Annotated in this window: 50 protein-coding genes, 7 tRNA genes and 2 pseudogenes (2 of these 59 only partly in view); 42 read left to right on the forward strand and 17 right to left on the reverse strand. The window is 73.5% G+C overall.

The window, feature by feature from the left end; genetic code table 11:
• The 3 genes from ACFRAV_RS06645 to ACFRAV_RS06655 all read left to right on the forward strand — a co-directional run.
• Positions 1-1,066, forward strand: partial view of a glycerophosphodiester phosphodiesterase gene (locus tag ACFRAV_RS06645; RefSeq protein ID WP_382552214.1) — the 3' portion only. 155 nt of this gene lie to the left of the window's left edge; only the last 1,066 of its 1,221 coding nucleotides appear in the window; its start codon lies beyond the left edge, outside the window; its stop codon occupies positions 1,064-1,066.
• A 153-nt stretch (positions 1,067-1,219) separates the two neighbouring features.
• A complete protein-coding gene (locus tag ACFRAV_RS06650; RefSeq protein ID WP_382552215.1) occupies positions 1,220-1,729 on the forward strand; it encodes a sigma-70 family RNA polymerase sigma factor in 510 nt (169 codons plus the stop codon).
• A 45-nt stretch (positions 1,730-1,774) separates the two neighbouring features.
• On the forward strand, positions 1,775-2,302 hold the full coding sequence (locus ACFRAV_RS06655) for a GNAT family N-acetyltransferase (RefSeq protein ID WP_382552216.1): 528 nt from the start codon (positions 1,775-1,777) through the stop codon (positions 2,300-2,302).
• Positions 2,303-2,335: 33 nt separating this feature from the next.
• On the opposite strand, the gene ACFRAV_RS06660 is transcribed toward ACFRAV_RS06655, so the two are convergent.
• Positions 2,336-2,773, reverse strand: a complete 438-nt coding sequence (locus tag ACFRAV_RS06660; protein WP_382552217.1) for a hypothetical protein — start codon at positions 2,771-2,773, stop codon at positions 2,336-2,338.
• Position 2,774: 1 nt separating this feature from the next.
• Positions 2,775-3,134 (reverse strand): hypothetical protein, encoded by a 360-nt coding sequence (locus ACFRAV_RS06665; protein ID WP_351112330.1) that lies wholly within the window; start codon positions 3,132-3,134, stop codon positions 2,775-2,777.
• Positions 3,135-3,236: 102 nt separating this feature from the next.
• On the opposite strand from ACFRAV_RS06665, the gene ACFRAV_RS06670 reads away from it, so the two are divergent.
• From ACFRAV_RS06670 to ACFRAV_RS06710, 9 genes are all read left to right on the forward strand, one after another.
• Positions 3,237-3,890, forward strand: a complete 654-nt coding sequence (locus ACFRAV_RS06670) for an HAD family hydrolase (RefSeq protein ID WP_382552218.1) — start codon at positions 3,237-3,239, stop codon at positions 3,888-3,890.
• 395 nt (positions 3,891-4,285) lie between these two features.
• Positions 4,286-5,347: a methionine ABC transporter ATP-binding protein gene (locus ACFRAV_RS06675; protein ID WP_382552220.1), complete on the forward strand. Its 1,062-nt coding sequence runs from the start codon at positions 4,286-4,288 to the stop codon at positions 5,345-5,347.
• Positions 5,344-6,108, forward strand: a complete 765-nt coding sequence (locus ACFRAV_RS06680) for a methionine ABC transporter permease (RefSeq protein ID WP_382552221.1) — start codon at positions 5,344-5,346, stop codon at positions 6,106-6,108. The genes ACFRAV_RS06675 and ACFRAV_RS06680 overlap by 4 nt, the downstream gene beginning before the upstream one ends.
• A 120-nt stretch (positions 6,109-6,228) precedes the next feature.
• Positions 6,229-7,071, forward strand: coding sequence for a MetQ/NlpA family ABC transporter substrate-binding protein (locus ACFRAV_RS06685; protein ID WP_382552222.1), 843 nt, complete (start codon positions 6,229-6,231; stop codon positions 7,069-7,071).
• A 151-nt stretch (positions 7,072-7,222) separates the two neighbouring features.
• Positions 7,223-7,831: a GNAT family N-acetyltransferase gene (locus ACFRAV_RS06690; RefSeq protein ID WP_382552224.1), complete on the forward strand. Its 609-nt coding sequence runs from the start codon at positions 7,223-7,225 to the stop codon at positions 7,829-7,831.
• A 106-nt stretch (positions 7,832-7,937) separates the two neighbouring features.
• Complete coding sequence (cbiE, locus tag ACFRAV_RS06695; RefSeq protein ID WP_351112317.1) at positions 7,938-9,146, forward strand: precorrin-6y C5,15-methyltransferase (decarboxylating) subunit CbiE; 1,209 nt, start codon at positions 7,938-7,940, stop codon at positions 9,144-9,146.
• A gap of 388 nt (positions 9,147-9,534) precedes the next feature.
• Complete coding sequence (cobT, locus tag ACFRAV_RS06700; protein ID WP_382552225.1) at positions 9,535-13,329, forward strand: nicotinate-nucleotide--dimethylbenzimidazole phosphoribosyltransferase; 3,795 nt, start codon at positions 9,535-9,537, stop codon at positions 13,327-13,329.
• Positions 13,330-13,516: 187 nt separating this feature from the next.
• A complete protein-coding gene (cobA, locus tag ACFRAV_RS06705; protein ID WP_382552227.1) occupies positions 13,517-14,749 on the forward strand; it encodes a uroporphyrinogen-III C-methyltransferase in 1,233 nt (410 codons plus the stop codon).
• Between the two features lie 13 nt (positions 14,750-14,762).
• A complete protein-coding gene (locus ACFRAV_RS06710; protein WP_382552228.1) occupies positions 14,763-15,578 on the forward strand; it encodes a TrmH family RNA methyltransferase in 816 nt (271 codons plus the stop codon).
• Positions 15,579-15,607: 29 nt separating this feature from the next.
• On the opposite strand, the gene ACFRAV_RS06715 is transcribed toward ACFRAV_RS06710, so the two are convergent.
• From ACFRAV_RS06715 to ACFRAV_RS06725, 3 genes and pseudogenes are all read right to left on the reverse strand, one after another.
• On the reverse strand, positions 15,608-16,570 hold the full coding sequence (locus ACFRAV_RS06715) for an SDR family NAD(P)-dependent oxidoreductase (protein ID WP_382552230.1): 963 nt from the start codon (positions 16,568-16,570) through the stop codon (positions 15,608-15,610).
• 162 nt (positions 16,571-16,732) lie between these two features.
• Positions 16,733-17,050 (reverse strand): annotated as a pseudogene (locus ACFRAV_RS06720) (transposase); the annotation flags it as partial.
• A gap of 526 nt (positions 17,051-17,576) precedes the next feature.
• Positions 17,577-18,944 carry a serine/threonine-protein kinase gene (locus tag ACFRAV_RS06725; RefSeq protein ID WP_382552330.1) on the reverse strand — a complete coding sequence of 456 codons (1,368 nt, stop codon included), beginning with the start codon at positions 18,942-18,944 and terminating at the stop codon, positions 17,577-17,579.
• A 534-nt stretch (positions 18,945-19,478) separates the two neighbouring features.
• Here ACFRAV_RS06725 and ACFRAV_RS06730 point away from each other — a divergent pair.
• Together ACFRAV_RS06730 and ACFRAV_RS06735 are read left to right on the forward strand one after the other, a co-directional pair.
• On the forward strand, positions 19,479-20,405 hold the full coding sequence (locus ACFRAV_RS06730; protein ID WP_382552232.1) for an aminoglycoside phosphotransferase family protein: 927 nt from the start codon (positions 19,479-19,481) through the stop codon (positions 20,403-20,405).
• Positions 20,406-20,514: 109 nt separating this feature from the next.
• Positions 20,515-20,775 carry a zf-TFIIB domain-containing protein gene (locus ACFRAV_RS06735; protein ID WP_351112305.1) on the forward strand — a complete coding sequence of 87 codons (261 nt, stop codon included), beginning with the start codon at positions 20,515-20,517 and terminating at the stop codon, positions 20,773-20,775.
• Positions 20,776-20,892: 117 nt separating this feature from the next.
• Here ACFRAV_RS06735 and ACFRAV_RS06740 read toward each other — a convergent pair.
• The 5 genes from ACFRAV_RS06740 to ACFRAV_RS06760 all read right to left on the reverse strand — a co-directional run bounded on the left by ACFRAV_RS06740 (position 20,893) and on the right by ACFRAV_RS06760 (position 21,370).
• Positions 20,893-20,964: transfer RNA gene (locus ACFRAV_RS06740), tRNA-Val, on the reverse strand.
• A gap of 39 nt (positions 20,965-21,003) precedes the next feature.
• Positions 21,004-21,075: transfer RNA gene (locus ACFRAV_RS06745), tRNA-Val, on the reverse strand.
• A 34-nt stretch (positions 21,076-21,109) separates the two neighbouring features.
• Positions 21,110-21,181: transfer RNA gene (locus tag ACFRAV_RS06750), tRNA-Val, on the reverse strand.
• Between the two features lies 1 nt (position 21,182).
• Positions 21,183-21,256 (reverse strand) — tRNA-Cys (locus ACFRAV_RS06755).
• 41 nt (positions 21,257-21,297) lie between these two features.
• Positions 21,298-21,370 (reverse strand) — tRNA-Gly (locus ACFRAV_RS06760).
• Positions 21,371-21,569: 199 nt separating this feature from the next.
• On the opposite strand from ACFRAV_RS06760, the gene ACFRAV_RS06765 reads away from it, so the two are divergent.
• Genes ACFRAV_RS06765 through ACFRAV_RS06775 form a run of 3 tightly spaced genes read left to right on the forward strand, consistent with a single transcriptional unit; the run spans position 21,570 to position 24,353 of the window.
• Complete coding sequence (locus tag ACFRAV_RS06765; RefSeq protein WP_382552234.1) at positions 21,570-22,622, forward strand: chorismate-binding protein; 1,053 nt, start codon at positions 21,570-21,572, stop codon at positions 22,620-22,622.
• Complete coding sequence (locus ACFRAV_RS06770; protein WP_382552236.1) at positions 22,619-23,443, forward strand: aminotransferase class IV; 825 nt, start codon at positions 22,619-22,621, stop codon at positions 23,441-23,443. The genes ACFRAV_RS06765 and ACFRAV_RS06770 overlap by 4 nt, the downstream gene beginning before the upstream one ends.
• A 40-nt stretch (positions 23,444-23,483) precedes the next feature.
• Entirely contained in the window at positions 23,484-24,353 is an 870-nt protein-coding gene (locus tag ACFRAV_RS06775; RefSeq protein ID WP_382552238.1) for a GNAT family N-acetyltransferase, read from the forward strand.
• Between the two features lie 51 nt (positions 24,354-24,404).
• Here ACFRAV_RS06775 and ACFRAV_RS06780 read toward each other — a convergent pair whose 3' ends face one another.
• Entirely contained in the window at positions 24,405-24,923 is a 519-nt protein-coding gene (locus ACFRAV_RS06780; RefSeq protein WP_382552239.1) for a DsbA family protein, read from the reverse strand.
• A 163-nt stretch (positions 24,924-25,086) separates the two neighbouring features.
• Here ACFRAV_RS06780 and ACFRAV_RS06785 point away from each other — a divergent pair, with 163 nt between their 5' ends.
• Together ACFRAV_RS06785 and ACFRAV_RS06790 are read left to right on the forward strand one after the other, a co-directional pair.
• On the forward strand, positions 25,087-25,521 hold the full coding sequence (locus ACFRAV_RS06785) for a hypothetical protein (RefSeq protein ID WP_382552241.1): 435 nt from the start codon (positions 25,087-25,089) through the stop codon (positions 25,519-25,521).
• Positions 25,522-25,734: 213 nt separating this feature from the next.
• Positions 25,735-25,899: a hypothetical protein gene (locus ACFRAV_RS06790; protein ID WP_170145144.1), complete on the forward strand. Its 165-nt coding sequence runs from the start codon at positions 25,735-25,737 to the stop codon at positions 25,897-25,899.
• A gap of 93 nt (positions 25,900-25,992) precedes the next feature.
• Here ACFRAV_RS06790 and ACFRAV_RS06795 read toward each other — a convergent pair whose 3' ends face one another.
• Together ACFRAV_RS06795 and ACFRAV_RS06800 are read right to left on the reverse strand one after the other, a co-directional pair.
• Entirely contained in the window at positions 25,993-26,550 is a 558-nt protein-coding gene (locus ACFRAV_RS06795; RefSeq protein ID WP_382552243.1) for a CGNR zinc finger domain-containing protein, read from the reverse strand.
• Positions 26,551-26,873: 323 nt separating this feature from the next.
• The gene (locus tag ACFRAV_RS06800; RefSeq protein ID WP_004002642.1) at positions 26,874-27,287 is read right to left on the reverse strand and encodes an SsgA family sporulation/cell division regulator; all 414 of its coding nucleotides are present in this window, start codon (positions 27,285-27,287) and stop codon (positions 26,874-26,876) included.
• 330 nt (positions 27,288-27,617) lie between these two features.
• On the opposite strand from ACFRAV_RS06800, the gene ACFRAV_RS06805 reads away from it, so the two are divergent.
• The 4 genes from ACFRAV_RS06805 (at position 27,618) to ACFRAV_RS06820 (ending at position 29,094) form a co-directional block, all read left to right on the forward strand.
• Positions 27,618-28,046, forward strand: coding sequence for a TIGR02611 family protein (locus ACFRAV_RS06805; RefSeq protein WP_382552332.1), 429 nt, complete (start codon positions 27,618-27,620; stop codon positions 28,044-28,046).
• Positions 28,047-28,098: 52 nt separating this feature from the next.
• Positions 28,099-28,170 (forward strand) — tRNA-Val (locus tag ACFRAV_RS06810).
• A 345-nt stretch (positions 28,171-28,515) separates the two neighbouring features.
• Entirely contained in the window at positions 28,516-28,983 is a 468-nt protein-coding gene (locus ACFRAV_RS06815) for an SRPBCC family protein (protein ID WP_382552245.1), read from the forward strand.
• A 39-nt stretch (positions 28,984-29,022) separates the two neighbouring features.
• Positions 29,023-29,094 (forward strand) — tRNA-Val (locus ACFRAV_RS06820).
• Positions 29,095-29,195: 101 nt separating this feature from the next.
• On the opposite strand, the gene ACFRAV_RS06825 is transcribed toward ACFRAV_RS06820, so the two are convergent.
• Positions 29,196-29,921, reverse strand: a complete 726-nt coding sequence (locus tag ACFRAV_RS06825) for a 3'-5' exonuclease (RefSeq protein ID WP_382552247.1) — start codon at positions 29,919-29,921, stop codon at positions 29,196-29,198.
• 179 nt (positions 29,922-30,100) lie between these two features.
• Between ACFRAV_RS06825 and ACFRAV_RS06830 the strand changes: the two genes are divergently transcribed.
• From ACFRAV_RS06830 to thrS, 3 genes are all read left to right on the forward strand, one after another.
• Positions 30,101-30,667, forward strand: a complete 567-nt coding sequence (locus tag ACFRAV_RS06830) for a DUF4365 domain-containing protein (protein ID WP_351112284.1) — start codon at positions 30,101-30,103, stop codon at positions 30,665-30,667.
• Positions 30,664-31,986 (forward strand): hypothetical protein, encoded by a 1,323-nt coding sequence (locus ACFRAV_RS06835; protein ID WP_382552249.1) that lies wholly within the window; start codon positions 30,664-30,666, stop codon positions 31,984-31,986. The genes ACFRAV_RS06830 and ACFRAV_RS06835 overlap by 4 nt, the downstream gene beginning before the upstream one ends.
• Before the next feature lie 102 nt (positions 31,987-32,088).
• Positions 32,089-34,065 (forward strand): threonine--tRNA ligase, encoded by a 1,977-nt coding sequence (gene thrS / locus ACFRAV_RS06840; RefSeq protein WP_382552250.1) that lies wholly within the window; start codon positions 32,089-32,091, stop codon positions 34,063-34,065.
• A 27-nt stretch (positions 34,066-34,092) separates the two neighbouring features.
• Here thrS and ACFRAV_RS06845 read toward each other — a convergent pair whose 3' ends face one another.
• A complete protein-coding gene (locus tag ACFRAV_RS06845; protein ID WP_382552252.1) occupies positions 34,093-34,743 on the reverse strand; it encodes a potassium channel family protein in 651 nt (216 codons plus the stop codon).
• A 67-nt stretch (positions 34,744-34,810) separates the two neighbouring features.
• Between ACFRAV_RS06845 and ACFRAV_RS06850 the strand changes: the two genes are divergently transcribed.
• Positions 34,811-35,371, forward strand: coding sequence for an HIT family protein (locus tag ACFRAV_RS06850; RefSeq protein ID WP_382552254.1), 561 nt, complete (start codon positions 34,811-34,813; stop codon positions 35,369-35,371).
• Positions 35,372-35,462: 91 nt separating this feature from the next.
• On the opposite strand, the gene ACFRAV_RS06855 is transcribed toward ACFRAV_RS06850, so the two are convergent.
• Positions 35,463-37,085: a hypothetical protein gene (locus ACFRAV_RS06855; RefSeq protein WP_382552333.1), complete on the reverse strand. Its 1,623-nt coding sequence runs from the start codon at positions 37,083-37,085 to the stop codon at positions 35,463-35,465.
• A gap of 268 nt (positions 37,086-37,353) precedes the next feature.
• Entirely contained in the window at positions 37,354-39,552 is a 2,199-nt protein-coding gene (locus ACFRAV_RS06860) for an elongation factor G-like protein EF-G2 (RefSeq protein ID WP_382552256.1), read from the reverse strand.
• 315 nt (positions 39,553-39,867) lie between these two features.
• Here ACFRAV_RS06860 and pgsA point away from each other — a divergent pair, with 315 nt between their 5' ends.
• The 15 genes and pseudogenes from pgsA to ACFRAV_RS06935 all read left to right on the forward strand — a co-directional run.
• On the forward strand, positions 39,868-40,539 hold the full coding sequence (pgsA, locus tag ACFRAV_RS06865) for a phosphatidylinositol phosphate synthase (protein WP_382552258.1): 672 nt from the start codon (positions 39,868-39,870) through the stop codon (positions 40,537-40,539).
• Positions 40,540-40,565: 26 nt separating this feature from the next.
• Positions 40,566-41,519 (forward strand): phosphatidylinositol mannoside acyltransferase, encoded by a 954-nt coding sequence (locus ACFRAV_RS06870; protein WP_382552260.1) that lies wholly within the window; start codon positions 40,566-40,568, stop codon positions 41,517-41,519.
• Positions 41,516-42,682 carry a glycosyltransferase family 4 protein gene (locus ACFRAV_RS06875; protein WP_382552262.1) on the forward strand — a complete coding sequence of 389 codons (1,167 nt, stop codon included), beginning with the start codon at positions 41,516-41,518 and terminating at the stop codon, positions 42,680-42,682. The genes ACFRAV_RS06870 and ACFRAV_RS06875 overlap by 4 nt, the downstream gene beginning before the upstream one ends.
• 487 nt (positions 42,683-43,169) lie before the next feature.
• A complete protein-coding gene (locus ACFRAV_RS06880) occupies positions 43,170-43,712 on the forward strand; it encodes a hypothetical protein (RefSeq protein ID WP_108956032.1) in 543 nt (180 codons plus the stop codon).
• Positions 43,713-43,836: 124 nt separating this feature from the next.
• Positions 43,837-44,748 (forward strand): pyridoxal 5'-phosphate synthase lyase subunit PdxS, encoded by a 912-nt coding sequence (pdxS, locus tag ACFRAV_RS06885; RefSeq protein ID WP_382552263.1) that lies wholly within the window; start codon positions 43,837-43,839, stop codon positions 44,746-44,748.
• Between the two features lie 8 nt (positions 44,749-44,756).
• Positions 44,757-45,374, forward strand: a complete 618-nt coding sequence (gene pdxT, locus ACFRAV_RS06890; protein ID WP_382552265.1) for a pyridoxal 5'-phosphate synthase glutaminase subunit PdxT — start codon at positions 44,757-44,759, stop codon at positions 45,372-45,374.
• 47 nt (positions 45,375-45,421) lie between these two features.
• A complete protein-coding gene (locus ACFRAV_RS06895) occupies positions 45,422-46,174 on the forward strand; it encodes a YebC/PmpR family DNA-binding transcriptional regulator (protein WP_382552266.1) in 753 nt (250 codons plus the stop codon).
• Positions 46,175-46,332: 158 nt separating this feature from the next.
• A pseudogene (ruvC, locus tag ACFRAV_RS06900) lies at positions 46,333-46,854 on the forward strand (crossover junction endodeoxyribonuclease RuvC); the annotation flags it as partial.
• A 263-nt stretch (positions 46,855-47,117) separates the two neighbouring features.
• On the forward strand, positions 47,118-47,732 hold the full coding sequence (gene ruvA / locus ACFRAV_RS06905) for a Holliday junction branch migration protein RuvA (protein WP_382552268.1): 615 nt from the start codon (positions 47,118-47,120) through the stop codon (positions 47,730-47,732).
• 9 nt (positions 47,733-47,741) lie between these two features.
• Positions 47,742-48,821: a Holliday junction branch migration DNA helicase RuvB gene (ruvB, locus tag ACFRAV_RS06910; protein ID WP_382552270.1), complete on the forward strand. Its 1,080-nt coding sequence runs from the start codon at positions 47,742-47,744 to the stop codon at positions 48,819-48,821.
• A 179-nt stretch (positions 48,822-49,000) separates the two neighbouring features.
• The gene (gene yajC / locus ACFRAV_RS06915) at positions 49,001-49,447 is read left to right on the forward strand and encodes a preprotein translocase subunit YajC (protein WP_382552272.1); all 447 of its coding nucleotides are present in this window, start codon (positions 49,001-49,003) and stop codon (positions 49,445-49,447) included.
• A gap of 143 nt (positions 49,448-49,590) precedes the next feature.
• The gene (gene secD, locus ACFRAV_RS06920; RefSeq protein ID WP_382552274.1) at positions 49,591-51,369 is read left to right on the forward strand and encodes a protein translocase subunit SecD; all 1,779 of its coding nucleotides are present in this window, start codon (positions 49,591-49,593) and stop codon (positions 51,367-51,369) included.
• Position 51,370: 1 nt separating this feature from the next.
• Positions 51,371-52,462, forward strand: a complete 1,092-nt coding sequence (secF, locus tag ACFRAV_RS06925; protein WP_351112253.1) for a protein translocase subunit SecF — start codon at positions 51,371-51,373, stop codon at positions 52,460-52,462.
• 4 nt (positions 52,463-52,466) lie between these two features.
• Positions 52,467-53,006 (forward strand): adenine phosphoribosyltransferase, encoded by a 540-nt coding sequence (locus ACFRAV_RS06930; RefSeq protein WP_382552276.1) that lies wholly within the window; start codon positions 52,467-52,469, stop codon positions 53,004-53,006.
• 207 nt (positions 53,007-53,213) lie between these two features.
• Positions 53,214-55,602: the 5' portion of a RelA/SpoT family protein gene (locus ACFRAV_RS06935; RefSeq protein WP_382552278.1), read on the forward strand. Its footprint extends 152 nt past the window's final position; only the first 2,389 of its 2,541 coding nucleotides appear in the window; the start codon lies at positions 53,214-53,216; the stop codon falls past the right edge of the window.

Consider the following 55,602-nt stretch of genomic DNA (forward strand, 5'->3'; position numbering starts at 1 on the left):
GGCCGTGGCCGCCGAGGGTGACGCGGCACGAGGCCGGGGTCTCGCCGGGCTTCCCAAGCCCGCGGTGATCGCCCACCGCGGCGCCAGCGGCCACCGCCCCGAGCACACCCTCGGCGCGTACCAGCTCGCCCTGGACATGGGCGCGGACATCATCGAGGCCGGAGACCTGGTGATCACCAAGGACGGCCACCTGGTCTGCCGTCATGAGCCCGAGATCGGCGGCACCACCGACGTCGCCGCCCACCCCGAGTTCGCCGGCCGACGCACCACCAAGTCGCTGGACGGCGTCCCCACCACCGGCTGGTTCGCCGAGGACTTCACGCTGGCCGAGCTGAAGACCCTGCGCGCCAAGGAGCGGGTGCCGGCCAACCGCCCGCACAACACCCTCTACGACGGCGTCTGGGAGATCCCCACCTTCGAGGAGGTACTGCGCTGGCAGGACGAGCAGGCCCGCAGGCGCGGCAGGCCGGTCTTCGTCTACCCGGAGCTCAAGCACCCCAGCTACTTCCGCGAGCGGGGCCTGCCGCTGGAGGAACGTCTCGCCAAGGTGCTGCGCCGGCACGGCAAGCACCGCCGCACCTCGCCCGTGCTCCTGCAGTCCTTCGAGCCGACCAGCATCCGCAGGATGCGCGAACTGGTCGACAACCCGCTCGCCGTGCTGCTCTCCTCGGCGGGCACGCGCCCCTGGGACCTCCAGCAGCAGGGCGACCCGCGCACGGTCTCCGACCTGATCACCCCGCAGGGCCTCGCCTGGATCGCCTCCTTCGCGGACGGCATCGGGCCCACCCTCGACCTGATCGTCCCGCGCGACGTGGCCGGGAACCTGACCTCGCCGACCAGCCTGGTCGCCGACGCGCACAAGGCGGGACTGATCCTCCACCCGTACACCATGCGCAACGAGAACCCGTTCCTGCCGGCGAACTTCCGCCGCGGCGCCGAGCCCGATGCCTACGGCGACGCGTTCGCGGCGTTCAGCGCCTACTTCGACACCGGCATCGACGGCGTCTTCACCGACCAGCCCGACACCGGTCTGCTGGCCCGGGAGCTCTGGCGCGCGGCACGCTGACCCGCCCGGCCGGCCCCCGTCGGGCTCCGGCCCACGGAGCTGGAGGCCCCTGTGTGCGACCGGCGTCAACCGGGCGCACGCGGGGGCCTTCGTCAGGGTGACATCGGCCCGCGAGCGGCAACCACCGGCCCCGGACCGCCGTCCTGTGAGCGTATGAAGCCGCACGACATGGTGGACAGGCTGCGCCCCCTGCTGGCCGCCGAGGCGGCGGCCGAGGCCGTCGCCGCCGGAGCCGAGGCAGGGGACCTGGAACAGGCCGTGTGGCTCCGGCTCCTGGAGCGCCTCCAGCGGGCCGACCCGCCGGGCGACCCGGCCCGCTGGCTGCGCCGGGCGGTGCGCGCCGAGGTCCGCGTCGCGCGCCGCGCCGCCCGCCGGGAACGCGCCCTGCGCCGCGACCCGGCCGACGAGACCTGGCCCGGTCCCGAACAGCTGGCCCTGGCCTCGGCCCGCCGCCGCGCCCTCCAGGAAGCCGTCCGGCGGCTGCCCGGCCGCTGCCCCCGGCTGCTCACCGCGCTCTTCTCGCCGCACGACCTCACCTACCGGGAGATCGCCCGGGAGTTGGGTATCTCACAGGGCAGTCTCGGCCCGGAACGCTCCCGATGTCTGGGATGTCTGCGGCGGCTGCTCGGTCCGGAGGTTGCGCCGCGTCCGGGGCGGGGATAGGTGTGAAGGACCACTGGTGAGCAAGTGAGCGGGAGGCATGCACACATGGGCATGAGCGTGACCATCTCCAGGGCGACCGAGCAGGACGCCGAGCAGATCTTCCGGCTCAGGTATCTGTGCTTCCAGAGCGAGGCCGTGATCTACGGCGACCACCGCCCGGGCCCGCTGACGGAGTCCCTCGCCGACGTCCGCGCGGAGATCGCCTCCGGCATCGTCTGCGTGGCCCGCCTGGGCGAGGAGGTGATCGGCGCCGTCTACGGCCGGGTGACCGCCGACGGCGCGGGCGAGATCGACGGGCTGTGCGTCCACCCCCGCCTGCAGGGGCACGGCATCGGCGCCCGGCTGCTGCGCGCCGCCGAGGCCGCGGTGACCGAGAGCTCCCAGGTGGCGGCCTTCCGGCTGAGCGCCGGCAACCGCACCGAGCCCGGGTTGCGGCTGTATCGCCGCCTCGGATACCGGGCCACCGGCCGCGCCGAGGGGCCCGACGGCGTCCCGCGGATCGTCCTCGAGCGGACGGCGGCGGCCGGCCAGGACCCGGACGCCGGGACGGCGGTCTACGCGGCGACGGCCTGACGGCGGGCCACGCGGGGCCGGTCCGGCGGCGGTCTACGCGGCGACGGCCCGACGGTTCGCGGCGGAGCCCCGGACCAGCCAGTACAGGGCGGTCACCGGCAGGAGCACCGGGATGAAGAGGTAGCCCATCCCGAAGTCCGACCAGACCGTCGCGTCCGGGAAGGCCCCGGGGTCGGCCAGCGTCCAGGCGCCGACCACCAGGACGCCGAGCAGCTCGGCGGCGCAGCACACCACCGCCGCCCGCCGGGCCCGCTCACCTCCGCGCACCAGCGTGTAGGTGATGAAGCCGTAGACCACACCGGCCAGCGCCGACAGCGAGTACGCCAGCGGCGCCCGGTCGAACTCGGTGGAGATCTGGTAGGCCGAGCGGGAGACCGCGCCGACCACCATCACGCCGTACAGCCACACCAGGAGGATGCCCGGCCCGGAGATCAGTCTCCGACGGGGCGAGGTCGTCTGCTCCGGCGTCATCTCAGGCTCCCCAGATGTCGTAGAGCCGCACCTGCAGCACGGCCAGGACGAAACCGCCCGCGGCGACCGTGAGCGAACCCCAGCGGGTGCGCTCGGCCAGCGACATGAACCCCGCCGCCGGCACGCAGGCGAAGGCGCCGAGCAGGTAGGACACGAAGATCACCGTGCCCTGCTCCGGCTTCTCGCCGCGGGCCAGCTGCACCACACCGACCACCAGCTGCACCGTGGCCAGCAGCGCGACCACGGCCATGCCGATGAAGTGCCAGTCCTTGGTCGGCTGGTCGCGCCAGGCGGCCCAGCCGCACCAGGCGGCGAGGAGGAGTGCGGCCACGGCGGTCGCCACGGTCAGGGCTACGAGCATGCGGAGACTGTATTACGGGGGGAATGTCCTCCCGCCGCCCGGGGCCCGCTGCCGGCGACCCGCCCCCGGAACCTCGGGGGACGCCTTGGCTAGGGTCGCGGTATGACGATCCTCCACGCCGACGCCCTCCTGTTCGACAACGACGGTACCCTGCTGTCCTCCCAGGAATCCGGCATCCGGTCCTGGACCGCCTGGGCCCACGAGCACGGCGTCACCCGCGAGCAGTTCGCCGCGATCGAGCTCCACGGCCGCCCCTCCGCCGAGATAGTCGCCGACCTGCTGCCCCCCGAGAGAGTGCCCGCCGCCGTCGCCCGCATCGAGGATCTCGAGGTCGAGGACGTCCCGCACGGGGGAGTGGGCACGCTGCCCGGCACCCGGGAGTTCCTGCAGGGCCTGCCCGCCGGCCGCTGGGCCGTCGTCACCTCCGCCTCGCGTCGGCTCGCCGAGGCCCGGCTCGCCTGGGTGGGCCTCGCGCCCACGACCCTGATCACCGCGGACGACATCACCCGCGGCAAGCCCGACCCGGAGCCCTACCTGCTGGCCGCCAAGGCGCTCGGCGTCGACCCGTCCCGCTGCGTCGTCTTCGAGGACGCCCCTGCCGGTCTGCGTTCCGGCCGCGCGGCCGGTATGCGCACGGTGGCGTTGACCACAACGTGCCCGGCGCACGAGCTGGAGGCGGACCTCGTCGTCCCCGACCTCTCCGCCCTGTCGGCGCAGGTCACGCCGGACGGCATCGCGGTCTCCCGCCTCGCCTGAACCGGGTCGAACCGGACGCCGAGCAAGCCGCTGACCGGACGGGGTGTCCGCATGCCGGACACTCCGCCCCTCTTGCCTGTGATCGTCTGATTTACTTACGCCCATGACCACGACGAGCCGCACCACCCCTGCGACCGAGGCGAACCCGACGCCCGGTGCTCGTCGCATGTGTCGAATGCGCGCCTGTTAGAGGGCCCCTGCAAGACGTTTGGCCTCGCGCCCCGAAGCGAGCCCCGCGGCCTCACCGTGCCGCCCGCGCACCACGGATCCCCGTACTCCCTCCGCCGCACCGCCGTGGCCGGAGCCGGAGCGACGCGCCGTGCCGCGGTCCGACCGAATGCACCCGTGACCGGGGCGCCACCCGCCCCCGGCACTCGACAGTGACGGAAACCCCTGTGATCACCACCTCGGGTCTGACCAAGATCTACCGCTCCGGCGGCCGTGAGGTCACCGCCATCGACGGCGTCGACCTCCACATCCGCGAGGGCGAGGTCTTCGGCGTCATCGGCCAGTCCGGCGCCGGCAAGTCCTCCCTCATCCGCTGCGTCAACCTCCTGGAGCGTCCCACCTCCGGCACGGTCACCGTCGCCGGGCAGGACCTCACCGCCCTCGCGGGGCGCGGCCCGCGCGCCTCCAAGGCGCTGCGCCAGGCCCGCAGCCGCATCGGCATGGTCTTCCAGCACTTCAACCTGCTCTCCTCGCGCACCGTGCAGGAGAACGTCGAGCTGCCCCTGGAGATCCTCGGCCGCTCCGGCCGCGACCGCTCCGCCAAGGCCCTCGAACTGCTCGACCTGGTCGGCCTCGCCGACAAGGCCAAGGCCTACCCGGCCCAGCTCTCCGGCGGCCAGAAGCAGCGCGTCGGCATCGCCCGCGCCCTGGCCGGCGACCCCAAGGTCCTCCTGTCCGACGAGGCGACCAGCGCCCTCGACCCGGAGACCACCCGCTCGATCCTCCAGCTGCTGCGCGACCTCAACCAGCAGCTCGGCCTGACCGTGCTGCTGATCACCCACGAGATGGACGTCGTCAAGACGGTCTGCGACTCCGCCGCCCTGATGGAGCGCGGCCGCGTCGTCGAGTCCGGCACCGTCGGCGAGCTGCTCGCCACCCCCGGCTCCCAGCTCGCGGCCGCGCTCTTCCCGGTCGGCGGCGGCGCCTCCGGCCCGGGCAGCACCGTCCTGGACATCACCTTCCACGGCGAGTCCACCGGCCGCCCGGTCATCTCCCAGCTCGCCCGTACCTACAACGTGGACGTCTCCATCCTGGGAGCGGCGGTCGACACCGTCGGCGGCGCGCAGATCGGCCGGATGCGCATCGAACTGCCCGGCCGCTACGACGACAACGTCGTCCCGGTCGGCTTCCTGCGCGAGCAGGGCCTCCAGGTGGAGCTCGTCGACCTCGACGCGAAGGCCGACGTCCACGCGCAGGCCGACGTCAACGCGAAGGAAGTGGCCAAGTGACCTGGTCCGAAATGCAGCCGCTGCTCAGCCAGGCCAGCTGGGACACCCTGTACATGGTCGGCTGGTCCACCCTCATCGCGATCGTCGGCGGTCTGCCGCTGGGCGTCCTGCTGGTCCTCACCGACCGCGGAGGCCTGCTCCAGAACGTCGTCGCCAACAAGGTGATCGGCCAGGTCGTCAACATCGCCCGCTCGCTGCCGTTCATCATCCTGATGGTCGCGCTGATGAGCTTCACCCGCCTGATCACCGGCACCACCATCGGCCGCGACGCCGCCATCGTGCCGCTGGCCATCGGCGCCATCCCGTTCTTCGCCCGTCTCGTCGAGACCGCCGTCCGCGAGGTCGACCACGGGCTGGTCGAGGCCGTGCAGGCGATGGGCGGCAACACCTGGACGGTCGTCCGCAAGGTCCTCGTCCCCGAGGCGCTGCCCTCGCTGATCTCCTCCGCCACCACCACCGTCGTCGCCCTCCTCGGCTACTCCGCGATGGCCGGCACGGTCGGCGCCGGCGGACTCGGCGACATCGCCATCCGCTACGGCTACCAGCGGTTCGAGACCGGGCTGATGTGGATCACCGTGGCGGTCCTCGCCGTGGTCATCGCCCTCATCCAGTTCGCCGGCGACGCCGGGGCCCGCGCCCTGCACCGCCGCGGCGGACGAGGCGGCCCCGCGCCCCGGCTGCGCCTGCTGAAGGCCAAGGAGCCCGAGACAGCCGACGGCGCCGCCGCCTCCGACGCCGCCGGGGTCCGCAAGGCCGCCTAGGCCTCCCGCCGCCCGTCCCGGGCCGCCCCAGGCGGCCCACCCCCAGACCTCCCCGCACCACCCGACGCGGGGGAGCACCACCAGGCACGCCCCGCGTGCCGCAACGGAAAGGCACTTTTCGTGCGTAACACCGCCAAGCTTCTCAACGGCAAGGTCGCCACCGCCCTCCTGACCGCCGGAGCCCTCTCCCTCGGCCTGACCGCCTGCGGCGGCTCCGACGACAAGGCCGCCGCCACCGACGGCCCCCTCGTCGTCGCCGCGACCCCCGTGCCGCACGCCGAGGTCCTCACCTACGTCAAGGACAACCTGGCGAAGAAGGCCGGCCTCGACCTGCAGGTCAAGGAGTTCACCGACTACGTGACTCCCAACACCGCCACCGAGGACGGCTCCGTCGGCGCCAACTACTTCCAGACCAAGCCGTACCTCGACGACTTCAACAAGAAGAACGGCACCCACCTCGTGCCCGTCGTCGCGGTCCACCTCGAGCCCCTCGGCCTCTACTCGAACAAGTTCGAGAAGGCCGACGAGCTGAAGAGCGGCGCCACCGTCGCGGTCCCGAACGACACGGCCAACGAGGCCCGCGCCCTCAAGCTCCTCGCCGACAAGGGCCTGATCGAGCTGAAGAAGGGTTCGGAGAGCGAGGCCACCCCGGCCGACATCACCAAGAACCCCAAGAAGCTCCAGTTCAAGGAGCTCGAGGCGGCCCAGACCCCGCGCGCCCTCGACGACGTCGACGCCGCCGTGGTCAACGGCAACTACGCCATCGAGGCCGGCCTCAAGCCCGCCCAGGACGCCCTGGTGCTCGAGTCCGCCGAGAACAGCCCCTTCGGCAACCTCCTCGTCGTCAAGGAGGGCTCCGAGAACGACCCGCGCGTCAAGAAGCTCGTCAAGCTGCTCACCTCCCCCGAGGTGAAGAAGTTCATCGAGGACAAGTACGCCGGCTCCGTCATCGCCTCCTTCTGAGGCGACGCCACGTCCTGACCGACGCACCGTCAGGGAAGCGGGGTCCACACCGGCCGCCGGAGTGGACCCCGCCGTCCTGATCGGTGATTTCATGCTGCATGCTGAAGAGTTCAGCAGGTCCGAAACGGTTCCCCGACACCCGGAGCGGCGCATGAACGGCACCTTCCCCGACATCTCCATCAGCACGGAGCGGTTGGTCCTGCGTCCGCTCGAGGAGGCGGACGTCCCCGCCTACACCGAGATGCTGAACGACGAGCAGGTCGTCGCCTGGACCTCCGTCCCGCATCCCTACACCGAGGACCACGCCCGCCGGTGGATCGCCGAGGGCGCCCCCGCCGAGCGCACCGAGGGCCGCGGCATCGTCCTGGCCGTCACCGAGTTCCTCACCCAGCGCCTGGTCGGCACGCTGCGCCTGCACCACACCGACTGGCGGATCCGCTCCGCCGAGGTCGCCTACGTGATCGCCCCCTGGGCCCGCGGCGAGGGCTACGCCACCGAGGCCACCGTGGCCGCCGCCCAGTGGCTCTTCCGCGACCAGAAGTTCGAGCGCATGGAACTGCGCACCGCCGCCGACAACGCCGCCTCCCAGCAGGTCGCGCAGAAGATCGGCTGCGTCAGCGAGGGCGTGCTGCGCGGCGCCTTCATAGCCCGGGCCAAGGACGACACCGGCGTGTGGAGCGACGTGCGCACCGACCTCATCGTCTGGAGCCTGCTCCCGGAGGACTTCGAGGGCGTCGGAGAGTACGCGGACTGGGACTGACCCTTGCTCCGCCGTCCGCGGGGTAACCTCACAGCGCGCCCCCGACCGGACCCGCCCGACCGCCCGCGGACAGCACCGCACCCCACCCCCCTGGAGACTGACGACGATGGCCGACCGCGTCACGGTGATCGGCTGGGACGGCTCGCCTCTGACCGCCGCGGGACTCTCCGCGCTCGGCGCCGCCACCCTGGTGGCCGGAGCCCCCCACCACCTGGCACTGCCCGAGGTGCCGCCCACCGCCGAACGCGTCACCCTCGGCAGTCTCCCGCTCGCCGCCCGCCGGATCGCCGGCCACCGCGGCACCGCCGTGGTCCTCGCCGACGGGGATCCCGGTTTCTTCGGCGTCGTGCGCACCCTGCGCGCACCGGAGTTCGGGCTCGAGGTCGAGGTGGTCCCGGCCGTCTCCTCGGTCGCCGCCGCCTTCGCCCGCGCCGGAATGCCCTGGGACGACGCCCTGGTCGTCGTCGCCCAGCCGCGCACCCTGCGCCGGGCCGTCAACGTCTGCCGCGCCCACACCAAGGTCGCCGTCCTCACCGCCCCGGGCGCCGGACCCGCCGAACTCGGACTGCTCCTCGAGGGCGCGCCCCGCACCTTCGTGGTCTGCGAGGAACTCGGCACCGACCGCGAGCAGGTGAGCATCGTCACCTCCGACCGCGCCGCCGACCACAGCTGGCGCGACCCGAACGTGGTGATCGCCATCGGCGCCCCGACCCTCGCCGAGTCCGCCCCCTGGATCGCCGGCCGCGCGCCCACCGGTCCCCGCGGCTGGGTCCTGCCCGCCGACTGCTACGACGGGCCCCTGGGCGAGGCGGAGGCGGAACCCCTGCGGGCCGCCCAACTGTCCCGGCTGGGCCCGCGCCTGGGCGACCTGGTCTGGGACATCGGCTGCGGCAGCGGCGCGTTCTCCGTCGAGGCCGCCCGCGCCGGGGCCGCCGTCATCGCCGTCGACCGCGACCCGGAGGCCTGCGCCCGCACCGAGCGCGCCGCCCGCCGGGCCGGCGTGCAGCTCCAGACCGTCCGGGGCGCCGCCCCGCACGTCCTGGAGGACCTGCCCGAGCCCGACGTGGTGCGGATCGCCGACGGGGGAGCGGAGGTGATCGCCGCCGTCGCCGACCGCCGGCCCGAGCGGATCGTCGCCCACGTCCCCACCCGGGACGTCGCCGAACTCGCGGGCCGCCGCCTGGCCGAGCGCGGTTTCGCGGTCGACTGCTCGCTCCTGCAGTCCGTCACCCTCGACGCCGAGCAGTGGACCGAGAACGGCCGCAGCGTCGGATTCCTCCTCTGCGGCGAGCGGCCTCGCGAGCGGACCCGCTGACCCCCGGCCGGCACGCCGCCGCCCGCCGTCAGTAGCGCCCCGTGATCGAACGGTGTCGGGGCGCGGGGTAGGCTGGCCGATCGTTGTACCACGCCTGGATTTCGGTTCTCGTCGGACCATGTCCGGACAAGACCGCCGGCCGGAAGGACGGGTGCGGTACGACGGCGCCGGAGGCGCACGAGAAGGCGGGTTCCACCACGGACCTTGCCGGATCGGCCTGCGTCGGAGGGCGGGGGACGGCGACAATGCGAGTTGTCGGCTCCTCGTCCGAGTGGGCGGGTCTCTCGTGCCGCTCGGCGGGCCCGCTCGTTCAACAGGACGGGCGGTCCGCGCGCCGCTCCGGACGAGCAGGTCGTCAGAAGCACCAACCGATGGGCGAGGGGTACGCATGACCGACACCGGCCAGGTCCCGGGCGACGGACTGCCGGAGAGCGCAGGCACGGTGGAACAGCCGGGCGTCCCCGCGCCGGGTTCCTACACCTACCTCTCCGAGCCGACCGCCGAGGAAGACCAGCTCCTGCTGCCGGGCGCCCAGGGCGCCTGGGGCAACGAGGTGCCGCCGGGGCAGGAAGGCGCGTACCCGGAGGGCGGCTACGCCGAAGGCGGCTACCCGGAGGGCGCCTACGCGGACCAGCACGGTCAGCGCGGCCACGGTCAGCAGGCCCATGGTCAGCAGGCCCATGGTCAGCAGGCGTACGCGGAGCAGGCGTACCCCGAGCAGCAGGCCTACCCCGAGCAGGCCTACGCGGAGCAGCAGGGTGCGGCCGGGTACCCGGCCTACGCCGAGCAGCCCGCGGGGGCGGACCAGGCCGGCGCCGCGGCGCAGGGCGGTCCTGAGCACGGCGGCCAGGAGCACCAGGGCGCCGGAGCGACGTCCCACGCCACCGGCGTCCACGACAGCGGAAGTTACGACCTCGGCGCCGCCGCCCAGGCGTCCGGACGCGGCGGCCCGCGCCGCCCGCTGCACCTCGGCCCGCCGACCCCGGACGCCTCGATGAGCCCCGTGCGGTCCCTCGCCGACCGCGGACCGGCCACCGTCGTCCGTCAGTTGGGGCAGCAGGGAGCGGCCCCGGAGTACCTCGAGTCCCAGGGCGCCGGCCCCGCCAGCCAGCACCCCGCCCCCTGGGGCGGCACGCCCACCGGGCAGGAGGCGGCCCAGGGTCACCCGGAGCGGACCGCCGCCCACAACGGGCAGGCACCCGCCGGTGACGCCTACGCCATGGCCGGGGAGGCCTACCCGGCCGCCGACGCCTCGCACGGCGCGGGCACGGCCTACGCCGCCCAGGCCGACGGCGGCACCGGCCAGTACTCCGTCGCCCCGCAGCAGCAGGCGTACGCCGGTCAGGAGACCGCCGCGCAGGACACGTTCGGCGGGCAGGAGGCGTTCGCCCCCGCCCCGCAGGACGCCCTCGACGGCGCGCAGGACACCTACCACGGGGCGCAGGACACGTACGCGGGGCAGGACGCCGCCGCCCTGCGGCAGAGCTTCCCCAACGACACCCTCTCCGGGCACGGCACGCTCGGCGGCCGCCAGGGCATCGCGGCCCACGACCTCGCCGCCGCGCAGCAGGCCACGGCCCACGGGCAGGACGCCTCCGGGCAGTTCGCCCTCGCCGAGCAGCCGCTGGGCGAGTTCGTGCCGGTCCCCGGCACCGTCCCCGCGCCACCGCACCTGGCCCCGGCCCCCGGCCGCCCCGCGGCCGCCGCGGGGGAGGCATGGGCCGCCCAGGCCCCGGGCGCGGAGACCGCCGACCTCGCAGCCCAGGCTGCGGAGCGGGCCGCCGCCGAGCAGATCGCTGCCGAGCAGATCGCTGCCGAGCACGCCGCCGCGGAGCAGGCCGCCGCAGAACAGGCCGCCGCAGAACAGGCCGCCGCAGAACAGGCCGCTGCCGAGCAGGCTGCCGCTGACCACGCCGCCGCAGAGCACGCCGCTGCCACGGCCGCGGCCGAGCAGATCGCCGCCGAGCAGGCTGCCGCGGCGCAGGCCGCCGCCGAGCAGGCGGGTGTGGACGGACAGGCCGTGGCGTCCGGGCAGTTCGAGGTGGCCCCGGTCGCCGACGCCGCCGCCGAGCACGAGGCGCAGCCCGCCCTCGAGCAGCCCGCGGAAGCGGCCGCCGAGTCCGCGGCCGGCGAGCAGCCGCAGACCCCCGAGGTTCCCGTCGCGCTCGTCCCCGCCCCCCGCGAGGGCGAGAGCATCACCGCCGAGCCGGCGGCCGTCGAGCCTCAGGACCTCGCGGCCCCGCAGCCGGACGCCGACGAGGCCGCACCCGTCGCGGCGGCGGACGCCGTGGAGGACGCGGAGGCGCCCCAGGCCGCGGAGCCGGTGGTACACCCCGAGGCCCCGGCCGTGGACACGGGCTCCGTCGAGCCCGCCCCCGTCGGCGAGGACACCCCGGCCGTGGTGGAGGAACTCGCCGAGCCGGCCGCCGTCGGCCAGGACGCCGAGCCCCAGCCCGCCGCCCCCGGCTACGCCGAGGCCGAACGCGAGGCCGTGCTCCGGGTGATGCGCGAGCGCCGCGACATCCGCCAGGGCTTCCGCCCCGACCCCATCCCGCACGAGGTGCTGCGCCGCGTCCTTGAGGCCGCGCACCACGCGCCGTCCGTCGGGCACTCCCAGCCCTGGGACTTCGTCGTCATCCGCTCCGAGGAGACCCGGCAGCAGATGCACGAACTGGCCATGGCCCAGCGCGAGGCGTACGCCAAGTCGCTGCCCAAGGGCCGGGCGAAGAAGTTCAAGGAGATGAAGATCGAGGCCATCCTCGACACTCCCGTGAACATCGTGGTCACCGCCGACCCGACCCGCGGCGGACAGCACACCCTCGGCCGGTACACCCAGCCGCAGATGGCCCCCTACTCCGCGGCCCTGGCCGTCGAGAACCTCTGGCTCGCCGCGCGCGCCGAGGGTCTCGGCGTCGGCTGGGTGAGCTTCTTCGACGAGCGGGAGATGGTCCGCGCCCTCGGCCTGCCCGAATACCTGGAGGTCGTCGCCTACCTCTGCGTGGGCTACGTCGACGAGTTCCCGGACGAGCCCGAGCTGGTGCAGGCCGGCTGGTCCAAGCGGCGCCCGCTGTCCTGGGCGGTGCACGAGGAGGCATACGGCCGCCGCGCGCTGCCCGGCGAGGAGCCGCACGACCTGCTCGCCGAGACCATCGCCGGGATCCGCCCGCTGGACGCCAAGGCGCTCGGCGAGGCGTGGGAGCGGCAGAAGCGGATGACCAAGCCGGCCGGCGCGCTCGGCATGCTGGAGATCATCTCCGCCCAGCTGTGCGGCCTGTCCCGGCAGTGCCCGCCGCCGATCCCCGAGCCCGCCGCCGTCGCGGTGTTCGCCGGCGACCACGGCGTCCACGCCCAGGGCGTGACCCCGTGGCCGCAGGAGGTCACCGCCCAGATGGTCGCCAACATGCTGGGCGGCGGCGCGGTCAGCAACGCCTTCGCCACCCAGGTCGGCGCCGAACTGTGCGTGGTGGACGTCGGCGTGGCCGCCGAACTGCCGCCCCAGCAGGGCCTGCTGCCCCGCAAGGTGCGGCCCGGCACCGCCGACATGACGCAGGGGCCCGCGATGACCCGCGAGGAGGTCAAGGCCGCCATCGAGGTGGGCATCGAGACCGCCCGCGACCTGGTCGCGGCCGGCAACAAGGCGCTGCTCACCGGTGAGATGGGCATCGCCAACACCACCGCCTCCGCCGCCCTCATCTCGGTCTACACCGACACCGACCCGGCCGAGGTCACCGGCCGCGGCACCGGTATCGACGACGAGACGCTGGCCCGCAAGACCGACGTCGTCCGCCGCGCCCTCGAGGTGCACCGGCCCGACCCGGCGGACCCGATCGGCGTCCTCGCCGCCGTCGGCGGCCTGGAGCACGCCGCCATGGTCGGCCTGCTGCTCGGCGGCGCCTGCCTGCGCACGCCGGTCATCCTGGACGGCGTCAGCGCCGGCGCCGCCGCCCTGGTGGCCCGCGCCATCGCCCCCGAGGTACTGGCCGCCTGCATCGCCGGCCACCGCAGCGCCGAGCCGGGACACGTCGCCGCGCTCAACAAGCTGGGCCTGCGCCCGCTGGTCGACCTGGACCTCCGCCTCGGAGAGGGCACCGGCGCGCTGCTCGCGCTGCCGCTGGTGCAGTCCACCGCCCGTGCCATGCACGAGGTGGCCACCTTCGACTCGGCCGGCGTCACCGAGAAGTAGCACCGCCAGGACGGGGCGGGGCGAGAGATCGTGCGAAGATCACACCGCCCTGCCCCGGTCCGGGCCCACCGCACGCCATAAACTCCCCCTGTCAGGGCAGCTCCGACGGCGCAGCTCCCACCCCTGCCGGGCATGCCCGAAGCGGCCCGGCAGCGTCCCCAGCAGCCCGTTCCCAGGGAGCCGCCCCATGGCCGAACACCCCGCCTACCCCGTGGGCCTGCGCCTCGCCGGCCGCCGAGTGGTCGTGCTCGGCGGCGGACAGGTCGCCCAGCGCCGCCTCCCCGCCCTGGTCGCGGCCGGCGCCGACGTCACCCTGGTCTCCCCGTCCGCCACCCCATCCGTCGAGGCGATGGCCGACGCCGGCGAGATCACCTGGGAACGCCGCCGCTACGCCGACGGCGACCTGGCGGGCGCCTGGTACGCCGTCGTCGCCACCAGCGACCCCGAGGCCAACACCGCGGCCTCCGCCGAGGCCGAGCGCGGTCGCGTGTGGTGCGTCCGCTCCGACGACGCCGACGCCGCCACCGCCTGGACCCCCGCCACCGGCCGCGCCGGAGGCGTCACCGTCGCCGTCCTCACCACCGAGGCCAAGGACCGCGACCCGCGCCACACCGCCGCCATCCGCGACGCCGTCGTCGAGGGCCTGCGCGACAACACCCTGGTCGCCCCGCAGCACCGCACCAAGACCCCCGGCGTCGCCCTGGTCGGCGGCGGCCCCGGCGACCCCGACCTGATCACCGTGCGCGGCCGCAGACTGCTCGCCGAGGCCGACGTCGTCATCGCCGACCGGCTCGGCCCGCGCGACCTGCTCGACGAACTCCCGCCGCACGTCGAGGTCATCGACGCCGCGAAGATCCCCTACGGGCGCTACATGGCCCAGGAGGCCATCAACAACGCCCTGATCGAGCACGCGAAGCAGGGCAAGGCCGTGGTCCGCCTCAAGGGCGGCGACCCGTTCGTCTTCGGCCGCGGCATGGAGGAGGCCCAGGCGCTCGCCGAGGCCGGCATCGCCTGCACCGTGGTCCCCGGCATCTCCTCGTCCATCTCCGTCCCGGCCGCCGCCGGCATCCCGGTCACCCACCGGGGCGTCGCCCACGAGTTCACCGTCCTCAGCGGCCACGTCGCCCCCGACGACGAGCGCTCCCTGGTCGACTGGGCGGCCATGGCCAAGCTCACCGGCACCCTCGTCATCCTGATGGGCGTCGACAAGATCGGCCGCATCGCCGAGACGCTGATCACCCACGGCAAGGCGCCCGACACCCCCGTCGCCCTCGTCCAGGAGGGCACCACCAGCGCCCAGCGGCGGGTGGACGCCACCCTCGCCACGGTCGCCGAGGTCGTCCGCGCCGAGGACGTCCGGCCGCCCGCCGTCATCGTCATCGGCCCGGTGGTCTCCGTCGGCGCCGCCACGCTCACGTAAGGCACCGCACCCCATGGCCGAACCCGTCCTCGTCGACGACCCCGCCGACCCCCGGCTCGCCGACTACACCGACCTCACCGACGTCGAACTGCGCCGCCGCCGGGAACCCGCCGAAGGCCTGTTCATCGCCGAGGGCGAGAAGGTGATCCGGCGCGCCGTCGACGGCGGCCACGCCATGCGGTCCATGATGCTCACGCCCAAGTGGGCGGGGGTGATGGCCGACGTCGTCGAGACGACCGACGCCCCCGTCCTCCTGGTGACGCCCGAGGTCGCCGAACAGGTCACCGGCTACCACGTGCACCGCGGCGCGCTCGCCTCCATGGCGCGCGAGCCGCTGCGCGACGTCGCCGAACTCCTGCCCAGGGCGCGGAGGGTGGCCGTCTTCGAGGACATCGTCGACCACGCCAACATCGGCGCCGCGTTCCGCAACGCCGCCGCGCTGGGCGTCGACGCGGTGCTGCTCACCCCGCGCTGCGCGGACCCGCTGTACCGGCGGGCGGTGAAGGTGTCGATGGGCACGGTGTTCCAGGTGCCGTGGACCCGGCTGGAGACCTGGCCCGCGGACGTCGGGCGGCTGCGGGAGGCCGGCTTCACGGTGGCCGCGTTCTGCCTGAGCGAGCAGGCCGTCACGCTGGACGAGCTGGCCGCGCGCGACGACGAGCGCCTGGCCCTCGTCTTCGGCACCGAGGGCGACGGCCTCAGCCCGAGCGTCCTGGCCGAGGCGGACGTCCACGTCACCATCCCCATGGCCGAGGGCGTCGACTCCCTCAACGTCGCCGCGGCCTCAGCGGTCGCCTTCTACGCCACCCGGCCCCGCCGCCCGGCCTGAACCGCGCGGCGGCCCCGTCCGCCGCTCAGTCACCGGCCCGCGCCGGCGAACGCGTCGACGCCGGTGAGGCGGGCCGACAGCTCCCACAGCCGCGCGGCCTGCCCGGGGTCGGTCGCGTGGGAGTGCACTCCGCCCTCCACTCCCTCGGCGGCCGGTCCGGCGATGTCGCAGTCCTCGCAGTACACGCCGCCCAGGCCCGCCAGGCCGGGGGAGGTCGCCGCCCACACCTGCGTCGCCGCGCCCTGCGCGGGCGTCTTGAAGGTGGGGTCGGCGAGTGCGCCGCTCTCGTCGATCCAGCCCGCGTCCACCATCTCCGTGGTACTGAGGTGCCGTTGCAGCGGGGTGAGGATGCTGCCCGGGTGCACCGCCAACGCCCTGACGCCGGCGCCCCGTCCCCGTGCGTCGAGGCCCACCGCGAACAGCACGTTCGCCGCCTTCGCCTGGCCGTACGCCTGCCACCGGTCGTAGCCGCGCTCGAACTGCACGTCGTCCCAGCGCATGCCCATGCCGTGCGCCCCGGAGGACACGGAGACCACACGTCCGCCACCGCTCGCGATCGCCGGCCAGAGACGGTTGACCAGCGCGAAGTGGCCGAGGTGGTTGACGGCGAACTGCGCCTCCCAGCCGGGACCCACCCGGGTCTCGGGACAGGCCATGATCCCCGCGCTGTTGATCACGATGCCGACCTCGCGCCCCGAGTCCAGGAACCGCTCGGCGAACCGGCGGACGCTGCCGAGGTCGGACAGGTCGAGGTCGGCGGTCTCCACGCCGTCGACGTCCCCGACGGCCTTCTCGGCGGCCTCCCGCCGCCGCGCGGGCACGACCACCCGGGCTCCGGCCCGTGCCAGGGCGCGGGTCGTCTCCAGCCCGAGCCCCGAGTAGCCGCCGGTGACGAGAGCGGTGGTGCCGGACAGGTCGATGCCGCTCAGGACGTCGTCCGCGGTACTGCGGGCGCCGAAGCGGGAACCGGTTGTGCGCTGCGGTGTCGTCATGCCGGCGACGCTAAGTGCTCGAGTGAGCTCTAGGTCAACGCGCGGCCCCCGGGGCGGGGTGTCCGGCTTCGCGTCCGGGCGGACGCCGGGCGCCGGCGGAGATCCGCACCACACGCGACCGCAACGAGGCGCTGCCCAGTGGGGGTGCCTCTATGTCCTTCGTCAAGCTGTGCGGGGGCTTCTCGGTTCGTAGAAGGTTCCGTCGCGGAGCACGGCGAACAGGACGCTGATGCGGTGGCGGGCGAGGCGGAGGAGGGCCTGGGTGTGGGTTTTGCCTCGGGCTCGGCAGCGGTCGTAGTAGGTCCGTGAGGCGGGATCGTGCCGGGCTGAGAACGCGGAGAGGAACATCGCCCGTTTCAGCTGCCGGTTGCCTCCTCTGGGGGCGTGTTCGCCGTGGATCGAGGTTCCCGACTGCCGGGTTGCCGGGGCGAGTCCGGCGTAGGAGGCGAGGTGGGCGGCGGTGGGGAACGAGCTGCCGTCTTGGCACGGGGGGCGGGGCGGCACCGGGGGTGGGTGGGGTGCTGATGGAGGGGCCTTGGCCGGTCCGTGGGCCCGGATCGGTCCCTGGGCCGGTCGGGACCGCCGGCTCGTCGAAGCGGGCCGGACGGCATGCGGCGGACGGTCGGCGAGACCGTGTCGGGTTCGTTCGGTCGCGTGGCGCGCGTCGTCGGACAGGTCCTTGAGGTGGGGTCGCCGGAGGGCCCTGCCCGGTCCGTGGGCCCGCCCAGGGAGCGGCCGCCGGGCGCGGGCGCTCCACTGATGCGGGCCATGCCGGGCCCCTGGGCCCCGGGCAGTCTGTGGGGCCGGGGCGGTCCGTGGGGCCGGGGCGCTCCAGGGAGCGTGTCCGGTCCGCGACGCGCGGGGTGGGTTGGCAGGGCCGCCGTCGGTTCCCCCCGTGGAGTGGGGACGGTCGGGCCTGGGCCAGGGCCATGTGGCGGCAGGGCGGGGCAGGGAGCTGGGAAGCGCGTGGGTCCGTGGGGCGCCGGCCGGGCCTGCGGACCGACGGTCAGCCCGTGAGGGCGGGGTCGGTCCGCTGAGCCGGCGGGTCCGTGGAGGGAGTCGCCGGGGCGGCCGTGGCCGAAGGCGGAGCCGCGGCGCCCGAGTCGTCCGACGGCCCCTGGCACCCCTGAACCGTCGCGATGCCCAGCGCCGCCAGCAGCGTCACCACCACGAACACGGTCAGCCGCTGCCGCAGCAGGCGTGGATTGGCCGGCCGCAGCTTCGTGCCGCTGCGCGAGCCGCCCGTGCCCGTGCCCGTCCCGGACGCCGTGCGGCCGCCCCGCGAGGAGGGGACGGCGCCCTTGCGGCCCGGCCGGCTCCCCCCGGTGGAGGGAGGACGCCGCCGCGCCGGCGTGGGGGAGGCGGACCGCCGCGCCGCCGCCGGGGAGGGCGAAGCCGTGCCCCCGGAGGACCGCACCGGCGTCCGTCCCACAGGGGCGGACGGCGCCGACCCCCGCGGCACCGGCGTCCGCACCGTCGCGGCCGCGGCCGAGCCGCCCGCGCCGTCGTCCCGCCCGGCGGACCGCGCCTCGCCCAGTCCCAGCCCCTGAGCCTCCCGCGCCGCGATCTCCTTCAGCCGCAGCGACAGCTGCAGCGTCGTCGGCCGCTGCTCGGGGTCCTTGGCCAGACAGGCCCGCACCAGCGGGGCCAGCGCCCCCGGCACACCCCGCAGCTGCGGCTCCTCGTGGACCACGCGGTACAGCATCACCTCGGAGCTGCCGTGGCCGAACGGAGAGTCACCCGTCGACGCGTACGCCAGCGTCGCGCCCAGCGCGAACACGTCGGTGGCCGGCGTCACCGCCGCCCCCCGCACCTGCTCGGGGGCGAGGAACCCGGGGGAGCCCACCGCCGTGCCGACGTGGGTGAGCGTGGACGCCCCCGTCGCCCAGGCGATGCCGAAGTCGATGATCCGAGGGCCCTTGGGGGACAGCAGGATGTTGGACGGCTTGAGGTCCCGGTGGACCACACCGGCCTCGTGCACCGCGACCAGCCCCTCGGAGAGCGCCGCGCCGACCGCCGCGACCTCCGCCGCCGGCAGCGGACCCTCCTCGGCGACCCGGTCGTGCAGCGAAGGCCCCGGCACGTACTGCGTGGCGAACCAGGGCCGCTCGGCCTCCAGGTCCGCCGCCACCAGCCGCGCCGTGCAGCCGCCCCGGATCCGCCGCGCCGCCGACACCTCACGGGCGAAACGCGACCGGAACTCCTGGTCCTCGGCCAGGTCCGGCCGGATCACCTTGAGCGCGACCCGCTGGCCCCGCCGGTCGGAGCCCAGGTAGACCACGCCCATCCCGCCCGCGCCGAGCCGCCGGTGCAGCCTGAACGAGCCGACGACGCGCGGGTCCTCGCGCCTGAGGCGCATCATCGCCATGTTCATCCCCGCTGCCCGGTCCGTCTGACGAGCCAACAGCTTACGTTTCCCGGCCGCGCCGCGCGTTCAGGCCGCGCCCGCTCACCCCTGCGCGAACGCGTTTGCGGGCCCGCGGCTGCCAAGATGCCGCCTGCGTACGGGGTTTGGCGACGGTACCGCCGCGTGAGCCACGTCACTCGCCGCCACGCGCGGGGCGAAGCTCCGGCCTCCGCTTCTCCACCCTGGGAAGTAGCCGCAGCGGCCCGGTTCATCCGGGGGCATGACGCCGCGGCCCCGAATCCGCGCGAGGATTCCTCATGTGGCCACGCAGACGTCGTCCGAGGGCGTGGTGCCGGGACGCCGAGTGCGTCCCGGGCCCGGAAGAGCGGTCCGGGTGGGGACATCGGCCCGAACGAACCCCGTGGGGACGGGGGTACGACGGACGGCACCACCACGCCGGCGCGGCGCGTTCGCCGCGCCGGCGTGGGGTTTTCACAGGCCTCGTCGGGCCGCATCGTCCTCGTCCACACCGTGATCCACTGCCCGCGTACGCTCACCGCCATGCCGGCAGACCTCCACGCACACGCCCGCGCCGCGGCCCACCCCGCCGCCGAGCCCTGCCCGGGGTGCGTCACCGGCACCCTGGCCGACCGCCCGGACGCCACCGTCGTCCGCCACCACCGCACCGTCGCCAAGGCCCACGCCCCCGGCACCGACCCGGCCGCGCTGGGTGCCCGCGTCGCGGTGGCCGCCGCCCTGCCGGAGATCCTGCTGCCGCCCCTGGACCCGTCCCCCGTCCCCCTGGACGGGCGTCTGGTGACCCGGTGGCCGCTCGGCCTGCCCGTCGACCCCGACGACCCGGACGCGGCCCCCTGGGAGGAAGCCGCCGCCCTGACCGCCCGCCTGCACCGCATCCCGCCGCCGCCCGGCCTGCCCGCCATGCGCGGCCCCGCCAAGGCGGCCCTGGCGGTCGCCGGCCTCGCCGCCGGCGCCCCGGGCCATCCGGCCGTCCCGGTGCTGCTGCGCGCCTGGCGGGCCCTGCCGCCCTGGGCCCGCGACGAGGAACCCGCCCCGCCCGCAGCCGCGGGCGCGCTCTGCCACGGAGACCTGCACCTGGGGCAGTTGGTCCGCCACCCCGCCCCCCACGGGCCGTGGCGGCTGATAGACGTCGACGACCTCGGCGTCGGCGTCCCCGCCTGGGACCTCGCCCGGCCCGCCTCCTGGTACGCCTGCGGCCTGCTGCCCGCCGAGGCGTGGCAGCGCTTCCTGCACGCCTACCGTGCCGCCCGCGGCCCCGCCGTGCCCGCCGAGGGCGACCCCTGGCCGGCGCTGGACGTGCCCGCCCGCGCCCTGACCGTGCAGACCGCCGCCCGGTCCGTCACCAAGGCCGCCCTCGCCGGACGGGCGCTGGACGAGGCGGAGGAGGCGCTGGTCGACGCCTGCGGACGCATGGCGGCCTCCGGGGACGGTCCGGTCGACCCGGTGTGACGGATCCGTCCGACCGAGGTGCAACCGACCGCGTCCGGGGGAGAGTCTGTGAGGGCGAGAGCCGCAGCACCAGAGAACACGCACCGCGATACGAGGAGTTGATCCGTCGATGCACTGTCCGAAGTGTCACGCGCCGATGCACACCTACAACCGCAACGGGGTCCAGATCGAGCAGTGCTCGGGCTGCCGGGGGATCTTCCTCGACTACGGCGAGCTGGAGACGCTGACCCGGCTGGAGGCCCAGTGGGCCCAGCCCGCCCCGCCCGCGGCCCCGGGTGCCCCGGCCTGGGGCGCTCCGCACGCCGGCCACCACGGCCACGGCGGGCACCACCGCCCGAACAGCTTCGGCCGGATGCTCTTCTCGTCCTGACGTCCCTCGTCCCGACGCCGCCCGACGGCCCCTTCCGCGGGGCCGCCGGGGCGCGCGGGGACGACGGAAACGCGGAAGCCCCCGTCCACCGAGGTGGACGGGGGCTTCGCGCCGGTGTGGACGATACTGGGATTGAACCAGTGACCTCTTCCGTGTCAGGGAAGCGCTCTCCCGCTGAGCTAATCGTCCTCGAGGCAGGTGCGCGGCCCGGGGGCCGTGCCTACCGCGTGCGCGATACTGGGATTGAACCAGTGACCTCTTCCGTGTCAGGGAAGCGCTCTCCCGCTGAGCTAATCGCGCGGGGATCCTTGCGGATCAGGTCCTTGCGGACCGGTGGACGATACTGGGATTGAACCAGTGACCTCTTCCGTGTCAGGGAAGCGCTCTCCCGCTGAGCTAATCGTCCTTGGAGGTGGAGACGGGATTTGAACCCGTGTAGACGGCTTTGCAGGCCGTTGCCTCGCCTCTCGGCCACTCCACCAGGAGCGCAGGGGTTCGGGAAGATCCCCTGCTCTTCATGCGAGCGGACGACGAGGCTCGAACTCGCGACCTCAACCTTGGCAAGGTTGCGCTCTACCAACTGAGCTACGTCCGCCTGTCGTTTCGGTCCGCTTCCGCGTCCCGGCGACGTGTTGAACTTTAGCCCATTCCCGGGCCAGTACAAAAACGCGTTTGCCCAGCATGCCGCGGCGGACCTCGACGGAGCGTGTTCCGGCAGGTCCCGCACCCGCGCCCGCGGCGCCCGGTCCCACCGGCCCGGAAAGCCTCGCCCGTCCCGGCCTACACTCGGCGGAGTGCAGCACCTCCCATCCCTCGCCCGGTTCGGCGGCCTCGTCGCCACCGGCCTGCTCGACGTCACCGACGACCCGGCAGCGCTCGACTCCAGCGGTTTCTGGGCCGTCGCCGCCGACTACGAGGGTCGTCTGACCTGCGCGCGCTTCGCCGACGTCCGCGCCGAGCCGGTTCCCGCGCCGGTCCCCGGACGGTGGCCGGCGCCCGCCCCCGGCGACTGGACGTCCTCGCTCGACCGCGCCGCGTACACCGAAGGCGTGCGCCGCATCCACCGGCACATAGCGGCCGGCGAGGTCTACCAGGCCAACCTCTGCCGCGTTCTCGCCGCGCCCGTCGCCCCGCACGCTGACGTCGACGACCTGACGGCGCTGCTGGCGCGCGGCAACCCGGCGCCGTACGCAGGAACGATCCGTCTGCCGGAGCACGGGGTGGAGATCGCCACCGCCTCCCCGGAGCTCTTCCTCAGCCGCGACGGGCGGACCGTGGAGTCCGGCCCGATCAAGGGGACCGGACGGACGGAGGCGGACCTGCTGCCCAAGGACACGGCCGAGAACGTCATGATCGTCGACCTGGTCCGCAACGACCTCGGCCGGGTCTGCCGCACCGGCAGCGTCACCGTGCCCGACCTGTGCACGGTGGAGAAGCACCCCGGCCTGGTCCACCTGGTCTCCACGGTGCGCGGCGAGCTGCTGCCCGGGGCCGGCTGGCCCGAGCTGCTGGCCGCCGCCTTCCCGCCCGGCTCGGTGACCGGCGCACCCAAGGAGAGCGCCCTGACGATCCTCGCCGCGCTCGAGCGGGGGCCGCGCGGCCCCTACTGCGGTGGCATCGGCTGGGTCGACGCCGACCGCGGGTGCGCCGAGCTGGCCGTCGGCATCCGCACCTTCTGGATCGACCGGGACGGCCCGGACTCCGCCGTGCTGCGTTTCGGGACCGGCGCCGGGATCACCTGGGACTCCGACCCGGAGCGGGAGTGGGCGGAGACCGAGCTCAAGGCGTCCCGGCTGCTCGCGGTAGCGTCGGGAACGTACGACACCAGTGGAGGGACCCTTTCGTGAAGATATGGCTCGACGGCGGGCTCAAGGACATCGAGTCCGCCCGCGTCTCCGTCCTCGACCACGGGCTGACCGTGGGGGACGGCATCTTCGAGACGGTGAAGACGGTCGACGGGAAGCCCTTCGCCCTCACCCGCCACCTGGACCGGCTCGCCCGGTCCGCCCGGGGGCTCGGCCTGCCCGCCCCCGACGCCGACGAGGTCCGCCGCGCCTGCGCGGCCGTGATCGACGCCCACCCGGGCCTGCCGCTGGGCCGTCTGCGGATCACCTACACCGGTGGCCACGGCCCGCTCGGCTCCGACCGCGGCGACCGGGGCACCACGCTGGTGGTGGCGCTCGGCGAGGCCAAGGCCCGCCCGGACTCCACCGCGGTGATCACCGTGCCGTGGACCCGCAACGAGCGCGGCGCGCTCACCGGCCTGAAGACCACCTCCTACGCGGAGAACGTCGTCGCGCTCGCCCGCGCCCACGAACAGGGCGCCTCCGAGGCCCTGTTCGGCAACACCGTCGGGCAGCTCTGCGAGGGCACCGGCTCCAACGTCTTCGTCGTCCTGGACGGCGAGATCCTCACCCCGCCGCTCGCCTCCGGCTGCCTGGCGGGCATCACCCGCGAGCTGGTGGCCGAGTGGACCGGCGCGCGGGAGACCGACCTGCCGCTGGACGTCCTGGAGCGCGCCGACGAGGTGTTCCTGACCTCCTCGCTCCGCGACGTGCAGGCGGTGCACCGCGTGGACGACCGTGAACTGCCCGGCGTCGAGGGTCCGTTGACGGCGAAGGCGATGCGGCTCTTCGCGGAGCGGTCGGGCGACGACCTCGACCCGTGACCGTGGTGGCCGCAGGACGCCGGTGGGGTAGAACCACGGCATGACCACCACCCTGCGGCCCATCGAGCCGTTGCAGCAGGAGAACGACGGCAGCCGGTCGCGCCGGTACCAGGTGTGTGTGAACAGCCGCCCCGTCGGCTCCGTGCGGCTGGGCACCTCGGCCGTGTTCGGCGACATGGTGGCCCGGGTGCTGGACCTGCGGATCGACGAGCCCGACCGGCGGCGCGGCCGCGCCACGGTGGCCGCGCTCGCCGCCGAGGAGGTCGCCCGCTCCTGGGGCTGCCGCCGGCTCGACGTGGCCGTGCCCGCGGAGGCGGAGGCCGCGCTGCGGCTGGCGGGGGCGCTCGGCTACGTGACGCGCAACCGGAACATGGAGAAGCGGCTCGACGCGGCCCCGCCCGCGCTTCCCCCGGGGAGCCGTGTCCGGGCCATGCGGCCCGACGAGTTCGCGGTCTGGCGCGAGGCCGACGTCCAGGAGTACGCCCGGCAGTGGTCGGACCGCGGCGTCCCCGAGGCGGAGGCCCTCGCCCAGGCGCACCGCGGCCAGCGCGACACCCTGCCGGACGGCATCGACACCGCCGGCATGGAGTTCCTGGTGCTGGAGCACGCGGGAGAGCGGGCCGGCATGCTGTGGCTGGCGTTCGGCACGCCGGGGGAGCCCTCCCGGGCGTCCACGCCGGAGCCGTCCGGTCCGGAGCCGGTGTACGTGTACCACGTCAGCACCGAGGCCGCCCTGCGCGGCCGGGGACACGGACGGAGCCTGATGCTGCATGCCGAGGCCCGGGCGGCGGCGGAGGGGCGGCCGGCGGTGCGCCTCAACGTCTTCGCGGGCAACACCCCGGCCGAGCGCCTCTACGCGTCCCTCGGATACCGCACCGCCGTCCACCACCTGTACAAGACGCTGCTCTGACCGCGGAGCCGCCCGGGGACGGGCGTCAGGGCCGCCCGGCGGCCGACGCGGTCAGGCCTGGCCGAGGAGGGCGTCGGCGAGGGTCTCGATGCGGGCGCGGAGGCCCTCCTGGGACTTGCCCCCGTCGAGGCGCTCGCCGTCGATGACGTACGTCGGCGTCCCCGTGACGCCGATCGCCTTGCCCTCCGCCTGGTCGGCGTCGACGATCAGGATGTGCCGGCCGTCGATCAGCGCCGTGTCGACCTCCTCCGCGTCGAGCCCGAGCTCCCGCGCGACGTCGACCAGCAGCGCCTCCCCCCGGCGGTCCAGCTCCTCGACCCGGCCGAGGACCGCCTCCACGTACTCCCAGCCCTTGCCCTGCTCCAGCGCCTCCTCGGCGGCCTGCGCCGCGGCGAAGGCGTGCTTGTGCTTCTCCAGCGGGAAGTGGCGCAGCCGCACCTCCAGCCGGTCGCCGTAACGGGCGCGCAGGGCGCGGACGTCGTCCAGGGCGGTGCGGCAGTCGGGGCACTGCAGCTCGCACCAGACGTCGAGCACGACGGGGGCGGGGGTGCTGGAGGAGGTGTCGCTCATGGGACCAGTCTTCCAGCCGCGCCGCGCCCCCCGCTCCTCAGGGGCCGCCTGGGGGATGTCCCTGATTTCGGCCCGGATCCGGCCAGGATCCGTGGCGCCCGGGCGTGCCGCGGGGGCACGATGGAGGGAGCGTCACCGTCCGTCCCGTCCGTCAGGAGGCCCGATGCTCGCCGAGACCATCTGCAGCGCGGTGTCCGCCGCAGGCCTGGGCATCGCCGCGATCACCGCCTTCCGGCGCCGCTTCCTGACCGCTGCCCGGATCGCCGCGTACGCCCTGATCCCGCTCGGCCTGGTGCTGACCGGAGCGGTCGCCTGGGCCGCCGACACCGCCTTCGACCCGATGGCCTGGGTCGGCTTCGGCCTGCTCGGCGCCGCCTGGCTGCTCTTCCTGCTGAGCCGCGCCGTGGAGCGCCGTCGCCTGCGCAGGGCGACGCCGGAGACCCCGGGCGAGGGCGGACGGCCCGCCGCCGGACCGGCCGCCTCGCGCCGTGCCGTGCCTCCGGCCCCGGAGGGCGGCCGTCGTGGACCGGCGGCCGGGTCCGGCGACCAGGACGACTTCAGCGACATCGAGGCGATCCTGAAGAAGCACGGCATCTGAGACAGCGGAGGACGGTCAGGGACAGTCGGGGACAGCCGGGGACAGTTCGAGAGGCATATGATCTGACCTTTTCGGTCGGCGATCATGCTGCGTCCCACGAGCGGTCCGTTCCGGTCGCGAACCGGCCTCGCGGAGGCCCGCCGGGCGCACTACCTGGCACGACGCGGCTCCCGTTCGCCCGGGGGGCGCGCGTCGGCCCATGATGCTCCCGAGATGCTGGACACGACTCGGAGCGAGGCCGCCACGTCTCCGGAAGGAGACGAGCACGAGCCCCGCGGGTGCCTCTTCGCCCTCTCCCAGCCACCGCTGATGATCTTCCTGGCGGTGATCGGGAGCCTGTTCCTCATGGCAGCGCTGCACGACCTGCTGCTGCTGTGAGCCGGCCGCGCGCGTCCCCGGCGACACCCGTCGGGGGCGGCGTTCTCAGACCCCGGCACGGCCCACCGGGCCCCGGGGGACGGAGAGGGTGGCTCAGCCCGCCGCTTCCTTGCGCCGGGCCCGGTAGGCCGCGACGTGCAGCCGGTTTCCGCAGGTGCGGCTGTCGCAGTAGCGCCGGGAACGGTTGCGCGAGAGGTCCACGAAGGCACGGCGGCAGTCCGGCGCCTCGCAGCGCCGCAGTCTCTCCTGCTCCCCGGCGACCACGAAGAACGCCAGCGCCATCCCGCAGTCCGCGGCCAGGTGGTCGGCGACGGAGGCCCCGGGCGCGAAGTAGTGGACGTGCCAGTCGTAGTCGTCGTGGTCGGTCAGCCGCGGCGTGGTGCCCGCCGCGGCGACCAGCTCGTTGATCAGCCCGGCGGCGATCCGGGCGTCCGGGGCCGCGAACACCGCCGCGAACCGTGCCCGCAGCCGCCTCACCGCGGAGAGGTCCAGCTCGGAGAGGGTTCCCACGTCGCTGATCCGGTGCCCCGCGACGAACCGCTCGAGCGCGCCGAGGTCCGGCAGTCCCTCCGCCACGCCGTCCTCCGGCGCGGTGTTCACCAGATCCACCACCGCGTCGAGGGCACACCGGGTGTCGTGGGTGATCAGCACGTGTCGCTCCCTGCCTGGCATGCGTGGGCCGCCCGCCGATGGTGGCCGATCGTAATGGCTTTTCAGGCGGGAGGAAGGGCCGGTCCGCACGCCGGGAGCGAACGCCCGCCCCGGCTGCCGGCCCCCACCGGCGCCGGGCCCGCCCCGGACGCACCGGCGCCGCCGCCGCGGAGGGTGACCGCGGCGACGGCGCCGGTGTGTGTGGAGTCGCGCCGGCTCGCGTGGTGCTTGCGCCGGCCCCGGCCGTCTCCCCGAGTGGACGGCCGAGGTTGCTGGAGTGGTGGTGGGGACCGGGGCCGGAGGCGCCCCGGGGGTCTCCCGCCCTAGCTCTCCGCCAGGATGTGCGAGAGTTCCTGGTCGAGATCGAAGTGCCGGTGCTCCGTGCCGGGTGGCACAGCGGCGTCCGTACGCTTCAGGAAGGACTCCAGGGCCCGCGCCGGGGCCTCGAGCAGGGCCTCGCCCTCGGGGGAGCTGAGGGCGATGCAGACGACCCCCTGACCGTGACTGCGGGACGGCCAGACACGGACGTCGCCCGTGCCGGTCGGCCGGTGCAGCCCCTCGGCGAGGAGGTCACGGGCGAACACCCATTCGACCGTCTCCTCGGCTCCGGTGTGGAAGGTGGCGTGCACGGCATAGGGATCGGCCGTGTCGTACCGCAGGCCTGCGGGGACAGGCAGTGAGGACTCGCTCGATACAACGAGGCGCAGGTGCAGCTCGCAGCTGACCGTGGTGTTCATAAGCGCCAGGGCCTTTCGCTCAGTGTGCGCTCGGGGATTCGCACGTCGGCGAAATCGACATGCCACACACGATGCCGTTGTAAACCCCTCTGAGGGTTTTGCGTGCGTTTATGTACCTCTTCTGGCCGAGGGTACTTCCTTTGAAGCGACCATTCCGGTGATCACTTTCCCTCGGGTAGGGTTTCGCTGATGAATACGGGGAGTGACGAACCTGGGGGGACGCGGGGGATGCGCACGACAGCGGGCGAGGTGGAATCCGACGTGACACAGGACGATCGTGGAACCCCGGCCGACGGCACGGAAGGCGGCGCGCCGGGCGCCGGCGCCACCATGAGCGAGGTGGCGGACACGGAGGGCTCCGAAGGGGCGGATCACGGGCACGGGCGGGGCCTGGGCTCGCGCGCCCCGCGGTTCGTCCGCCGGAGCCGGCCGCTCCACCTGAGCTGGCAGGTCGGCGTCTTCCTGATCGGCCTCGCGGTGGTCGGCGGCGGCGTCCTGCTGCTGCCCCTGCCCGGCCCCGGCTGGGTGATCATCTTCGCCGGCATGGCGATCTGGGCCACCGAGTTCGTCTGGGCCCAGCTGGTGCTGCGCTGGACGAAGCGCAAGGTCACCGAGGCCGCGCAGAAGGCGCTGGACCCCAAGGTGCGGCGCCGCAACCTGATCCTCACGGCCGTCGCGCTGGTGATCGTCTGCACCCTGGGGGGCCTGTACCTCTGGAAGTTCGGTCTCGTCATGCCCTGGAACGCCGGGCGGCACTGACCGGGGTGGTGCGGAGCACCCCGTGACATGGGGTAATGTTCTTCCTGCGCCCGGGCGATTAGCTCAGCGGGAGAGCGCTTCGTTCACACCGAAGAGGTCACTGGTTCGAACCCAGTATCGCCCACCGACGAGGAGGGTCCGGTTCCGCGGAAACGCGGAACCGGACCCTCCTCGCTTTGTCTCCCCGCGACGCGGGACCGTGACCGGACCGGGTAATTCGGTCCGGAATTCGATGATTCTTTTTCACGGAACGCCGGGTAATTCCCACGGTGTTCGCGGACCCTCTTCCTCCGTTTATCCGGCGGTCCGTCAAGTGTCTCCCGAAGACCGGTAATTCACCGGCCCACAGCGAATACGCGAAAACGAGGACAGGGCCTCCACCGAGGGCGGCCGCAACTCGACGGGACCCGCCGCCCGTTCGCCGGCCGCCCCGCGGAGGGGCGCCGAACGGCTCGTGGACACTGGGCCCATGAGACCGAGCGAGCTCACCCGGTACCGCTTCGAGGGCCGCTGGACCCTGTCCGCGCCGCCCGCGGAGGTCTACGGCGTCCTGGAACGCGTCGACGACTACCCCCGCTGGTGGCCGCAGGTGCGACGGGCGGAGCGGACCGGCGAGGCCTCCGGGCGGGTGCTCGTCCGCTCGCTCCTCCCGTACGACCTGCGCATGGACATCAGGGCCGTCCGTCACGAACCGGAGAACGGGGTGCTGGAGGCCGCGCTCTCCGGCGACCTGGAGGGCTGGATGCGCTGGACCGTCCGCCCGGCCGGCGCCGGGACCCTGGTCCTCCACGAGCAGGACACCGACCTCGCCAAGCCCCTGCTGCGCCTGCTCGGCGTGCCCGGCCGCCCGCTGCTGCGGGCCAACCACGCCCTGATGATGCGCGGCGGCCGCCGCGGCCTGGCGGCGTTCCTGGCGGGCGGCGGGGAAGCGGTTTGAACGAAGGGCCGTCGGACCTGTATTGTTCAGTGCGTTCCCGGGCGATTAGCTCAGCGGGAGAGCGCTTCGTTCACACCGAAGAGGTCACTGGTTCGAACCCAGTATCGCCCACAACACCGGAGGCGATCCGAGTCCGCAGTACTGCGGCCGGGTCGCCTCCGTCGTTCGTCCTGACGCCGTCGGCCGGAGGTCTCCGTCCCCGACGTCCTGGTTCAGGCGGCCGCGGTCAGCCCCGGGCGCAGCGGCCAGGACCGGTCCACCGCCTCCGGCACACCGCTGCGCGCGAACCACGCCTCCAGCCCCTTCGCCTGCGCCGCGTGCCAGGTCTGCTGGAGCGTGTGCAGCTCCGCCGGGGTCAGCCGCTCCAGCCGGGAAGCGAACCGCCGCCCCACCGCGCGCGTCACCTCAAGCGCCGCCAGCGCGTCCGCCCCCGCGTCGTGCGCCTCGGCCAGCTCCACGCCGTAGTACTCGCACAGGTCGACCAGGGTCCGGCGCCCCTTGCGGTACCGGTCGAAGTGCTTGTCCAGCACCCGCGGATCGAGGACCCGCAGCGGCGCCGAACGGAACCAGCGCTCCAGCGAGGACGCCCGGTGCCGGCGCAGCTCCCGGTCCAGCAGTGTCAGGTCGAACGGCGCGTTCATCACCACCAGCGGCCGCCCCGCCGCGGCCTGCTCACCCAGCGCCCGGCCTATCTCGTACATCACCGGCGCCGGCCAGCGGCCGTTGCGCTCCAGGTGGTCCTGCGTCAGCCCGTGCACCGCCGTCGCCTCCTCGGGCACCGGCACGCCCGGGTTGACCAGCCAGCGCGTCACGCGCGGCCGGGTCCCCGGCGCGTCCTGCACCACCAGGGCGGCCGACACCACGCGGTCGCTCTCCACGTCCACCCCGGTCGTCTCCGTGTCGAAGGCGGCCAGTGGGCCCTCGTACCAGCACGTCATGTCTCCGCAACCCCTCGCTCAACTCCCCGCACACGCAAGGCGGCAGACGGATCGTCCGCCGTGCAGCGGTGATACCCGGACCGTTTGCGGCGTACGCCGCGCGGAGACAACAGAGATACGGGTCCGCGCAGTTCAGCGGCCCCGTACCTCGACCCGTCCGGCCGGAGAGGCTGTTGGGCATGGCCACGGCGCAGCCCGATCGCGGGGGGCTGCTGCCCGACCGCGTGGCGCACCAGCGCGGCACACTCGCCACCACCGCCTGCATGGAGACCCTCCAGGTGGGATATCTGCACGCCGTCGCGGCCGCGGCCGGCTGCTCGCTGTCCCAGCCGTTCCCCGACAACGGCATCGACTGGCACGTCAGTCACAGCTCGCCCGGCCACACCGTGGACGACGAGGTCACCGTCAAGGTCCAGTTGAAGGCCACCTACCAGATACCGCCCCGCCCGCCGGGACGGCACTTCTCCTTCACGCTGGACAACAGCCACCTGGCCAAGCTGGCCCGCACCCCCGTCACCGTCCACAAGATCCTCGTGGTGATGCTGGTGCCCCGCTCGCGCGACCAGTGGCTCTCCGCGGGGCACGACCGGCTCGACCTCAGGCACTGCTGCTACTGGGTCAACCTCGCCGGCCACCCGGTCACCGGCCGCACCCGCACCACCGTGCGGGTGCCGACCTCGCGCATCTTCGACGACCGGGCGCTCTGCGAGATCATGAACCGGGTCGGCAGGGGAGGCATACCGTGACGCACCGACCGATCGACGAACCAGGGCCCGGCCCCCGTCGTGGACGCCCGGCCCGGGCCCACCCCGCCGACCCGGCGGGGGAGACGGTCCGCCCCCTGCTGCCGAGCGCGCGTGGACTCCGGCGGGCATCCGTACCGAGGCCCCCCGACGTCCTGCCCGACGCCGCGCAGGCCGACCCCGCCGTCCTCGCCGCGCTGCTCGCCCGCCACGGCTGGCGGCGGCGCGGGGGAGCGCCCGGCCGGTACGGCAGGTGGACGCCGCCCGGGCCGCGCGGCGAGCGCACCAGCCTGCTCGTCCCGGAGAGCCGCGCCTTCCCGGACAGCGCCGACCTGCTCGGCGAGGCGTTGGAGGCGCTCGCGCGCACCGAGGAGGCCGCCGCCCGCGAGATCCTGCTCGCCCTCGCCGTCCCCAGCGACGAGATCCGCTGGCGGCGCGACGTCCCCGAGGGCCGCGCGGCGGGGAGCCCGGCGGCGCCCTGGACGGCCGAGGAGGGCCTGCGCTCGGCCGCCCGCCACACCCTGCTCGCCGCCGCGCTGGCCGGACGGGCCCGCACCGGCTACCACGGGGCACGCCACCGAAGGGCCGCCGCGGCCGCGCTGGAGGACGTGCTGCTGCTGGGGGCCTCGTCCGGCGGACGCGTGCTCACCGCCTTCGCGCCGGTCGCCCCGGCCCGCCCGCTGGCGGTCCGGCTGCACCAGGCGCTCTGCGCCGCCCGGGAGGCCGTCGACCACCGGCGGGCCACCGGAGGGATGGACGCCTTCGACGCCGCCGTCGGGGCCGGGGTGAGCCGCGAGCTGACCGAGGCGCTGATCGCCCTGGTGCGGGGGACCGAGGGAGCGGGCGTCACCATCGCCTGGGCGCCCGCCGCGGGTGTCCCCCGGGGGTGCGGCCCCGACGCCGAACCGGTGGAGTTCTCTCCCGGCGACCTGCCCGCCCTGCGCGAGGCCGGCGCCCGCTACCAGCGCGCCGAGCCCTCCGTCACGGTCCGGCTCACCGGCACCGTGGAACGGCTGCGCCGCAGCCGCGCCGACGGCACCGGCACCGTGCGGCTGCGGGTGCTCGCCGGGGCGGAGGTCCCGCACGTGCGCGTCGCCCTGGACGAGGAGTCGTACCGCGTCGCCGGCCAGGCGCACCTGGTCGGGCTGCCGGTCCGGGTGGACGGCCGGCTCGACAGCAAGGCCGGCTTCCGCCGCCTCACCGACGCTTGCGGCGTCGTCCCGGTCACCGTCGACGAGGCCGAACGCGAACGGCTGATGAAGTCCCTCCAGGAGAACCTCGACTACTTCGAGGAGGCCTGCGGCGACGACTGCGGTGACTAACCGCTTCGCGAGCGGCGCCTCCGGCTCGGTAGGATTCCCGTGCACGTCGACTGTGACGTGGCGAGATCATCACCTCAGCAGGCCTTCAGTCAGGAGAGACCGGTGTCAGACGTCCGTGTGATCATCCAACGCGATTCCGAGCGGGAAGAGCGCGTGGTGACGACGGGCACTACGGCCGCCGACCTCTTCGCCGGTGAGCGCTCGATCGTGGCCGCCCGCGTCGACGGCGAGCTGCGGGACCTGGCGTACGAGCTGAAGGACGGCGAGAGCGTCGAGGGCGTCGAGATCTCCTCCGCGGACGGTCTCGACATCCTGCGCCACTCGACCGCGCACGTCATGGCGCAGGCCGTCCAGGAGCTCTTCCCGGAGGCCAAGCTGGGCATCGGCCCGCCGGTCAAGGACGGCTTCTACTACGACTTCGACGTCGAGAAGCCGTTCACGCCCGAGGACCTCAAGGCCGTCGAGAAGAAGATGCAGGAGATCCAGAAGCGCGGCCAGAAGTTCTCCCGCCGCGTGGTGAGCGACGACGCAGCCCGCGAGGAGCTCGCGGACGAGCCGTACAAGCTCGAGCTGATCGGCCTCAAGGGCTCGGCCTCCTCCGACGACGGCGCGGACGTCGAGGTGGGCGCCGGCGAGCTGACCATCTACGACAACCTGGACGCCAAGACCGGCGAGCTGTGCTGGAAGGACCTCTGCCGCGGTCCCCACCTGCCCTCGACCCGTCTCATCCCGGCGTTCAAGCTGATGCGCAACGCGGCCGCGTACTGGCGGGGCAGCGAGAAGAACCCGATGCTGCAGCGCATCTACGGCACCGCCTGGCCGTCCAAGGACGAGCTGAAGCAGTACCTGGAGTTCCTCGCCGAGGCGGAGAAGCGCGACCACCGCAAGCTGGGCAACGAGCTCGACCTGTTCTCGATCCCCGAGCAGATCGGCTCCGGCCTCGCCGTCTTCCACCCCAGGGGCGGCATCGTCCGCCGCGTCATGGAGGACTACTCGCGCCGCCGCCACGAGGAGGAGGGCTACGAGTTCGTCTACACCCCGCACGCGACGAAGGGGAAGCTCTTCGAGACCTCGGGCCACCTGGACTGGTACGCCGACGGCATGTACCCGCCCATGCAGCTCGACGAGGGCGTGGACTACTACCTCAAGCCCATGAACTGCCCGATGCACAACCTGATCTTCGACGCGCGCGGCCGCTCGTACCGCGAACTGCCGCTGCGTCTCTTCGAGTTCGGGACGGTGTACCGGTACGAGAAGTCCGGCGTGGTGCACGGCCTGACCCGCGCCCGCGGCTTCACCCAGGACGACGCGCACATCTACTGCACCAAGGAGCAGATGGCGGAGGAGCTCGACAAGACGCTCACCTTCGTCCTGAACCTGCTGCGCGACTACGGCCTCACCGACTTCTACCTGGAGCTCTCCACCAAGGACCCGGAGAAGTTCGTCGGCTCCGACGAGGTGTGGGAGGAGGCCACCGAGACGCTGCGGCAGGTGGCCGAGAAGCAGGGCCTCCCGCTGGTCCCGGACCCGGGCGGCGCCGCGTTCTACGGCCCCAAGATCTCCGTCCAGGCCAAGGACGCGATCGGCCGGACCTGGCAGATGTCCACCGTGCAGCTGGACTTCAACCTGCCGGAGCGCTTCAACCTCGAGTACACCTCGGCCGACGGCACCAAGCAGCGGCCGGTGATGATCCACCGCGCGCTGTTCGGGTCCATCGAGCGGTTCTTCGCGGTGCTGCTGGAGCACTACGCGGGCGCGTTCCCGGCGTGGCTGGCCCCGGTGCAGGCGGTCGGCATCCCGATCGGCGACGCGCACGTGGAGTACCTGCAGGACTTCGCCGCCGAGGCGAAGAAGAAGGGCCTGCGCGTGGAGGTCGACGCCTCCTCCGACCGCATGCAGAAGAAGATCCGCAACGCGCAGAAGCAGAAGGTGCCGTTCATGATCATCGTCGGTGACGACGACATGAACGCCGGCACGGTCTCCTTCCGCTACCGCGACGGCTCGCAGGAGAACGGCATCGCGCGCGACGAGGCGATCGCCAAGCTCGTCGACGTCGTGGAGCGCCGCGCCCAGGTGTGACGTCCTGACGCGAGGCCCCCGGGGAGCTCAGCTCCCCGGGGGCCTTCCGCGTTCCTCGTCCGTGGCGAAGACCGTCATCAGCCACGAGGCGAACGAGCCGGTGACCGCGCCGAGCAGGGCGAGGCCGCAGGCCATCAGGGCGACCGCGATGGTCCGCCCCACGGGCGTCACCGGGGTCACGTCGCCGTAGCCGACGGTGGCCAGGGTGGAGCAGGTCCACCACACCGAGTCGCCGAAGGTGCGGATGGTGGCACCGGGGGCGCCCCGCTCCTGCTGGTAGACGGCCAGCGCCCCGGCGAAGCCGATCAGCAGCACGGACACGCCGGCGTAGAACATGACCCGCGCCTGCAGCGAGAACCGCGGCCGCCCGCGCCGGTGCGTCACCGCCTCGTAGAGCCGGACGATCCGCAGCGGCCGGAGCAGCGGGAGGAGCAGGACCAGGGTGTCCAGCCAGTGGGTGCGCACGAAGCGGGGGCCCTGGCCGCTGCGGCGCCAGCGGGCCGCGTAGTCGAGGGCGAAGAGCAGCCACACCGCGGAGATCACCCCGAGGGCGAGGCCGTGCCACACGTCGGACAGACCCTCGCTCAGGACGAGGAGGGCGTAGGCGGCGAGGAACAGCAGCGAGGCCACGGCGAGCGGGATCTCGGCGCGGTCCTCGCGGGGGTCACGGTTGTCCATCCCGCCAGCCTGGCGGGCGGGCGGGGCGCTGTGCCCCCGGCGACACGTTCCGTACGGGCGACGCCATATGCTGCCTGGTATGACGAGTGAGCCGGAGCTGCAGATCGGGGTGGGTTCGCCGGACGCCTTCCAGCGGCTGTGGACCCCCCACCGCATGGCCTACGTCCAGGGCGAGAACAAGCCCACCGGACCCGAGGCCGGCGACGGGTGCCCGTTCTGCGCGATCCCGGCCAAGTCGGACGAGGACGGGCTGGTAGTCCGGCGCGGGGCCCACGTGTACGCGGTGCTGAACCTGTACCCGTACAACGGCGGCCACCTGATGGTGGTGCCGTACCGGCACGTCGCCGACTACACCGGGCTGACCGCCGAGGAGACGGCGGAGCTGGGAGAGCTCACCAAGCAGGCGATGACGGCGCTGCGGGTCTGCTCCGGGGCGCACGGGTTCAACATCGGGATGAACCAGGGGACGGTCGCCGGGGCCGGGATCGCCGCCCACCTGCACCAGCACGTGGTGCCCCGCTGGGGTGGGGACACCAACTTCATGCCGGTCGTGGGGCACACCAAGGTGCTGCCGCAGCTGCTGGCCGACACCCGGGCCATGATCGCCGCGGCCTGGCCCGAGGTCTGACCGGAGCCTGTCCGACGCCCTGACCGGCGGGTGAGGCCGGGCTCCGCCGGACGCCCGTCCCGACGGGCGCGTGAGCCCTGGGCCGGGCGCCCTACGCGTCGTAGGTGTCCGCCTTGCGCGGTGTGGGGTCCTGCACCGAGCCGCTGACGACGGAGGACCGCGCGCCGAACTTCTCGGTGTTCACCCCGTGCTCGCGCAGCATGCCGATCACCGCCTGGTGGACGGCCCGCAGCACCGGCGTGGCCACCCGCATGGCGTCGTCGGCCATGAAGCGGTGCCGCCAGGGCTGCTCGGCCCAGGCGTGGCGCAGGCCGAACGGCTCCGGGAGGGTGAGGCTGCCGCCGAGCCAGTTGAGCTGCTTGGGGAACCAGGTCATCGGCGCGCGGGCGGCGAGGCGCACCACCTCGTCGCTGTCGACGAGCGGGAGGGTGATGGTCCGCTTCTCCCAGGGCTTGAACGCCTTCTCGACGGTCCGCTCCTTGGCCGCCGGCTTGGAGTTGAACAGGCCGTGCACCGGGCCCAGGGCGTGACCGGTGACCTCGATGCGCAGGGTCTGGTAGAGCACCGTCACCGTGATCAGCATGCTGAGGACCAGCTGGCCCTCCCAGGTGACCCACTGGACGCCCAGGTAGTGACGGTCGCCGCTGCCGAACTGCTGGCGGTTGCAGATCTGCTGTATGGCGTGCGACTTGTAGCGGAAGCCGTCGACGTCGGAGCCCTCGGGCCGTGCGACGGCGTCGGCGCCCTCGCCGACGGGGGAGACGATCCAATGCTCTATCGCGGGCTTGGAGATGCCCTCGGTGGGGACCGGGGTGCGGTCCATCAGGGAGAGTTTGCCGTGGATCGCGCGGACCACGTCCCAGCTGCGGAAGGCGTAGATCTCCTTGTCCTCCTCGGCGGGCTCGAGGTCCTCGGCGAGCTGCCAGCTGCCCCAGCGGGTGCCCATACCGAGGATGCCCTTGGGGCCGGCGTAGAAGACGACGTTGGACCGCTGCTCGGCGCCGAGCCGGGTGAGGGACTGGCGCAGCTGCTCGGCGGCGGTCTCGCCCGGGTTGGAGGGGACGGCCTCGGGGACCTTGGCGCCGATGCTGGAGCCGGAGAGCAGACTGGCCCAGCGGTCGCGCAGGTCCCGGGCGGTGCTCTCGCAGATCCGCTTGGCGATCACCCAGCCGATCACTGGGGCGATCACCGCGCCGCGTGAGTACCAGGCCCAGATGCCGCCGAAGGGCATCTGGACGAGGAAGACGACGGCGAGCAGACCGAAGGCGGTCAGCAGGAGGTTGCCCATGCCGGAGGTCCTGCGGTTCTCGACCTTGGCGAGGGTGGCCCGGATGGTGAAGACCAGCAGCCAGGCCAGCAGGCCGGGCAGGAAGAGCACGCCGCACAGCAGCATCACGGCGGTGAGGCGGATGTCCCGGGTGCGGCGCAGGCCGTTGGCGGCCAGGCAGTGCTCGACGACGGTCTGCGGGTCCATGCCGAAGGACTGGACGACGGGCTTGCGGCCGGGGGTGAGGAGGCGGTCGATCACCGCGCGGGAGAACGCCTCGCCGAGGTTGGGGCGGAAGATCCTGGCCCAGGACCTGCCGGGGTTGACCGTGGAGTGGTGCCACTCGTTGTCGGCGTCGAGGATCTTCTCGACCGGGTCGTCCCGGTAGGCCGCCGAGGCCAGCGCGAAGGTGGCCTTCTGCCCCTCGCCGCCGGCCGCCGGCACCATCGGTCCGAATGCGTCGCTCGACACGGTTGTCTCCGCCCCCCCTGCCGCGGTTCCTCCGCGGCGGTGTGTCCTGGCCTGCCCGCGCGACCGGACCATCGGTTCGTCAGCCTAGCGGCCGCACCGGTCGCCCGGCGGTCCCCGGCGGAATCGTCCGCCGGGCGACGGCCGGACCGGCCGCGGTCGCGCACTACACAGACTGCCCAGGACGGGGGCCCGGTCAACCCCCGTTCCGGGGCGCACTGTTGCGGAGCCGTCCGGTTCCGGGAGGTCAGGCGGGCGCGGCCGTCTTCTCCCGCAGCCGCTTCACCACGTGCTCGGGGACGGGTTCGTGACGCAGGTACCGGCGGGCGAAGCCGGCCGTGCCGTGGGAGAGCGAGCGCAGTTCCACCGCGTAGCGGTCGATCTCCAGCTCGGGGATCTCGGCGCGGACCAGCATCCGTCCGGGCTCGGTCTGTTCGGTGCCCAGTACCCGGCCGCGGCGGGTGGACAGGTCGCTCATCACGGAGCCGACGTACTCGTCGCCGATCAGCACGTCCACCTCGGCCACCGGTTCCAGGACGTGCAGCCGCGCTCCGGCGGCGGCCTCCCGCAGGGCGAGGGCGCCCGCCGTCTGGAAGGCGGCGTCGGAGGAGTCCACCGAGTGGGCCTTGCCGTCGAGGAGGGTGACCCGCACGTCGGTGAGCGGGTGACCGGAGCCGAGCCCCTTGGCGGCCTGGGCCCGCACGCCCTTTTCGACCGAGGGCACGAACTGCCGGGGCACCGCGCCGCCGACCACCCGGTCGGCGAACTCGATGCCGGAGCCCGCGGGCAGCGGCTCCACCTGGATCTCGCAGATCGCGAACTGCCCGTGCCCGCCCGACTGTTTGACGTGCCGTCCGCGCCCGGCGGCCGGAGCGGCGAAGGTCTCGCGCAGCGCCACCCGGTGCGGGACGACGTCGACCTGGACGCCGTAGCGGCTCCGCAGCCGCTCCAGCGCGACCTCGGCGTGGGCCTCGCCCAGGCACCACAGCACGACCTGGTGGGTGTCGCGGTTCTGCTCGAGCCGCATCGTGGGGTCCTCGGCGGCGAGGCGGGACAGGCCCTCGGAGAGACGGTCCTCGTCGGCCTTGGAATGCGCCTCGACGGCCAGCGGCAGCAGCGGGTCGGGCAGCGCCCAGGGCCGCATCAGCAGCGGGTCGTCCTTGGCCGAAAGGGTGTCGCCGGTCTCCGCGCGGGCGAGCTTGGCGACGCACACCAAATCCCCGGCGACGGCGTGGGTGACCGGGCGCTGCTGCTTGCCGAAGGGGCTGGTGAGCGCGGAGACCCGTTCGTCGACGTCGTGGTCCAGGTGCCCGCGGTCGGTCAGACCGTGTCCGGAGACGTGGACGACGGTGTCGGGGCGCAGGGTGCCGGAGAAGACCCGGACCAGGGACATGCGGCCGACGTAGGGGTCGGAGGCGGTCTTGACGACCTCGGCGACCAGGGGCCCGTCGGGGTCGCCGAGCCGCACCTCGCGGGGCGTGCCGTCGAGGGCGGTCACGACGGGGGCGTGACGCTCGGGCGGGGTGGGGCAGCCGCGGGTGATCAGGTCGAGGAGTTCCACGGTGCCCAGGCCCTGGCGGGCGCCGGGCGGGGCGGGCGCGGCGCACAGGACGGGGTGGAAGGAGGCGCGCGAGACGGCCTTCTCCAGGTCCGCGATCAGGGCGCCGGGGTCGAGGGTCTCGCCGCCGACGTAGCGGTCCATGAGGTTCTCGTCCTCGCTCTCGGCGATGATGCCCTCGATCAGCCGGTCGCGGGCCTCGTCGATCAGCGGGATCCGGTCGGCGTCGGGTTCGTGCTCGGCGCGCTCGCCCGAGGAGTAGTCGAAGAGCTTCTTGGTGAGCAGCCCGACCAGTCCGGTCACCGGCGCCTGCCCGTCGGGGCCCGCGGGGCCGCGCAGCGGGAGGTAGAGGGGAAGGACGGCGTCGGGGTCGTCGCCGCCGAAGGCCTCGGCGCACAGCCGGGTCATCTCCTCCACGCCGGTGCGGGCCGACTCGAGGTGGGTGACGACGATGGCGCGGGGCATGCCGACGGCCGCGCACTCGTCCCACATCGCCCGGGTGGCGCCGTCCACGCCGTCCGAGGCGGAGACCACGAAGAGGGCCGCGTCCGCCGCGCGCAGACCGGCCCTGAGCTCTCCGACGAAGTCGGCGTATCCGGGGGTGTCCAGCAGGTTGATCTTGATCCCGTCCCATTCGAGCGGGACCAGGGAGAGCTGCACCGAGCGGTGCCGGCGCTGCTCGATCTCGTCGTGGTCGGATACGGTGCCGCCGTCCTCGACCCGTCCCGCCCGGTTGACCGCCCCCGCGGTCTGGGCGAGGGCCTCCACCAGCGTGGTCTTGCCCGATCCGGTGGGGCCGACCAGCACCACGTTGCGGATGGAGGCGGGCCGGTCGGCCGTCGTCGCCCTGCCGGCGGCCCCGGGGTGGTGGCTGTTCCTGTCGCCCATGATCCTGCCCTCCCGTGCACGGTGAGTGGCTGCCGGCGACGGTGAGCGCCACCGGCCGGAGCGGACGCCCGGTCCCGAGGGCCGCAGCGGCGGCGCCCGGCGCGCGCCCGCGGTTCCCTTCGAGCTTTGCACCGCCGCGGGGACTCGTCCATACGAGGGAACGGCCGCCCGGCGTGACCTGGGCGAGGCGGGGCCGTGGCCAGGACGTGACCTCGCCCCGAGGGTGCCCCGCCCTCGGCGCACAGGGTGCGTGGCTACGATGGGCCGGGCCGGTGGCCAGCAGGGGCGCCGGCCGCCACGACCCTCGGGAAGGCCATGCTGAACAAGTACGCGCGTGCATTCTTCACGCGTGTTCTCACGCCGTTCGCCGCGTTTCTCATCCGCCTGGGCGTCAGCCCCGACGTGGTCACCGTGCTGGGGACCGCCGGAGTGGTCGCCGGAGCACTGGCCTTCTTCCCGGTGGGCGAGTTCTTCTGGGGCACGATCGTGATCACGCTGTTCGTGTTCTCCGACCTGGTGGACGGCAACATGGCCCGCCAGCTGGGCCGCTCCAGCCGCTGGGGCGCCTTCCTGGATTCCACGCTGGACCGCGTCGCCGACGGAGCGATCTTCGGCGGCATCGCCCTGTGGTACGCGGGCGGCGGGAACAGCGTGCTGCTGTGCGCGGTGGCGATCTTCTGCCTGGCCAGCGGCCAGGTGGTGTCGTACACCAAGGCGCGCGGCGAGTCGATCGGCCTGCCGGTCGCGGTGAACGGCCTGGTGGAGCGCGCGGAGCGGCTGGTGGTCACCCTGGTGGCGGCCGGACTGGCCGGCCTGCACGCCTTCGGGGTGCCGGGCATCGAGGTGCTGCTGCCGATCGCGCTGTGGATCGTCGCCGTGGGCAGCCTGGTGACCCTGGTGCAGCGCGTGGTCACGGTGCGCCGCGAGGCCGCCGAGGCGGACGCGGGGACGGCGGGAACCCCGGGGGCCGCGGGGGCCGCCTCGTGAGCGCGCGGGAGGAGCCCGCGGGCCGGGTGAGCGCGCGGGAGAAGCTGGCCGACTCGCTGTACGGCCTGGGCTGGGCGACCGTGAAGCGGCTGCCCGAGCCGGTCGCCGTGCGGCTGGGGCGAGCCGTCGCCGACACCGCCTGGCGCCGCCGCGGCGCGGGCGTGCTGCGGCTGGAGCGGAACCTGGCCCGCGTGGTGCCGGACGCCACACCCGAGCGGCTCGCCGAGCTGTCGAAGGCCGGCATGCGGTCCTACCTGCGGTACTGGATGGAGTCCTTCCGGCTGCCCGCGTGGAGCCGGGAGCGGATCGCCTCCGGCATGGAGGCGGAGGACCTGCACCTGCTCACCGACGCCCTCGGCGGCGAGCGCGGCGTGATCATAGCGCTGCCGCACATGGGCAACTGGGACCTCGCCGGGGCCTGGGTCACCACCCACCTGGACACCCCGTTCACCACCGTCGCCGAGCGCCTGAAGCCCGAGACGCTGTACGACCGGTTCGTCGCCTACCGCGAGGGCCTGGGCATGGAGGTGCTCCCGCACACCGGCGGCTCCGCCTTCGGCGCGCTGGCCCGGCGGCTGCGCAAGGGCGGCATGGTCTGCCTGGTCGCCGACCGGGACCTGTCCGCCTCCGGCGTCGAGGTGGACTTCTTCGGGGAGAAGGCCCGGATGCCGGCCGGACCGGCGATACTCGCGCAGCAGACCGGTGCGCTGCTGCTGCCGGTGACCCTGTGGTTCGACGACACCCCGGTGATGAAGGCGCGGATCCACCCCCCGGTGGAGGTGCCGGAGAGCGGGACGCGCGCCGAGAAGAGCGTGGTCATGACCCAGCGGGTCGCCGACGCCTTCGCCTCCGGCATCGCCGAACACCCCGAGGACTGGCACATGCTGCAGCGGCTGTGGATCGCGGACCTCGAGGACCGGGGAGACACGGACGACCGTGACGACCCGGGCGGCCGGGACGCCAAGGAGGCGGTCGCGTGAGGATCGGCATCGTCTGCCCGTACTCCTGGGACGTGCCCGGCGGCGTCCAGTTCCACATCCGGGACCTGGCCGAGTACTTCGTGCGGCAGGGCCACGAGGTGTCCGTGCTGGCCCCGGCCGACGACGACACACCGCTGCCCCCCTACGTCGTCTCCGCCGGACGCGCGGTGCCGGTGCCGTACAACGGCTCGGTGGCGCGGCTCAACTTCGGGTTCCTGTCCGCGGCGCGGGTGCGGCGCTGGCTGCACGACGGCGCGTTCGACGTCATCCACATCCACGAGCCGGCCTCGCCCTCGCTCGGACTGCTCGCCTGCTGGGCGGCGTCGGGTCCGATCGTGGCGACCTTCCACACCTCCAACCCGCGCTCGCGGGCGATGATCGCCGCGTACGCGATCCTGCAGGCCGCGCTGGAGAAGATCAGCGCGCGGATCGCGGTCAGCGAGTACGCCCGGCGCACGCTGGTGGAGCACCTGGGCGGCGACGCGGTGGTCATCCCCAACGGCGTCGACGTCGACTTCTTCGCCAAGGCCGAGCCGAACCCCGACTGGCAGGGCGGCACGATCGGCTTCATAGGACGCATCGACGAGCCGCGCAAGGGCCTGCCGGTGCTGATGCGGGCGCTGCCGAAGATCCTCGCCGCCCGGCCGGAGACGCGGCTGCTGGTCGCGGGGCGCGGCGACGAGGAGGAGGCGGTGGCCTCGCTCCCCGCGGAACTGCGCTCCCGGGTGGAGTTCCTCGGCATGGTCAGCGACGAGGACAAGGCGCGGCTGCTGCGGTCCGTCGACCTGTACGTGGCGCCCAACACGGGCGGCGAGAGCTTCGGGATCATCCTGGTCGAGGCGCTGTCGGCGGGGGCGCCGGTGCTGGCCTCCGACCTGGACGCGTTCGCGCAGGTGCTGGACCACGGGGCGGCGGGGGAGTTGTACGCCAACGAGGACGCGGACGCGCTGGCGGAGGCCGCGGTGCGACTGCTCGGCGATCCCGCGCGGCGGGAGGAACTGCGGGAGCGGGGCAGCGCGCACGTCCGGCGGTTCGACTGGTCGACGGTGGGGGCCGACATCATGTCCGTCTACGAGACGGTGACGGCGGGGGCTGCGGCGGTCGGCGCGGACGAGGCCACCACGGGGCTGCGGCCCCGCCGCTGGGGTCTCGCCCGCGACTGACCCTCGCGCGGGCGCGCCTCCGCTCCGACGTGAGCCCCCGTGCCGCGCGGTCCGGGGCGCTCGACCCCCGCGGAGCGAACCGTCCCGCGGGGAGAACACCCGTCCGCCGATGCCGTGGAGCGAACCGCTCACCGCGGAGGTGCCGCCCTGCGCCCGCCTCCCCCAAGGACTTCGTCCAGGGGGTACCCCCATCGCCCCCTGGGCGGCCCAGCCGCCCGCAGGGGGTGCAGGCAGGCTCGTTCAGCCTGCGGGCAATCGTGCCGCTGGGCGGCACGGGTGGGCGCTGGGCGGCACGGGTGGGCGCAGGGCGGTGCGTACGCACGAGACGGTTCGCTCCGCAGGGGCCAAGACCCGGCCTCCGCGGCGAGCGGTTTCCTCCACCGTGCCCCGGCGGACGGCGCCCTCGCACGTGACAGTTCGCGCATGGCCGGCCCCGTGCGAGGCGGCCCGCGCCGAAGGCTCCGGCCGGGCGGATACGCTGCCGGGCGTGACCGCAACGCTGATCTGGATCCTCGTCGCCCTCGTCGCGATCGGGCTGTACCTGAGCTGGACCGCCGGCCGCCTCGACCGCCTGCACGCCCGGATCGACGCCGCCCGCGCCGCCCTGGACGCCCAGTTGCTCCGCCGCGCCTCCGTGGCACAGGAGCTCGCGACCGCCGGCGTGCTCGACCCCGCCGCCTCGATCGTGCTGTACGAGGCGGCCCACGCCGCCCGCCAGGCCGAGGAGGAGCACCGCGAGATCGCCGAGAGCGAGCTCAGTCAGGCACTGCGCGCGGTGTTCGCCGAGGCGCAGCAGGTCGAGGGCGTCCGCGAGGCCCCCGGCGGCGAGGAGACGGTCCGGGAACTCGCCGAGGCGGTGCGCCGCGTGCCGATGGCCCGCCGCTTCCACAACGACGCGGTCCGCGCCGCCCGCGCCCTGCGCCGCCACCGCAAGGTGCGCTGGTTCCGCCTGGCCGGGCACGCCCCGTTCCCGATGGCGTTCGAGATGGACGACGAGGCGCCCGCCGCGCTCGTCGAGCGGGTGAACTGACCACCTCCCGCCCCACCGGTGCCCGGGCCAGGCCACGACCTGAACATTGGCTCTTGTCCCGCCCCCGCCCCGCGGCGTTTCCTCACAAGGACAACACCCCTCCGCACCCCTGTGAGGCCTGACCATGTCCACCCTCAACGGCACCGAGTCCGCCCCCGTCACCGGCACCGCCCGCGTCAAGCGCGGCATGGCCGAGCAGCTCAAGGGCGGCGTCATCATGGACGTCGTCACCCCTGAGCAGGCGAAGATCGCCGAGGACGCCGGCGCGGTCGCCGTGATGGCGCTGGAGCGGGTTCCGGCCGACATCCGCAAGGACGGCGGTGTGGCCCGGATGTCCGACCCGGACATGATCGAGGGCATCATCGGCGCCGTGTCGATCCCCGTCATGGCCAAGTCCCGCATCGGCCACTTCGTCGAGGCGCAGGTGCTGCAGGCGCTCGGCGTCGACTACATCGACGAGTCCGAGGTGCTCACCCCGGCCGACGAGGTCAACCACTCCGACAAGTGGGGCTTCACCACCCCGTTCGTCTGCGGCGCGACCAACCTGGGCGAGGCGCTGCGCCGGATCTCCGAGGGCGCCGCGATGATCCGCTCCAAGGGCGAGGCCGGCACCGGCAACGTCGTCGAGGCGGTCCGCCACCTGCGCCAGATCAAGGGCGACATCTCCCGCCTGCGCGGCCTGGACGAGCACGAGCTGTACGCCGCCGCCAAGGAACTGCGCGCCCCCTACGAGCTGGTCCGCGAGGTCGCCCAGCTGGGCAAGCTGCCGGTGGTGCTGTTCTCGGCCGGCGGCGTCGCCACCCCGGCGGACGCGGCGCTGATGCGCCAGCTCGGAGCCGAGGGCGTCTTCGTCGGCTCCGGCATCTTCAAGTCGGGCGACCCGGCCAGGCGCGCCGCGGCCATCGTCAAGGCCACCACCTTCTACGACGACCCCAAGGTGATCGCGGACGCCTCCCGCGACCTGGGCGAGGCCATGGTCGGCATCAACTGCGACGTGCTCCCCGAGTCGGAGCGCTACGCCAACCGCGGCTGGTGACACCGCAGATGCCGACGGATCACGACCGTCCCGTGATCGGCGTCCTGGCCCTGCAGGGCGACGTCAGGGAACACCTCGCGGCGCTGGAACAGGCCGGCGCCGCGCCGGTCACGGTCCGCCGCCCGCAGGAGCTGGCCGTCGTCGACGGCCTGGTCCTGCCGGGCGGGGAGTCGACCGTGATCTCCAAGCTGGCCGAGATGTTCGGGCTGCTCGAGCCGCTGCGCGAGCGGGTCCGGGCCGGGATGCCGGTGTACGGGACCTGCGCCGGGATGATCCTGCTCGCCGACCGGATCGCCGACCCGCGCTCGGGCCAGCAGAGCGTCGGTGGCATCGACATGACGGTGCGCCGCAACGCCTTCGGACGGCAGAACGAGTCCTTCGAGGCGCCGCTCGAGATGGCCGGCGTGGCGGGCGAACCGGTGACGGGGGTGTTCATCCGCGCGCCCCTGGCCGAGAAGGTCGGACAGGACGTGGAGGTCCTCGCCCGGCACGAGGGCGCCGTGGTCGCCGTGCGTCAGGGCAATGCCCTGGCCACCGCGTTCCACCCGGAGCTGACCGGCGACTTCCGGGTGCACGCGCTTTTCGGCGAGATGGTGCGGGCGAAGCGGACAGCGGGAGCCTTGTAGGATCTCTGCCGTTCGTAGGTGATGGGTTACGCGAAGGAGACAGGCAGATGTCCGGCCACTCTAAATGGGCCACGACGAAGCACAAGAAGGCCGTCATCGACGCCAAGCGCGGCAAGCTCTTCGCGAAGCTGATCAAGAACATCGAGGTCGCTGCGCGGACCGGCGGCGCCGACCCGGACGGCAACCCGACGCTGTTCGACGCCATCCAGAAGGCGAAGAAGTCGTCGGTCCCGAACAAGAACATCGACTCCGCGGTCAAGCGCGGCGCGGGCCTCGAGGCCGGCGGCGCCGACTACGAGACGATCATGTACGAGGGCTACGGCCCGAACGGCGTCGCGGTGCTCATCGAGTGCCTCACCGACAACCGCAACCGCGCCGCCTCCGACGTGCGGGTCGCCATGACCCGTAACGGCGGCTCGATGGCCGACCCCGGCTCGGTGTCGTACCTGTTCCACCGCAAGGGCGTGGTGATCGTCCCCAAGGGCGAGCTGTCCGAGGACGACGTCCTCGGCGCGGTCCTGGACGCGGGCGCCGAGGAGGTCAACGACCTCGGCGAGACCTTCGAGGTCATCAGCGAGGCCACCGACCTGGTCGCGGTCCGCACCGCCCTCCAGGAGGCCGGCATCGACTACGACTCGGCCGACGCCAACTTCGTCCCGACCATGCAGGTCGAGCTGGACGAGGACGGCGCGCGCAAGATCTTCAAGCTGATCGACGCGCTCGAGGACAGCGACGACGTGCAGAACGTCTACGCCAACTTCGACGTCTCCGACGAGGTCATGGAGAAGGTCGACGCCTGAGAGGCGTCACCTGTGCACGGCGCTGCGGCGGGCCGGCGGGACGGACACGTTCCCCCGGCCCGCCGTTCGCTTCGGCCCTCCTGTCGGTGCGGCGCGATAGCCTTCCTGCCTGCGGGAACAGGTGAACGAACGCGGGAACGAGCCAGGAGGCGAACGCTGTGCGGGTACTGGGGGTGGACCCGGGACTGACCCGGTGCGGCGTCGGCGTGGTCGAAGGGGTCGCCGGGCGGCCGCTGACCATGCGCGGCGTCGGCGTGGTCCGCACGCCCGTGGACGCCGAGCCCGCGCTCCGGCTGGTCGCCCTGGAACAGGGGCTCGAGCAGTGGCTGGACGAGTACCGGCCCGAGTTCGTCGCCGTGGAGCGGGTCTTCGCCCAGCACAACGTCACCTCCGTGATGGGCACCGCCCAGGCCAGCGCCGTCGCCATGGTCTGCGCGGCCCGGCGGGGCATCCCCGTCGCGCTGCACACCCCCAGCGAGGTCAAGGCCGCCGTCACCGGCAGCGGCCGCGCGGACAAGGCGCAGGTCGGGGCCATGGTCACGCGCCTGCTGCGGCTGGACGCGCCGCCCAAGCCGGCCGACGCGGCGGACGCGCTGGCGCTGGCCATCTGCCACATCTGGCGGGCCCCGGCGCAGAACCGCCTGCAGATGGCGGTGGACCGCCAGGCCCTGCGCAACCAGCACACCACCCGCACCCTCGGCCGCCCCCGCCCGGCCAGGGCCAGGCCCCCCGAGGCCTCACCCGGGTCCGGGGCATCACCCGGGTCCGGGGCCTCATCCGGGTCCGGGGTCTCTTCCGGGTCCGGGGCCTCGTCCGGTCCGGAGCCTTCACCCCGCCCCGGTTCCTCGCCGGGCGGCGAGGCGGCGCCCGGTCCCGCCCGCACGTCCTCCCCGGTCGACCCCTCACGGGCCGACGCCCCGCAACCGAAAGGCCGCCGCCCGTCATGATCGCCTTCGTGAGCGGCCCGGTCGCCGCCCTCGCCCCGGACTCCGCCGTGGTCGAGGTGGGCGGCATCGGCATCGCCGTGCAGTGCACCCCCGACACCCTCTCCCGGCTCCGCCAGGGGGAGAACGCCCGCCTGGCGACCTCGCTGGTGGTGCGTGAGGACTCCCTGACGCTCTACGGCTTCGCCGACGACGACGAGCGGCAGGTCTTCGAGCTGCTGCAGACCGCCAGCGGCGTCGGCCCCCGGCTCGCCCAGGCGATGCTCGCCGTGCACAGCCCCGACGCGCTGCGGCGCGCGGTGGCCTCCGGCGACGAGAAGGCGCTGACCGCGGTCCCCGGCATCGGCAAGAAGGGAGCCCAGAAGCTCCTCCTCGAGCTGAAGGACCGGCTCGGCGCGCCCGTCGGCTCGCCCGCCCGCCCCGCCGCCGGCCTCGCCCCCGGCCCGGCCGGCTGGCGCGACCAGCTGCACGCCGCCCTGGTCGGACTCGGCTACGCGGCCCGCGAGGCGGACGAGGCCGTCGAGGCCGTCGCCCCGCAGGCCGAGGCGGAGGCCGACCCGCAGGTCGGGCGCCTGCTGAAGGCCGCGCTGCAGACCCTCAACCGAGCCCGCTAGGAGACCTGGGTGAACTGGGACGACACCACCGACGACCTCACCGCCCCCGAGCGGCTGGTCGGCGCCTCCGCGGACGGCGAGGACCAGGCCGTCGAGGCCGCGCTGCGCCCCAAGGACCTGGGCGAGTTCATCGGCCAGGAGAAGGTCCGCGAGCAGCTCGACCTGGTGCTGCGGGCCGCCCGGGCCCGCGGCGCCACCGCCGACCACGTGCTGCTCTCCGGCGCGCCCGGCCTGGGCAAGACCACCCTCTCCATGATCATCGCAGCCGAGATGGGCGCCCCGATCCGCATCACCAGCGGCCCGGCCATCCAGCACGCGGGCGACCTCGCCGCGATCCTCTCCTCCCTCCAGGAGGGCGAGGTCCTCTTCCTCGACGAGATCCACCGCATGTCGCGGCCCGCCGAGGAGATGCTGTACATGGCCATGGAGGACTTCCGGGTCGACGTGGTCGTCGGCAAGGGCCCCGGCGCCACCGCCATCCCGCTGGAACTGCCCCCGTTCACCCTGGTCGGGGCCACCACCCGGGCCGGGCTGCTGCCCCCGCCGCTGCGGGACCGTTTCGGTTTCACCGCGCACATGGAGTTCTACGCCCCCGACGAGCTGGAGCGGGTGATCCACCGCTCGGCCCGGCTGCTCGACGTGGAGATCGACACGGAGGGCGCCGCCGAGATCGCCGGCCGCTCCCGCGGCACCCCCCGCATCGCCAACCGGCTGCTGCGCCGGGTGCGGGACTACGCGCAGGTCAAGGCGGACGGCGTCATCACCCGTGAGGTGGCTTCCGCGGCGCTCCAGGTGTACGAGGTGGACACCCGCGGCCTGGACCGGCTGGACCGGGGCGTGCTGGAGGCGCTGCTCAAGCTGTTCGGCGGCGGCCCGGTGGGCCTGTCGACGCTGGCCGTCGCGGTGGGGGAGGAGCGCGAGACGGTCGAGGAGGTCGCCGAGCCGTTCCTGGTCCGGGAGGGCCTGCTGGCCCGCACGCCCCGCGGCCGGATCGCCACTCCCGCGGCCTGGGCCCACCTGGGACTCACCCCGCCCGGCGCCGCTGGCAGGACGGCAGGGAACGGACAAGGCGACCTGTTCGGGGCGTGAGGGGCGTGTGACGGGAGGTAAAGCTCGCTACGGAAGGAACCCCGGTGACATGCTGGGCGTTGTTCCATGCGCGCGGGCTCGCTTAGACTCCGCCGATGCCGCCCCTGTGGGCGGCGCCCACCCCACCCCCGTCAACAGGCCGCTCACGATCGCGGTCGTGCGAAGGAAATCTCCGTCCCGTGGATATCTTGACCCTTTTCCCGTTCATCATTCTTATCGGGGCCATGTTCCTGATGACCCGCTCGGCCAAGAAGAAGCAGCAGCAGGCCGCCGACATGCGGAATCAGATGCAGCCCGGTACCGGCGTCCGGACGATCGGGGGCATGTACGCCACGGTCAAGGAGGTCAGCGACGAGACGGTCCTGCTCGACGCGGGTCCCGGCGTGGAGCTGCTCTTCGCGAAGAACTCCATCGGCGCCGTCCTGACCGATGAGGAGTACAACCGCATCGTGCACGGCATCGAGGCCGAGCTGAAGGACGACGTCGTCCCCGACGACGCCTCCTCCCTCACCGACGAGGACGCCGACGCGGACACCCGTGCCGTCGCCGACGACCAGGTCGTGGACCTGGGCAAGAAGGCCGAGGACGAGCCGAAGAAGACCGACGGCGAGTCCGACGCCAAGTAGGCACGCTCCGGCGTGGGGGGTGACCGGTCGAACCCCGCGCACCCCGGGGGGGAACACCAGCGTTCCGTACGGGGTCCGAACTTGTCATGGCCGTCCGCAGACCGCACAGGTGCGCGCGGCGGCCCGAGAGGGAGTACGAGAAGGTGGCAGCACCTAAGAAGGGCCGCAGCGCGAACGCGCCGGGCAAGCCGGGACGCGCCCTCGCCCTGATCCTGATCGCCCTGGTGGCGCTCACCGGAGGCATGTTCGTCTCCGGCCACACCACCCCGCGTCTCGGTATCGACCTGGCCGGCGGCACCAGCATCACGCTGCGCGCGGTCGCCGAGAAGGGCCAGGAGTCGGCGATCAACCCGACGAACATGGCCACGGCGGTCGACATCATGGAGCGCCGGGTCAACGGCCTGGGCGTCTCCGAGGCCGAGGTCCAGACCCAGGGCGACAAGAACATCATCGTCAACGTCCCCAAGGGCACCAACTCGCAGCAGGCCCGGGACCAGGTCGGCACCACCGCCAAGCTGTACTTCCGTCCCGTGGTGCAGCTGGAGGTCTCCGGCGGCGAGGCCGCGGTCCCGACGCCGGGCGCCACCGACGGGGCCTCCCCGTCGGCCGACCCCACGGGCAAGAACAGCGCGTCGCCCTCCGCCCCCGAAGCCTCCGACCCGTCCGCGAAGGCCTCCGCCTCGCCCCAGGGCCGTGCGCTGACCGAGGGCCTCAAGGCAGCCACCGCCACCCCCTCCCCGGACGCCACCGGCGCCACCGAGGCCCCGGCGGAGAGCCCCGCGCCCGCGCAGACCGCCCCGCCGGTCGACGCGAAGGTGCAGGCCGCCTACGCCAAGCTCGACTGCAGCGACCCCAAGCAGCGCGCCACCGCCGGCAAGGACAGCAAGCCCGAGGACGCCACGGTCGCCTGCGGCCGCAACGGCGACGGCCCGTGGCAGAAGTACATCCTCGGCCCCGCCGAGGTCGACGGCACCGACGTCGACGACGCCCAGGCCGTCCTGAACACCCAGACCGGCGCCGGCTGGACCGTCACCATGGAGTTCACCTCCGAGGGCCGCAAGAAGTTCGGCGACATCACCGGCCAGCTGGCCACCCAGGCCCCGCCGATGAACCAGTTCGCCATCGTGCTCGACGGCGAGGTCGTCTCCGACCCGCGCGTCAGCGAGGCGCTGACCGGCGGCAACGCCGAGATCTCCGGCAGCTTCGGCCAGGAGGAGGCCCAGGCGCTGGCGAACATGCTGTCCTACGGCGCCCTCCCGCTGACCTTCGAGGAGGACAGCGTCACCACGGTGACCCCGGCCCTCGGCGGCGAGCAGCTGGATGCGGGTCTGATCGCGGGCGCCATCGGCCTCGCCCTGGTCGTGATCTACCTGCTGGTCTACTACCGCGGCCTGTCGCTGATCGCGATCGTCTCGCTGCTGGTCTCGGCGGCGCTGACCTACTCGATCATGTCGCTGCTCGGCCCCGGCATCGGCTTCGCGCTGAACCTGCCGGCCGTCTGCGGCGCCATCGTGGCCATCGGCATCACCGCGGACTCGTTCATCGTGTACTTCGAGCGCATCCGCGACGAGATCCGCGACGGACGCACGCTGCGCCCGGCCGTGGAGCGCGCCTGGCCGCGCGCCCGGCGCACCATCCTGGTCTCCGACTTCGTGTCGTTCCTCGCCGCCGCGGTCCTCTTCGTGGTCACCGTCGGCAAGGTCCAGGGCTTCGCGTTCACCCTCGGTCTGACCACCCTGCTCGACGTGGTCGTGGTGTTCCTCTTCACCAAGCCGCTGATGACGCTGCTCGCCCGCACCAAGTTCTTCTCCAGCGGCAACAGCTGGTCCGGCCTGGACCCGAAGCGCCTGGGCGTGCAGCCCCCGCTGCGCCGCACGCGTCGTCCCTCCTCCTCCGCCCTCGTCGAACCCAAGGAGGCCTGAGATGTCGAAACTCGGCACCCTCGGCGCCCGGCTCCACCGCGGCGAGGTCGGCTACGACTTCGTCGGCAAGCGCAAGATCTGGTACGGCGTCTCGATCCTGATCACGGTCCTCGCCGTCTTCGGCCTGTTCAAGCCCGGCCTGCACATGGGCATCGAGTTCCAGGGCGGCGCCGTCTTCACGACCCCGAAGACGAGCGTCTCGGTCTCCCAGGCCGAGTCGTACGCCGAGGACGCCTCCGGCCACGACGCGATCGTCCAGGGACTGGGCACCGGCGGCATGCGCATCCAGGTCGCGGGCATCGACACCCAGAAGTCCGACGCGATCAAGACCGAGCTCGCCGACAAGCTGAAGGTCGACCCCGAGCAGATCAACGCCGAGCTGGTCGGCCCCAGCTGGGGTGAGCAGATCGCCGCCAAGGCCTGGCAGGGCCTGGCGATCTTCATGGTCCTGGTGGTCATCTACCTCGCCATCGCCTTCGAGTGGCGGATGGCGGTGGCCGCGCTGGTCGCCCTGATCCACGACATCACCATCACGGTCGGCGTCTACGCCCTGGTGGGATTCGAGGTCACCCCGGGCACCGTGATCGGTCTGCTGACCATCCTCGGTTACTCGCTCTACGACACGGTCGTCGTCTTCGACAGCCTCAAGGAGCAGACCAAGGACCTCACCAAGCAGACCCGCTGGACGTACCGGGACGTGGCCAACCGCTCGATCAACGGCACCCTGGTCCGCTCCATCAACACCACCGTGGTGGCGCTGCTGCCGGTGGCGGGCCTGCTGTTCATCGGTGGCGGCGTCCTGGGCGCCGGCATGCTGAACGACATCTCGCTGTCGCTCTTCGTCGGTCTCGCGGCCGGCGCCTACTCGTCGATCTTCATCGCCACGCCGCTGGTCGCCGACCTCAAGGAGACCGAGCCGCAGATGAAGGCGCTGCGGCGCCGGGTGCTCGCCAAGCGGGCTCAGGCCGGCGAGGGCGCCACCGCGGTGACCGGCGTGGGCGCCGGGACCACGGACGACCCGGAGGGCTCCGGCCCCGCCGTGGTGGGCCCGCGGGCCGGCCGCAGCGGCCGTGCCTCCGGAAGGAGGCGATGACGCCGTGACCGACATCCAGGCGCTGCTGCTCAGCCGCATCCGCGAGGTCGAGGACTACCCCGAGCCCGGCGTGAGGTTCAAGGACATCACGCCGCTGCTCGCGGACCCCGCCGCCTTCGGCGCGCTCACCGACGCGCTGGCGGACATCGCGGTGCGCACCGGGGCGACGAAGATCGTGGGCCTGGAGGCCCGCGGCTTCATCCTCGGCGCGCCGGCGGCGGTGCGGGCCGGGATCGGGTTCATCCCGGTCCGCAAGGCCGGCAAGCTGCCCGGCGCGACGCTGAGCCAGGCGTACGACCTGGAGTACGGATCGGCGGAGATCGAGGTGCACGCGGAGGACCTGGTCCCCGAGGACCGGGTGCTGGTCGTCGACGACGTGCTCGCCACCGGCGGTACGGCGGAGGCGTCCCTGCAGCTGGTGCGCAGGGCGGGAGCCGAGGTCGCGGGTCTCGCGGTCCTCATGGAGCTCGCCTTCCTGCGCGGGCGTGCCCGCGTGGAGCCGGCTCTGGGCGGCGCTCCGCTCGCGGCGCTGCTCGTCGTCTGACCTCTCGGCTCCACCCAGCCGCACAGCTCCACCAGAGCCGGACCCCGGGCCCTCGTGCCCGGGGTCCGGCTCTTCCCCTCCCCGGAGCCGCCCCGTCCCGGGAAACCGGCCGCCGGGCAGGCTGACGGGCGTCGGAGGGGGAACGCTCGCTACCATGGGATCTCCGGGGCCCGACCGGGTGACCCGGACCGCGCCCGAGGAGTCCTCTTGCCAGACGAGGCCCAGTCACTGACCGCCGCCCAGCCCGAGCGGGCGAAGGACGACGCGGCGACCCCAGCGCCGGACACGGACGCGCAGGACATCCGCGAGGAGCCCGCCGCCCCGGCGGCGCCCGCCCGCGCCCAGGAACGGACGGCCGCCGCGCCGGCCGAGGAGGCGCGCCCCCGGCCCTCGACCCGCACCACCGGACCGGCCGGCGCCGCCGCGAGCGGCGCCGCCGCGCGGTCCGGCTCCTCCAGCCGCGTCCGGGCCCGCCTCGCCCGCCTCGGCGTGCAGCGCTCCAGCGCGTACAACCCGGTCCTGGAGCCCCTGCTGCGGATAGTGCGCGGCAACGACCCGAAGATCGAGTCGTCCACGCTCCGCCAGATCGAGAAGGCCTACCAGGTCGCCGAGCGCTGGCACCGCGGCCAGAAGCGCAAGAGCGGCGACCCGTACATCACCCACCCGCTCGCGGTCACCACCATCCTCGCCGAGCTCGGCATGGACCCGGCGACGCTGATGGCCGGGCTGCTCCACGACACCGTCGAGGACACCGAGTACGGCCTGGAGCAGCTGCGCCAGGACTTCGGCGACACCGTCGCCCTGCTGGTCGACGGCGTGACCAAGCTGGACAAGGTCAAGTTCGGCGAGGCCGCGCAGGCCGAGACGGTGCGCAAGATGGTCGTCGCGATGGCCAAGGACCCCCGGGTCCTGGTGATCAAGCTCGCGGACCGCCTGCACAACATGCGCACCATGCGCTACCTCAAGCGGGAGAAGCAGGAGAAGAAGGCCCGCGAGACCCTCGAGATCTACGCCCCGCTGGCCCACCGGCTGGGCATGAACACCATCAAGTGGGAACTGGAGGACCTCGCCTTCGCGATCCTCTACCCCAAGATGTACGACGAGATCGTCCGCCTGGTCGCCGAGCGCGCCCCCAAGCGCGACGAGTACCTCGCCACGGTCATCGACGAGGTCCAGGCCGACCTGCGGGCCGCCCGCATCAAGGCGACCGTCACCGGGCGCCCCAAGCACTACTACAGCGTCTACCAGAAGATGATCGTCCGCGGCCGCGACTTCGCGGAGATCTACGACCTGGTGGGCATCCGCGTCCTGGTGGACACGGTCCGCGACTGCTACGCGGCCCTCGGCACGGTGCACGCGCGATGGAACCCGGTCCCCGGCCGGTTCAAGGACTACATCGCGATGCCCAAGTTCAACATGTACCAGTCGCTGCACACGACGGTGATCGGTCCCGGCGGCAAGCCGGTCGAGCTGCAGATCCGCACCTTCGACATGCACCGCCGCGCCGAGTACGGCATCGCCGCGCACTGGAAGTACAAGCAGGAGGCCGTGGCCGGCGCCTCCAAGGTCCGCACCGACGCCCCGCGCTCCGGCGGGTCCGGCAAGGACAAGGACGCGGTCAACGACATGGCGTGGCTGCGTCAGCTCCTCGACTGGCAGAAGGAGACCGAGGACCCCGGCGAGTTCCTCGACTCGCTGCGCTTCGACCTCTCCCGCAACGAGGTCTTCGTCTTCACCCCCAAGGGCGACGTGATAGCGCTGCCCGCCGGGGCGACGCCGGTCGACTTCGCCTACGCCGTCCACACCGAGGTCGGCGACCGCACCATCGGCGCCCGCGTCAACGGCCGCCTGGTGCCGCTGGAGTCGACCCTGGACAACGGCGACACGGTGGAGGTCTTCACCTCCAAGGCCGACAACGCCGGCCCCTCGCGGGACTGGCTCGGCTTCGTCAAGTCGCCGCGCGCCCGCAACAAGATCCGCGCCTGGTTCTCCAAGGAGCGCCGCGACGAGGCGATCGAGCACGGCAAGGACGCCATCGCGCGGGCCATGCGCAAGCAGAACCTGCCGATCCAGCGGATCCTCACCGGCGACTCCCTGGTCACCATCGCGCACGAGATGCGCTACCCGGACATCTCCTCGCTGTACGCCGCGATCGGCGAGGGCCACGTGGCCGCGCAGAACGTCGTGCAGAAGCTGGTCCAGGCGATGGGCGGCGAGGAGGCGGCCAGCGAGGAGGTCGACGAGAGCATCCCGCCGGCCCGCACCCGCAAGCGGCGCTCCAGCGCCGACCCGGGCGTGGTCGTCAAGGGCGTCGACGACGTGTGGGTCAAGCTGGCCCGGTGCTGCACGCCGGTGCCCGGCGACCCGATCATCGGCTTCGTGACCCGTGGCAGCGGGGTCTCGGTGCACCGCACCGACTGCGTCAACGTCGACTCGCTCTCCCGCGAGCCCGAGCGGATGCTCGAGGTGGAGTGGGCGCCCACCCAGTCCTCGGTGTTCCTGGTCGCCATCCAGGTCGAGGCACTGGACCGCTCCCGGCTCCTGTCCGACGTGACCCGCGTCCTGTCCGACCAGCACGTCAACATCCTGTCGGCCG

The sequence above is a fragment of the Streptomyces sp. NPDC056600 genome (assembly GCF_042792855.1).
In the GTDB taxonomy this organism is placed as follows: domain Bacteria; phylum Actinomycetota; class Actinomycetes; order Streptomycetales; family Streptomycetaceae; genus Streptomyces.

Excerpts from the sequence above, each read along its gene's own strand:
- ACFRAV_RS06650 (WP_382552215.1), top strand. The coding sequence starts at position 1,220 with ATGAAGCCGCACGACATGGTGGACAGGCTGCGCCCCCTGCTGGCCGCC.
- ACFRAV_RS06655 (WP_382552216.1), top strand. The coding sequence starts at position 1,775 with ATGGGCATGAGCGTGACCATCTCCAGGGCGACCGAGCAGGACGCCGAG.
- ACFRAV_RS06660 (WP_382552217.1), bottom strand. The coding sequence starts at position 2,773 with ATGACGCCGGAGCAGACGACCTCGCCCCGTCGGAGACTGATCTCCGGG.
- ACFRAV_RS06665 (WP_351112330.1), bottom strand. The coding sequence starts at position 3,134 with ATGCTCGTAGCCCTGACCGTGGCGACCGCCGTGGCCGCACTCCTCCTC.
- ACFRAV_RS06670 (WP_382552218.1), top strand. The coding sequence starts at position 3,237 with ATGACGATCCTCCACGCCGACGCCCTCCTGTTCGACAACGACGGTACC.
- ACFRAV_RS06690 (WP_382552224.1), top strand. The coding sequence starts at position 7,223 with ATGAACGGCACCTTCCCCGACATCTCCATCAGCACGGAGCGGTTGGTC.
- cbiE (WP_351112317.1), top strand. The coding sequence starts at position 7,938 with ATGGCCGACCGCGTCACGGTGATCGGCTGGGACGGCTCGCCTCTGACC.
- cobT (WP_382552225.1), top strand. The coding sequence starts at position 9,535 with ATGACCGACACCGGCCAGGTCCCGGGCGACGGACTGCCGGAGAGCGCA.
- cobA (WP_382552227.1), top strand. The coding sequence starts at position 13,517 with ATGGCCGAACACCCCGCCTACCCCGTGGGCCTGCGCCTCGCCGGCCGC.
- ACFRAV_RS06710 (WP_382552228.1), top strand. The coding sequence starts at position 14,763 with ATGGCCGAACCCGTCCTCGTCGACGACCCCGCCGACCCCCGGCTCGCC.
- ACFRAV_RS06715 (WP_382552230.1), bottom strand. The coding sequence starts at position 16,570 with ATGACGACACCGCAGCGCACAACCGGTTCCCGCTTCGGCGCCCGCAGT.
- ACFRAV_RS06725 (WP_382552330.1), bottom strand. The coding sequence starts at position 18,944 with ATGAACATGGCGATGATGCGCCTCAGGCGCGAGGACCCGCGCGTCGTC.
- ACFRAV_RS06730 (WP_382552232.1), top strand. The coding sequence starts at position 19,479 with ATGCCGGCAGACCTCCACGCACACGCCCGCGCCGCGGCCCACCCCGCC.
- ACFRAV_RS06735 (WP_351112305.1), top strand. The coding sequence starts at position 20,515 with ATGCACTGTCCGAAGTGTCACGCGCCGATGCACACCTACAACCGCAAC.
- ACFRAV_RS06775 (WP_382552238.1), top strand. The coding sequence starts at position 23,484 with ATGACCACCACCCTGCGGCCCATCGAGCCGTTGCAGCAGGAGAACGAC.
- ACFRAV_RS06780 (WP_382552239.1), bottom strand. The coding sequence starts at position 24,923 with ATGAGCGACACCTCCTCCAGCACCCCCGCCCCCGTCGTGCTCGACGTC.
- ACFRAV_RS06785 (WP_382552241.1), top strand. The coding sequence starts at position 25,087 with ATGCTCGCCGAGACCATCTGCAGCGCGGTGTCCGCCGCAGGCCTGGGC.
- ACFRAV_RS06790 (WP_170145144.1), top strand. The coding sequence starts at position 25,735 with ATGCTGGACACGACTCGGAGCGAGGCCGCCACGTCTCCGGAAGGAGAC.
- ACFRAV_RS06800 (WP_004002642.1), bottom strand. The coding sequence starts at position 27,287 with ATGAACACCACGGTCAGCTGCGAGCTGCACCTGCGCCTCGTTGTATCG.
- ACFRAV_RS06805 (WP_382552332.1), top strand. The coding sequence starts at position 27,618 with ATGAGCGAGGTGGCGGACACGGAGGGCTCCGAAGGGGCGGATCACGGG.
- ACFRAV_RS06815 (WP_382552245.1), top strand. The coding sequence starts at position 28,516 with ATGAGACCGAGCGAGCTCACCCGGTACCGCTTCGAGGGCCGCTGGACC.
- ACFRAV_RS06825 (WP_382552247.1), bottom strand. The coding sequence starts at position 29,921 with ATGACGTGCTGGTACGAGGGCCCACTGGCCGCCTTCGACACGGAGACG.
- ACFRAV_RS06830 (WP_351112284.1), top strand. The coding sequence starts at position 30,101 with ATGGCCACGGCGCAGCCCGATCGCGGGGGGCTGCTGCCCGACCGCGTG.
- ACFRAV_RS06845 (WP_382552252.1), bottom strand. The coding sequence starts at position 34,743 with ATGGACAACCGTGACCCCCGCGAGGACCGCGCCGAGATCCCGCTCGCC.
- ACFRAV_RS06850 (WP_382552254.1), top strand. The coding sequence starts at position 34,811 with ATGCTGCCTGGTATGACGAGTGAGCCGGAGCTGCAGATCGGGGTGGGT.
- ACFRAV_RS06855 (WP_382552333.1), bottom strand. The coding sequence starts at position 37,085 with ATGGTGCCGGCGGCCGGCGGCGAGGGGCAGAAGGCCACCTTCGCGCTG.
- ACFRAV_RS06860 (WP_382552256.1), bottom strand. The coding sequence starts at position 39,552 with ATGGGCGACAGGAACAGCCACCACCCCGGGGCCGCCGGCAGGGCGACG.
- pgsA (WP_382552258.1), top strand. The coding sequence starts at position 39,868 with ATGCTGAACAAGTACGCGCGTGCATTCTTCACGCGTGTTCTCACGCCG.
- pdxS (WP_382552263.1), top strand. The coding sequence starts at position 43,837 with ATGTCCACCCTCAACGGCACCGAGTCCGCCCCCGTCACCGGCACCGCC.
- pdxT (WP_382552265.1), top strand. The coding sequence starts at position 44,757 with ATGCCGACGGATCACGACCGTCCCGTGATCGGCGTCCTGGCCCTGCAG.
- ACFRAV_RS06895 (WP_382552266.1), top strand. The coding sequence starts at position 45,422 with ATGTCCGGCCACTCTAAATGGGCCACGACGAAGCACAAGAAGGCCGTC.
- ruvA (WP_382552268.1), top strand. The coding sequence starts at position 47,118 with ATGATCGCCTTCGTGAGCGGCCCGGTCGCCGCCCTCGCCCCGGACTCC.
- secF (WP_351112253.1), top strand. The coding sequence starts at position 51,371 with ATGTCGAAACTCGGCACCCTCGGCGCCCGGCTCCACCGCGGCGAGGTC.